The organism is Streptomyces sp. NPDC048644, assembly GCF_043199105.1.
In the GTDB taxonomy this organism is placed as follows: domain Bacteria; phylum Actinomycetota; class Actinomycetes; order Streptomycetales; family Streptomycetaceae; genus Streptomyces.
On the sequence record NZ_JBICVO010000014.1, the window covers coordinates 1 to 56,761 of the forward strand.

The following is a 56,761-nucleotide window of genomic DNA, read 5'->3' on the forward strand; positions in this document are numbered from 1 at the left end:
CACCTCCAGTCGGGCCCATTGTTCGTCCGTCAGATCTCCACGAGCCATATCAAGACCGTTTCACAGACTTGATCAATATCTCAAACACGCCCTAGGACAGCGCCCGGCCGGCTATCCGACGCGTGCCACACCGCCGTACCCGATCCATTCCCGGGTGGCCTGTCGAGGGGAGAGGTCGGTGTCAGGGCGCCACTGCGACACATCGACCGGAGCGGTGCATTCCGCCGGTTCCAGACCGTCGAAGTAGCGATCGACCTCGGCGAAGGAGCGGACTCTGCCCCACCGTCCGCCGGTCGTCCGGTGCATGAATTCCGTGGCCTCGCGCCGTAACGCCGCGTTGTCGCTGGCGAGTTGGGCGATTGCCAGGTAACTGCCTGACGGTAAGCGGTCCGCGACGTCGCGCAGCAGCCGCCAGGGGTCGTCGCGGTCCGGGACGCAGTGCAGTACGGAGACGAAGAGGGCGGCGACCGGTTGGTCGCACCGGATGAGCCGACGCACCTCGGGGTTCTCGAAGATCTTGTCGGTGTCCCGCAGGTCCGCGTCCACCACGGCGGTCGTCGCGAGGTTTTCCTGGAGCATCATCCGCCCGTGGGCGAGCACCATGGGGTCGTTGTCGAGGTAGACCACCCGGGTGTCAGGTGCGACGTCCTGGGCGACCTGATGGACGTTGGGGCGGGTCGGCAGCCCTGATCCGTGGTCGATGAATTGCCGGATTCCGCATTCCGCCGTGAGATACCGCACGGCGCGCAGGAGGAACGCCCTGTTGATGAGGGCGAGTTCCCGGGTGCTCGGCGCGATGCGCAGGAGTTCCGCGCAGGCTGTGCGGTCGCAGGAGAAGTTATCCGTACCGCCGATAAGATAGTCGTACATTCTTGCCACGCTGGGTGTACTGACATCGATGGAAATGTGGTTCTCCCCGCGCCGTGCGTCCGTCTCGCAGTTGCTCTCCGCGAGACGCGCAGGACTGATCGCCTAAGCCATCCATGCTAGAAGTAACCCCCCGCACGGACTAGTTCGTCCGCCGTGCACGAGGGGCCACGCAGGGGGAATCGGCCGCTTTGCAGGGGAGGGGTGTGCCCCGGCGTACGCGGTCGCGCGGACGTGAATTCCGATGTGCGGTGCGGGTTATGGTGCACGCATATGCCGGAAGAATGCAGCGCGGGTATATCGGGGACTACATGGCGCATACCGGCGACGATTCCGATTGCGTGCCGCCGATGTTGGTGAGGTCCGCCGCCCGGTGTATCGACGGGCCGATGCCGCGGCGGGGGAGCCGGGGACGGCCCGGTGGCAGGGGAGGGACGGTCGGGCCCGCGTCGGGGCGGCTTTGCGTTCCGACAGAGGTGAGCGGGGCGGGCAGCCGTCCGATGGCGGCGCTCCGGCGGCGGGCCCGGTACGGCTCCCTTCAGCACCGATGCCGGATCCCGGGGCCGGTACGGGGTAACTGCCGCCCGACGCCGATGCTTTCGAGCCGGTGGCGACGTAGCGGGAGTGAACGCCCCGTCGGCCGGTGCGTGCCGTACGGGAGCGACACCCGCTCCGGGCGCTCCGCCGGCGGGGTTCGCGCCCGCGGTGGCCGTGCCGGGTGCCGTGGCGGCGGGCGGAGATCCGCCGGTGGCCTCGGCGTGCGGGTGGCGGCGCGTCGGGCCGTGCCGTCGGTTGCGGGCGCTCCGGGGGAGGGGAGGAATTCCTGTGCGATCAAGAAAGCTTGTTGCACGCCGTTTCACAATGGCCGAAAGCGAGCTGCCTGCCCGCTGGGTCCTTCGGCGGCGGCAGGTCGCTGCCGGCGCACCGCGATGCGCCGGCAGCGGCCGGGTGTTACGGGCGCCGGACCCGCAGGTACATCACCCGGGTCTGGTCCCACCACAGCGTGGGAATCAGGGCGATGAGGGCCTTCGCCGGGAGCGTGAGGCCACGCCGTGCGGCAGCCGCCACCAGCGTGGCGGCCAGGACGGAACTCCGGCGCACGGTGCGGGCGAAAGCGCGCACGGTGGCTGTTTGCGCGCAGGAAAACGGCGGAATGCTACGGTCGGGAAACTCCGGAAGTCGGCTGGTCCGCTTCCGGTTTGCGCGTTCGGTCATCTCGAACCCCTTCAAGGTCGATGGGCGGACGCGTAAGAGGTGCCTCCTTGTGTGGCACCTCCCAAGGGCTTCGAGGCGGGCGATCAACCCCTCGAAGCCCTTCGTGCTGTCCTGCGCTGCAACGTAGCCAGCCGCGTGTCGCGTTCGCCATCGCCGTGATCCCGGTGAAAGCGGAATGATCTTGTGTGGTTGCGGAGTCCGCTCATCGCCTCAACGGGACGTCAAAGGCGCGAATTCCTTCACTTTCGATCGAGCGTGGTCAACGGTGAAAGGGTGAGCGGGAATTGGATGCGGCAACGTTTCAGTGGGCCAGGGATCGGACACCTTTATCGGTCATCCAAAAGGAGTAGCTGGGCGCCCCGGCTGTCCGGCCCCCGTGCAAGTGCACCGGGAGGACCGGCTGTTGGCCTCCGACCAGGCCGGGCGCGAGGGCTGGTGTGTCCGCCGACCCCCGGCATCGCAGTGGCGCCGCTGTCTCTACTGTGGTGGCAGGGCCGCGGGCCGCCCGTGTGCCCCTTTCCGGAAGGAGTCCTCCATGTCGGGGATTGAAGGCAAGGTCGTCGTGATCACCGGTGCGAGCAGTGGCATCGGCGAAGCCACCGCGCTGCTGCTGGCCGAGCGCGGTGCCAAGGTCGTGCTCGGGGCACGCAGACCGGAGCGGCTCGAAGCCCTGGCCGCCCGTATCGCGGAGTCCGGCGGCGAAGCGGTCTGGGCGCGCACGGACGTCAAGCGGCGCGCGGACCTGGCCGCCCTCGTCCAACTGGCCCGCGACCGCTTCGGGAAGACCGACGTCCTCGTCAGCAACGCCGGGGTCGGTCTGATCTCGCCCCTGGACGATCTGCGCGTCGAGGACTGGGAGGAGATGATCGACGTCAACCTCAAGGGCGTGCTGTACGGGATCGCCGCGGCGCTGCCCGTCTTCCGGGAGCAGGGCTTCGGTCACTTCGTCAACGTCGTCTCCACCTCCGGGCTGCGCATCGTCCCGCTCCAGTCGGTGTACGCGGGCACGAAGAACGCCGTCCGCACCATCTCCGAGGGACTGCGCCAGGAAGCGGGCGACAGGCTGCGCGTGACCGTCGTCTCGCCGGGCTTCGTCCACACGGACTTCGCGCAGGCCATGCCGCTGCCGGAGGTGAAGGCCCGCATCGTGGACCGGATGGAGGAGATCGCCATCCCGCCGGCCGCGGTGGCCCGCGCCATCGCCTTCGCCGTCGAGCAGCCGGACGGTGTGGACGTGGGGGACATCGTGGTGCGTCCTACGGCGCAGGACTAGGGGGTGTCCGAACTGGCGCCGGAAGGAGGTCAGTTGGCGTAGTGATCGCCGGGTTCCGGAGCTGATGGCGGGGGCGGGGTGGTGCCGGGGACCGGTGTGAGGCGGTAGGCGGTTCCTTCGGGGGTGACGAGGCCGGCGGTCGGGGCGGGGAAGTGGCTGCCCAGGAGCAGGGTGTCGGTGCCGGCGAGCGCGTCGAGGAGAGTGCGGCGGCTGCGGACGGCGCGGGCGGGGTCGGTGTCGACGCAACTGGTGATGCCGGGGTGGCGGAGCTGTACGGGGTGGTGGATGCAGTCGCCGGTGATGACGGCTGACCGGCCGCGGCTGCGGAGCTGTACGGCGACCTGTCCCGGGGTGTGGCCGGGGGTGGGCAACAGGCTGATGCCGGGGGCCACTTCGGTGCCCGCGTCCGGCACGTCGATCAGGTCGAGCAGGCCGGCCTCGCGGACCGGGTGGACGGAGTCGCGGAACATCTGGGCGCGGGGCTCGTCCAGGTCGGCGTGCGCCCAGTGGTCCCATTCGGCGCGGGCGGTCAGGTACCTGGCGTTCGGGAAGGTGGGCACCCATGTCCCGCCGTCGGCACGGGTGTTCCAGCCGACGTGGTCGGTGTGCAGGTGGGTCAGGACGACCAGGTCGATGCTCTCGGGGGGGAAGCCCGCCGCGGTGAGCCGCCCGAGGTAGTCGGTGTCCAGCTGGTGCCAGGCCGGGTTGGCCCGGGTCTTGCCGTTGCCGATTCCGGTGTCGACGAGGATGCGCAGGCCGTCCGCGTCGATGGCGAAGCTGTGGCTGGCCAGGCGCAGGGCGCCCTCGGGGCCGGCGAAGTCCGGATGGAGCCAGGGGGCGAGGCGTACGGCGTCCGGGGTGGCGTCGGGCAGCAGCCAGGGGCCGGTCTGCGGGGGGAGGGCCACTTCGTCGATGCGGTGGACGCGCAGGTCGCCGACGGCCCAAGTGGGCGCGGAATCAGGGGTGTTGGGGGAGGAGGGCAACGGGGCTCCTTGGGTGTGCGGGGTGCATGGACGCCTTTAAAGCATCGTCTTTGCGTTAGTGGACGGTATGCCGTACGGTGCCGTTAATGCAAATACGAAGCTTTTGTGGATCGGGTGCCGCCCGCTCCGCGTCGCGAAGGGACCTGCCGATGACCACTGCTGACCTCCTCCCGCATGAAGTGTCCCCATGGGCCCTGAGGGCCGGTCTGCCGCTCGCGGTGGAGCGGCTCGACCCGGTGTCCGCCACGGCCAACCACATCCAGGGCGTCATCGCCGCCCTGTGCGACCTCGACTTCGCGGAGACCGCGCCCGCCGCGGCGTACCTCGCGGGGGAGGAGCTGTCCGATGCAGCCGTATGAGCTGACGCTCGCCGCCGCGGCGCAGGCGCTCGCCGCCGGACGGCTTACGCCCACCGAGCTGACCGAGTCGTTCCTGGAGCGGATCGAGGACGTGGAGGGGCACCTGGGGGCGTATGTGACGGTCCGCGCGCAGGCCGCGCGCACGGCGGCGGCGCAAGCGGGCCGGGACATCGCGGCCGGCCGGTACCGCGGCCCACTGCACGGCATCCCCATGGGCCTCAAGGACCTCATCGACGTCGCCGGGCTGCCGACCACGGCCAGCTCCCGGGTCCGTGCGGACCACACGGCGAGCGCCGACAGCACGGTCGCGGCGCGCCTGAAGGGCGCAGGGGCGGTGCTCATCGGCAAGACCCACACCCATGAGTTCGCGTACGGGCTGACGACGCCGCAGACCCGTAACGCGTGGGCCCCCGACCGGGTGGCCGGCGGGTCGAGCGGCGGCTCGGCCGTCGCGGTCGCGGCGGGCGAGGCGGCCTTCGCGCTGGGCACGGACACCGGCGGTTCCATCCGGGTTCCGGCGGCGCTCAACGGCGTCGTCGGGCTCAAACCCACCTACGGGTCGGTGCCGGTGCAGGGCGTGACGCCGCTGTCGTGGTCCCTGGACCACGTCGGCCCGATCACGCGCACGGTCGAGGACGCCGCGCTGGTGCTGGACGTGCTGACGGGGCGGCAACCAGGCGATGAAGTACGGGAGTTGGGGGTGTCTCGGCTACGCCCGCAGGGTGTGGCTGAGGACTTGACCGGGCTGCGGGTCGGCGTGCCCGCGAACTATTACTTCGACCGGGTCGACCCGGAGGTGGCGGCGGCGGTCCGCGCGGCCATCGGCCATCTGGAGCGGCTCGGGGCGGAGTTGGTGGACGTCGGCATTCCGATGGCCGATTACATCCAGGCCACCGCGTGGGGCCTCATGGTGCCCGAGGCCACGGCCTACCACGAGCGGACGCTGCGGACCTCCCCCGAGCTGTACACGGCCGACGTCCGGGTCCTGCTGGAGGCCGGTGCGCTCGTCTCCGCGGGCGACTACCTGCGCGCACAGCGCTCCCGCACGCTGATGCGGCGCGCCTGGGCTGAGGTGTTCGACGCGGTGGACGTCATCGCGGCGCCGACGGTGCCGTGCGTGGCCGCGCGCAGCGACCAGGAGACGGTGCGGTGGGCGGACGGGTCCACCGAGAGCGTGAGCGACAGCTACGTCAGGCTGTCGGCTCCGGCGAACATCACGGGGCTGCCCTCGCTGTCGCTGCCCGTCGGGCTGGACGGCGCGGGGCTGCCCATCGGCATGCAGCTGATCGGCAGGCCGTTCGGCGAGGCCGCGATCCTCGGCGCCGGTCGCGCCTTCGAGGCGACCCGCAGTGACGGGGCGCGGCTCGCTCCGGTCGCCGCCGCGTGAGGCAGCCGGGGGCGGAGGGGGCCGCCCGTTTCGGCGGTCCGGGGCGGGGACGACGTCGCCATATCGCGCAATCGCTTTGCGTTAAGGTGGTGGGATGAGTCCCAGAGCAGCGGCCCGCCCCGGCGGGCGCAGTGCCCGTGTGCAGCAGGCGGTGCACACGGCGGTGCGCGATCTCCAGGCGGAAGACGGCGGAGCCGACCTCACCGTGCCCCAGATCGCCGGGCGGGCCGGTGTCACCCCGTCGACGATCTACCGCCGCTGGGGCAGCCTCCAGGAACTGCTGTCGGACGTCGCGGTGGAGCGGCTGCGGCCCGAAGCGCCGCCTGCCGACCTCGGGAGCCTGCGCGCGGACCTGGAACACTGGGCCGCCGATTTCCTGGAGGAGATGTCCTCCCCGCCGGGCCGCTCCTACATCCGCGCCGCGCTCGCCGGCGATCCGGACGGCGGCAATGCCGGGCAGTGCTCCGCGTACGCCGTCGAGCAGGTCGAGATCATCATCGGGCGGGCCGCCGGGCGCGGTGAGCACGTGCCGGACAGCGAGATCGTGATGGACCACGTCGTGGCCCCGATGATGTACCGCATCCTCTTCCGCCCGGGACTCCTTGACGCGCAGTACGCCCGCGAGCTGGTCGCCACGGTCTTCTACCGGCTGATGCCGTTGCCGTGACGCGGTTGTTGTGACGTCCGTTGCCGTGACGTCCGTTGCCGTGCCGCCCGCACGGCGGCCCGTGGACCGCCGTGCGGGACGGGCCGGTTACGAGCCGTTCGTGGACCTGCGGCGCCTGGCCAGGGCCAGCGCTCCGCCGCCTGCCACGACCAGGGCGGCGGCGCCCGCGGCGAGGTAGGGGGTGGAGCCGGCGCCGGTGCGGGCCAGTTGGCCGCCGCTCGGGACGACGGCCGCTGGGGCCGGCTTCTCGGGCCGCGGCTGCTCGGGGGTGGCCGGCGGCGATGCGGGTGTCGTCGGCGAGGGGGTGGGCACGGCGTTGTCCCACACCGTGATCACCTGCTGCTCACCGGACTTGGCCTCGATGCGCCGGGGCTCCTTGTCGAGCTGGTAGCCGGCGGGCGCCTTGGTCTCGACGATCCAGTACGTGCCGGCGGGCAGGTCGACGGGCTGGGACCTGCCGTCCTTGCCGGTGGTGACGGTGGTGATCGACTTGCCGGGCGCGCCGTTGTCGTCGGCGTGGATCTCGTACGTCGCCGGGGAGGAGACGGCCTCGCCGGTGCCACGGTCCTTCTTGACGGTGATCACGATGGCGGCGGGCTGGAAGGCGATCTCGCCGGCGGCGGGGAGCGGCTTCTGCCGGGCCTCGAAGTAGACCAGGCGCTGCATGGGCTTGCCGTGCACCGTGTGGTCGGTGTGCCAGAAGGTGGGCGAGTTGATCGAGACCTTGGCCTCGAACTTCGCCCCCGCCTTGGTGCCGGGCTTGTCGGGCGTGAAGCGGAACGTCGCCTTGCCCTGGGTGTCGGTGCTGCCCACCGTGCCCGGTGCCTGCGGCTTGGCGATGTTGGTCAGCTCCGTGGTGTTCACGGGGATGCCGGCGGCCGGCTCGCCGTTGCGCGCCACCTTGACCGTGAGGGACTTCTCCTCCGGGGTCCGCTCGTAGGGGTAGGTCTTCCCCGAGCCCTCGACGCTGACGGTGTACGGGGTGGCGTCGACCTTGCGGATCTCGGTCCGCAGGCGGTTGAAGGCGGCGACTACGGGCGCCGTGTCGACCTTCGCGTCGGCGCCGTATCCGGCGATGGCGCCCTTCGGCATCCCCTTGTCCAGCCAGGTACCCCACGGCAGCTTCTCGCCGTTGTACCCGTTCTCGTCGATGCCGTCGTGCGCGGCCAGCGCCCACGTCACCAGGGCGGCGGCGGCCGACTGGTTGCGGCCTTCGACGGTGTCGGGCAGCTTGCCGTACTTGGCTGCCAGTTCCGCCAGTTGGGCCTTGGTGTCCTCGCTGAGCTGCTTCGGCGCGCCGGTCTTCTCGTAGCCGTTGTCGGTGCCGTCCGGGCCGTACCACGCGAGGTCGAGGCAGAGCGCGTGGCTGCCGTTGTCCAGGACGTGTGTGCCGGTCCACATGGCGGTGTGCTTGCCGGTCCGCAGGTGCCAGCCGACGGCCCTGCCCTTGTGCCCCTCACGGTCCGTGGCGAACGCCGCGCCCGCCGGCAGCACGGTGGCACCCGCCACCCCCATCACCACGGCCACCGCACCGATGGCCGAAAGTCTCTTCATTCGAGCTGTGTGCATGAATCCCTGCCCCCTCGTCACGTGGGCCGCCCGGTACGGGCTCAAGCCCCTCCACCCGCGGTCGCACAGCACGGGCGACGCAAGGACATGGCGAACGTCCCGGCTGTCCCGCCCGGCTGCCCCGCAGACTGCCACAGAAAAGTACGACGTTCGGGGCATGTCAAAGGAAGTGTGCGCAATCAAGCCCATCCGGACGGGACGGGCGGGAGGTATCGGGGGCTTGCGGGGTGCCGCGGGCCCCTCGGTGGCGCGAGATCAACATTACGTAGCGTCAGGAATGGGGTGAGATAAGGGAGTTCGTATCAGGGGGCGGGGCGGGGCGGGTGCGGTGCTTGCCGGGCCCGCCCCGCGATGGGGCTGGCGTCTTACGGGCGCGGCCCGACCTCCTCCCCGTTCTCCCGCACGGTGATGGCCATCGCCGGGCAGATGTCCGCGGCGTCCAGGGCCCGTTCGTCGCCCGCCGTGACCTCGTCGCGCACCGGCCGGGAGTGGGTGCCGTCGAGCGTGAACAGATCGGGTGCGATGCCCGCGCACATGCCTGACGCGATGCAGCGTTCCGGGGCGACTTCCACCTGCCAGGTCATCGGCGCCTCACCATCCCACCGGCATGACGCGCGGACCGCGCACCAGCATCTCGGTCTTCCACGTGATGTCCCCGGCCAGATGCAGGCCGGGGAAGCGGCTGATGAGGGCGCCGAGCGCCTCCTGGAGCTCCAGCCGGGCCAGTTGCGCGCCCAGGCAGTGGTGGACGCCGTGACCGAAGCCGAGGTGCTGGTTGCCGGCCCGGGAGAGGTCCAGGGTGCCGGGCGAGCTGAAGCGCAGCGCGTCGCGGTTGGCGGCTCCCACGGCGACCAGGACGGGGGTGCCGGCCCGGACGAGGGTGCCGCCGACCTCGATGTCCTCGGTGGCGTAACGGGGTTGACCCGCACCGCTGCCCAGCGGGACGAAGCGCATCAGCTCCTCCACCGCGGTGGTGATCAGCTCAGGCTCGGCGCGCAGCCGCGCGAGTTCACCGGGGTGGTCCAGCAGGGTGTGCACGAAGTTGGGAATCTGCGTCGCGGTGGTCTCGTGCCCGGCGACCAGGATGCCCACGCACAGGTCGACGAGCTCCAGCTCGCTCAGCCGGTCGTCGGCGTCCCGCGCGTCGATCAGCGCCGTCATCAGGTCGTCCTGCGGATCGCGCCGGTGCGCGTCGATCAACTGGGCCATGTAGGCGCGCAGTTCGTCGCGGTTGCGGTCGAACTCCTCGGCGGTCAGCGAGCTGGTCGACAGCGCGGCGTCGCTCCACGCACGGAACTTGGGCCGGTCCTCGACGGGCACGCCCAGCATCCGGCAGATCACCGCGACCGGTATCGGCAGGGCGAAGCGGTCGACGAGGTCGGCGGGCGGCCCGGCGGCCTCCAGTTCGTCCAGCAGGTCCTTCGTCAACTCGCGTACCTGCGGCCGGAGTTTCTCCACGTTGCGGACCGTGAACGCCTTGGCGACCAGGGACCGCAGCCGGGTGTGCTCGGGCGGGTCCATGCTCAGAATGCCGCTGTTGCGCTGGCCTTCGGACTGCCGCGGTTCGTCGTGCTCGGCTGCCAGGGCGCGGCTGAACCGCAGATCGCCGAGGACGAGCCTGGCGTCGGCGTAACGGGTGACCAGCCAGGCAGGATCGCCGTACGTCATGCGGACCTGCACCAGGCCGGGGGTGTCGCGGGCCTGCTCGTACGCGTCGGAAAGGGTCAGCGTATCGGCCGTGTTGAAGGGATAGGTGAGGGGCGCTGTGTCGGCTGCGGTCATGGTGACCTCCCTTGTGTAAGCACCTGCTTACAAATGACGTTAGGCCGCCGGCCCCCGTGGGTCAATGACACAAATGGCCGTATCCTGGCGGGCCTTCGGTAAGGAGCGTGGTGATGGCGAAGTCCGCCGAGAGTCCGGCAGGTCAGCCCCGCAGGGACGCGCGGGCCACCCGGCAGCGGCTGCTGGAGGCGGCGGCCGACCTGTTCGCCGAGCGCGGCTACGAAGCGGCGACGGTCCGCGACATCGCGGCCCGTGCCGGCGTCAACCAGGCCCTGCTGTTCCGCTACTTCGGTTCGAAGAACGCGCTGCTCACCGAGGTGATGGCGCACAGCGGCCAGGAACAGCTGCGCAACACACCGCCCGAGCAGCTCTTCGAGGTCGCGCTGCGCGGCATCCTCACCAACACCGGCAAGGACCCCCACGACCGTTCGCTCGCGGTCTACCTGCGCTCCATCGGCAGCCACGACGAGGCCGCCGAAGCGGTGCAGGCCCTGGGCGACGAGTACGCGGACACCCTGGCCACGCTCTCCCGGGCCGACGACGCCCCGCTCCGCGCCGACCTCGCGATGGCCTGGCTGCTGGGTATCGGCCTGATGCGGGTGGTCGTTGCCAAGGAGCCCCTGGCCAGCGCGGACCCCGACGAGGTCTGCACGCTGGTGCGGGGCATGCTGGGCCGGCTCCTGGACGGCCTGCCGCCGCAGGACGGCGACGAGCGGTGACGACACGGACGAGGCCGGGCCCGGTGCCGCGCCCGGCGGCAGCGGGGCACCGGGCGGGGCGGCGGCGATGAACGACGGGGCGTCCTTCCGGGCCGACGCGCAGGACAACGGCCGGATCCAGCAGGCCGGCCGGGACCTGAACATCACCTACCGGTACGGCACGGACGAGGCGGGCGATGCGGTCCCGCTCGTCCCGGATGACCTGCTGGCCGCCTTCGCCGCGGCGCCGCTGCCCGTACACGTCCTGTCACCGCGGGCGCTCGCCGCGGTCCCGCTGCCGGGGATCCCCGTGGAACGGCTGGAATCAGCCGTAGGCGCGCTGCCGGTCACCGTGGTGGGGACCGCGGAGGCGGACGGCACGGCGGGCGGGGACACCGCGCCGCCGGTGCCGTGCATCCGGCCGGACGCCGCCGTTCCGGCACAGGGGGCGCGGCGCCTGCCCGACGAGGCCCGTGCCCGGCTCGACTCCTGCGCCGGCGCGTTGCTCGACCGCGCGCTGCTCCGCGCGGCCGAAGGCACGGCGCCCGACCTGCTCGCGCCGCACGTGCGGGCACTGCTGTGGCGCTCAGGCGGCGACCGCACGGCGGCACTCGCGGCCGGGCGCCGGATCAGGGACGCGTACCGGTGGTGCGGCCGGTACGAGGAGGCGCTGCCGTTCGCCGCGCGGATCGCGGAGTGCGCCCCGGCCGATGAGGCGGCCGGCGACCTGCGGATCGCGGACGGCCTGGCCCTCGGCGAACTGCACACCCGCTGCGGCGACTTCGCCGAGGCCGACGCCGTGCTGCGGCCCGTGCTGGCACAGGCCGAGCAGGAGGTGAGCGCCCGTGGGCTGACCCTGGCGGGGCACACCGGGCCGAGCCTGGCCGAACTGTTCCGGGAGAACGTGGCAGGACCGTTCACCGGCAAGCTGTCCACCGTCGACTGCGAGGTGCTCGCGCGCGCAGCCGACGTGCTGTACGCGGTGGCCGACGCCCGGTACGGGCTGCGGCGCTACGCCGAGAGCGAGCGGCTGCTGCACTCGGCCGCCGGGCTGCGCTGGCGGGTCCTGGGCGGGGCGCATCCGGCGCGGATGCTCGCCCAGCTGAGCCGGGCCAGGGCGCTGGGCAGGCAGCGCCTGTGGCACGAGGCCATGTCCCTGGTCCATGACGCCCTCGCCTTCCGGGACGCCGACGCGCTGGACCGGGACCATCCGCGTGACGGCGCGCTGGTGCGCTCCCTGCACGCCGAGGTGACGGCGGCTGCGGTCCGCTCGCTGCGCGAGGAGGGCACCGCCCGCACCCGGGGCGTCGGGATCTTTCCGGCGCCCGTGGTGCGCTTCCTGGACTCGACCATGGGCAACGGCAAGCCGGAGAAGCTCACCTCCCACGACGCCGGGCGGCTGGCGCGCGAGGCGGCGGACGCCTGCGAGCGCGCCTTCGGCCCCGGCCACCCGCGGACCCGGGCGGCCCGGGAGCTGCTGGAGCGGGAGACCGGCGACGGGGCGACGGCTCCGTAGCGGGGCCGCCCGCCGTGCTCCTCAGGCGGGGCGGCCCGGCGTGAGGGACGATGGAGAAGCACTGCGACCGCCGTCGCCGACCCTTGCGGAGCGCCCCCATGGATTACCCGGAAGGCTATGAGCTGGTGTTTCAGGCGGCTGCCGTCGAGGACGACGTGGTGATCGTCCGGCGTACGGCGGCTGCGGGCGCGGGCGGGTACCCGATCTACGAGGATGAGACCGGGATCGTTCGCGCGGAGATCAGCGAGCGCGGCGAGGTCCGCATGCTCGCCAGCGGCGGTCACCAGGACGTCGGCGTCCCCCTCCTCGTCCGCCCGCTCACCCCCTGAGGCCGGCCCGCGGCGCCCGGGGGTTTCAGCAGGTGGGGCGGTAGGGGACGGCCGGCAGGTAGGAGCGCCACTCCGCCGGGGACAGGCCGCCGTGGGCGCGCCGGCACAGGGTGCGGGCGGCGCGGTCGGGGGCGGCGGTGTAGGTCTGGAGCGGGGTGTGCCGGCCGGCCGTGCGCAGGCTCTTCCCGTCGGGGGTGAAGGCCACGGCGAGCAGCGGATCGCCGGGCAGGGTGGGCAGGGCGTCGCCCAGGGGCTGGTTGGAGCCGGTGTCCCACAGCCGCAGGGTGCCGTGGTCGCCCGCCGTCGCCAGGGTGTCACCGTCGGGCGCGAACGCGAGGGCCGTGACGGCCTCCTGACCGCCCGCGCCGCTTCCGCCCTCGGTGGCAGGCAGCTCCCCGAGGCGGCGCTCGGCCAGGCCGTCCCAGAGGGTGACCCGGCCCGCCGAGTCGCCGGCGGCCAGCAGGCGGCCGTCCGGGCTGAAGGCGATCACCGTGGTGGTCCCGCCGGTCAGGGACTGGCGGGAGACGCGGCGGGAGGCGAGGCCGACGAGCCGGCCCGAGGTGTTCGCGCCCACCCCGATGACGAAGCGGCGGCCGTCGGGATGGGCCGCCAGCAGCTGGCCGCTCACCGTGCCGAGCGAGCGGACGGCGGCCTTGCCGGCGTCCCAGACCTTGACGGCTTCGGCGCCGTCGGAGAGCAGCAGGGACCTGCCGTGCGCGGTGAACAGCGCCTGCGACACCCGTGTGCCGCCCCGGCCCTTCAGCGCCGGGGGAGTGGCGACCGGCCGGCGCGTGTCCGCGTCCCACACGTGGACCCGTCCGTTCACCGGCAGGTGGCGACGCCCGCCCGCCTGTGACGCGGTCTCGGCACCGTAGGCCAGCCGGCGTCCTTGGGGTCCGAAGGAGAGGAAGGGGAAGATCTCGCACCGGTCGTGCGGGGGGCTGACCGGCGGCGTGCAGGGTTCGCGTGAGGGCAGCGTCGTCGTCTTCCCGGTGCGCGCGTCCAGCAGCCGGAACTCCGCGCCGCCGTCCCGCTCCCGTGCCGTGGCGAGCCGGTCGGCCCCGGCGCTGAACTCGGCCTCCGCCACCGGAGGTTCGCCGGGCGGCCGGGCGGCGGGCGGCGTGAGGGACAGGGTGCGGACCGCGCCGCCGCCGACGTACCGCAGCACCTGCCGGCCGGTGTCCATCCGCAGGTGCGTCACCTCTTCGTTGGGGATCGGGTAGCGCAGCACCGGAGCGCCGGGCCTGCTGGTGCGCCACACGAGGATCTCGTCGGTGTCCCGGCCCGCCAGGAGGCTGCCGTCCGGGCTCAGCTGCATGTCCGTCAGCCCGGAGTGCCCGACCCGCCACAGCCTGCGCCCCGAGGTGAGGTCGCGGGCCTCGGCGCCCGCACCGTCGGCCAGGTTCAGCAGCGCCCGCCCGTCGTGGGTGAACCGGGGCACCCCGGAACCGCACGGCTTCGGCGACCAGGGCAGCCGCTTCCTGCGGTGCCGTGCCACATCCCACACCTCGGGCGCGGAGTGCGGCGTACACACCGCGACGTACCGGTCGTCCGGGCTGACCGCGCCCTCGTAGTACTCCGTCCCGTCCGGCCCGGTGTGCCGGGGCAGGTGCTGCCGGAAGAGCGGGCGGCCGTGCCGCCAGTCCCACAGCTCGAAGGAACCGGGGCTCAGGGACAGCAGCGTCCTGCCGCTGTCGCCGAACACCGGCAGGCCGTCGGCGGTCAGGACGTGCCGTTCCGTCCGGGTGCCGGTGGTGCGGAACACGCGCAGGCCGCCCGGGTTGTGCTCCATGGCGACGGCCCCGCCGTCCCGCGTGGCCGCCTGGAGCAGGTGCAGGGAGATGTCCGCCGCGGTGGCCCGGTGGGACGGGAGTTCGCGGTGGGTGCGGACGTCCCAGCGGCGTATGCGGTCCCGGTCCGGGTACAGGAGGGTGCGCCCGTCGTCGGTGAGGACGGGGTCCGACGCCTCGTCCGACGGGTTGGTCCCGTCCGGCAGCGGCATGGCGTCCACCTCGCGCCGCGCCAGCGCGCCCAGGACCGCCCCGCGGGTCTCGGGGGTACGGGCCAGCCGCCAGGCGGCGACGCTCAGCCGGGTGGCGCGCACCGGGTCGGTGGCGCGGAGACCGGCGGCGACGGAGGCGATGCGGCGGGCTTCGGACTGGGCGTGCTGCCGGTCGGTGTCGCGCTTCTGCTGCCAGGCGAGGGTGCCCGCCACCAGGAGCAGCGCGCACAGCGTGGCCAGCGCGGCGAAGGCGCCACGGGTACGGCGTGCGGCGCGGGCCGCGTGGGCGCGCTCCGCCGCGTGGGCGTCGAGGCCCGCGTCGAGGAAGGCCGCCTCCAACGGGTTCAGCGTGCCGCGCTCGTCGGCGGTGAAGCTCTCCTGCGCGCGGGCCAGCCGGGTGCCGCGGTACAGGGCGCCGGGGTCGCGGTCGAGTTCCTGCCAGGCGGCGGCGTCGCGGGTGAGCTGCCGGTGCAGCCGCATCCGTTCGCGTTCCTCGCCGATCCAGCCGTGCAGGCGCGGCCAGGCCGTGATGACCGCTTCGTGGGCGAGCCTGACGTGGCCGTCGTCCAGGGTGAGCAGCCGGGCGCGGGCCAGGCGGTCGAGGACGGCGGCGCTGTCGGCGCCGCCCTGAAGGCGGTCGAACTCCGCGCGCGGGGCGGGGCGGTGGGTGTCCTGGGTGCCGTTGCCCGGCGCGACGAGGCGCAGCAGGACGTGCCGCGCGAGGTCGGCCTGCGCGGGGCCGAGCCGGTGGTAGGCGTCGTCGGCGGTGCGCGCGATGGCGCCGTGCAGGCCGCCGGCCGCTTCGTACGCCTGGAGCGTCAGCGTGCGTCCGCGCCGCCGGTGCCAGGTCTCCCGCAGCGCGTGGGAGAGCAGCGGCAGCGCGCCGGGCTCGTGCTCGACGTCCTCGACGATGCGGGCGGTCAGGTCCCGTTCGACGGTCAGCCCGCAGGCGGTGGCGGGGCGCACCACGGCTTCCCGGTACTGCGCGCGGTCCATGGGGCCGACCAGCAAGGTGGCGTCCTTGAGCGCGGCGGCCAGGCCGCCGTGCTGGGCACAGCGCCCGAAGAAGTCGGCCCGTACCGCCAGGACCACCCGCAGCCGGCTGTCGGCGTCGCGGGCGGCGAGCAGCCGCTCCAGGAACGCGTCCCGCTCCCCGGGGTCGGCGCAGAGGGTGAACAGTTCCTCGAACTGGTCGACCAGCAGCCAGGTTTCGCCCGGCCCGGTGGCCGGCTCCAGGCGCCTGCCGTGGGCGAGCGGATGCGGCCCCGGAGTGAGGATGCGGACGGCCGCAGGCGGGACCTCGCCGCTGTCCTGCGGCCGGCGGACGCGGGGGACCAGGCCGGCCCGCAGCAGGGAGGACTTCCCGCTGCCCGACGCCCCCACCAGGGCGCTGACGCGGTGCCCGCGGGCCATCCGCGTCAGCTGCGAGGTCAGTTCGTCGCGGCCGAAGAACAGTTCCGCGTCGCCCGGTTCGAAGCGGGCGAGACCGCGGTAGGGGGGATCGGCGTCCTCGTCGTGCGGCGCGGGCAGCCTGGCCAGTTCCTCGTCGGCCTCCTCCCACCGCTGCCGCCAGTACCCGGTGTCGCCCTGGCAGGCGCTCACGTAGGCGAGCAGGACCGGCAGCGTCGGCAGCCGCTCACCGGCCGCGGCCTGCGACAGCGTCCCCGCGGAGTATCCGGCGCGGCGCGCCATGGCCCGGTAGGCGGGAGTGCCTGCCTCGTCGCGGAGCTTGCGCAGTTCGTGGGCGAACCGCTGCACCGGTCCCGACTGCGGATCGATCGGATTCTCCGGGCGCCCCACGCGTCATTCCCCCACTTCCCGTCGGCACGAACGGCCACCCTAAGGACGGCGCGGACGGCGGGCAACTGCGGTCGCGGCTCACTTCACCATTGATCGGTGCTGCTCAGAGCGCTGCCAAACAACTCCGCCGGTGATGGAATCGGGTTGTTCCGACACGGCGCCGGCAGTCCTGCCCACGGCGCCGTGCGCGGACCGGGGCTCCGCACGGAGGTGTGGGTGTCCGTGATCGCGAGCTTGCGTGGCGAGCGCCGAGGCCCGTACGGGGGTCGGGCCCGGCGACCGCGGGACGCACGGCGCGGGGGAGATCCGGACGGCCCGGGGGAGGGAGGCGGCAGGGCCTCCCTCCCCGTGTGTGCGGGCCGTCGTGGGCGGCGCGTTCCGGTCAGAAGTCGTACGGCTTGGCGGTGTTCCAGTTCGTGACGTCGGCTTCGGACCAGCTGAACTTCGACGCGGCGCCCTTGCCGTCGAGCGCGTCGTGCTCCACGGCCGGTCCGGTGTCGCCGGTCCGGTCGCGCAGGGCTATGGACACGTTCGTCGACGTGTGGGCGCCGGAGCCGTAGGCGAAGAGGTTCACGGCGGAGTAGACCGTGCCGCCGGGCCGGATCGTGATCCGCTTCCCGCTGCCAGGGGCGTCCTTGGACGAGTGGACCAGGGCCTTCGATGCGTCCCCGAGCATGACGGACGGGTACGACGTGACCCAGCAGGGCTTGCTGCCGGCGTTCCGCGCGGTGATCAGCAGGTGCTCGCCCTGCTGCTTCGGGAACCGGTGCAGCACGCCGTACGAGATCCCGTTGCCGTGGCACTGCCCGTCCTGGGCGGCGGTGGCCTTGCCGGAGCCGTCGTGCGCGCCGGAACCCGACGTGCCCTGATCACCGGAGACCGGGGACGAGTTCGCCTCCGCCGCGCCGCCCTTCGCCGTCGCCGAGGTGTCGGCAGTGTTGCTGCTGCGGCTCGCGTCGGACTTCGTGCCGCCGGCGCCGTCCGAGCCGCCGCACGCGGTCAGGCTCAGGGCCAGGGCAGCGGTGGCGGCGGCCAGGACGGTGGTGCGGATACGGGTCGTACGCATGAGACTTCCCCCGGGTCGGGTGGGGCGCAAGAGGTTTCCTGCTCTGGAACCAGCTTGGCCGGTCCCGTTGGCGTTCCACTCACGTCTCACTTACGTCCCACTGACACCACGCAGCAGCACGCCCCGCGGACATCACGGCCGGTGGCTCAGCTCCGCTCCAGGAGCCGCATCACCGCCGTGTCGTACCGCACCTGGAGCTCCACGTCGGCCGACACCCGCAGCAGGACACCCAACGCCCGTACCGCACCGTCGTCGTAACCGCACGCCTCCGCCTCGCGTGCCGCTGCGTCGAGCCGCCGGATGCCCTCGGCCTCCTCGCCCATCCCCAGCAGCGCCTCACCGGCCGCCGTGCGCAGCAGCACCCGGGAGGCCACCGAGGTGTCCGACGCGTCGCCCAGCGCCTGCGCGGCGGCGGACGTGTCCAGGGCCGCCTGCCATTGCGCGGTGTCCAGTTGATGCCGGGTGAGGTGGTAGAGGGCCAGCCGCTCGGTGTGCCAGTCACCGGCGCCGCAGGCCAGCCGCGCCGCCCGCGCGCAGCCTTCCGCCGCCTCGTCAGGGCTGCCGAGCGCCGCCTGCGCGAGCGACAGGTTGACCAGCGCGGTCGCCTCGCCGCGCGGATCACCGGCCCGGGAGGCGAGCGCCGGGGCGGCCTCCAGATGGACCAACGCCTCCTGGGTGCGGCCCTCTTCGGTCAGCACCCAGCCGAGCAGCGCGAGGATCCGGGACTGCGCACGCGGGTCGGCGTCGGCCCGCGCCGCCTCAAGTGCCGTCTCCAGCACGGGGGCCCAGCCGTCGCGGACCCGCCACACGATCTGCGGCCACAGGGCCAGGGCGAGCCGCCAGGTCCTGCTGTGCAGCCCGGCGGCGTGCGCGGCGGCCACCGCCAGCGTCAGGTCGTCACGTTCGGCCGCGTACCAGGCCATGGCCTGCTCACGGTCAGCGAACTCCCGCACCGCGCACGGCGGGTGGAAGTCGGCGGGCAGCGTGAAGCACGACTCGTCGCCCGGCTCCGCCGCGTCGGCCGCGGCCAGGGCGGTGGCCACACCGTGATCGAGCACCCGCACCAGGGTGCCGGCGTCCGTGTCGAGGTCGCGCGCGTACAGCCGTACGAGGTCGTGCAGCATCCAGCGGTCCGGCGCGGTGCGGGTGACGAGGTGGGCCGCGGTGAGCCGGTCCAGCGCGGCATCGGCCGCGGCCAGGCCGGTGCCGGCCAGCGCCGCCGCCGTGTACCTGTCGACGTGCGTGCCGGGGTACCGGCCGAGGTGCGCGAAGTGCCGTGCGGCGTCGGCGGGCAGCCGGTGCACGGTGAGCCGCAGCGCGGCCCGTACGCCGGTGTCCTCCACGTCGAGGAGGCTCAGGCGGCGCGACTCGTCGGACAGTTCGGTGCTCATCGTGCTCAGGGACCGGTCCGGCTGGTCGGCCAGCCGGGCGGCGGTCACCCGGAGCGCCAGGGGGAGCCCGCCGCACAGCTCGGCGAGCCGCCGGGCGGCCACCGCCTCCGCGAGCACCCGCTCCTTGCCGAGCACCGCGGCGAGCAGGGCGGTGCTGTCCTCCGGTTCGAGTACGTCGACGGGCACGGGCCGGGCGGCGTCGGATGCGATCAGGCCGCGCAGCCGGTCCCGGCTGGTGACCACTGTGACGCAGCGGGTGCCGCCCGGCAGCAGATCCCTGACCTGCTCGGAGCCGCGCGCGTTGTCGAGCACGACGAGGAGCTGACGGTCGGCGGCCAGGGACCGGAACAGCGCGGATGCGGCGCCTGCCGACTCCGGTATCCGGCGCGGCGCGACCCCCAGCGCCAGCAGGAACTCGCGCAGCACCTCGACGAGGGTCGGCTCGCCGGTATCGCTGAAGCCGCGCAGATCGGCGTAGAGCAGTCCGCCGGGAAACCGGTCGCGGTTGTGGTGGGCCCAGTGCACCACGAGCGCCGTCTTGCCCACGCCTGCGGGCCCGGTGACCAGGCAGACGGGCGCCTCGCCCGCGGCGGCCCTGGACAGCGCGGTCAGCTCGCCCGCCCGCCCGTGGAAGCCGCGCGGCATGCGGGGGAGCAGGTCGATCGTGCCCGGATGCAGGCCCGCAGGCGCCATCTGCGCGGTGCCGGGCGCCGGATGCGGTACGGGCGCAGGCGCCTGCGGCTCGTCGTCGTGCTCGCCGCGCAGCACCACCGCGTAGGCGTCCGCCAGCTCCCGTCCCGGGTCGACCCCCAACTCGTCGGCGAGCAGCCGCCGGGTGCGGTGGAACCAGTCGAGCGCCTCCGAGCGGCGCCCCGCACGCTGCAGTGCGCGCACCAGCCCGGCGGACAGCGACTCGCGCAGCGGATGGACGGCGGCCTCCGCACGCAGCACGGCGGCGGCCCGTGCGTGCTCGCCCATCCGCGTGTAGCCGCCGGCCAGCAGCTCCACGGTGGTCAGCCGCAGTTCCTCCAGCGCGTGCGCGGCGGCCTGCAGCGGCTGGCTCGGATACGCGCCGGTCAGCGCGGGCCCCTGCCACAGCGACAGCGCCTCCTGGAACATCGACACCGCGTCGGCCGGCACCCGCTGGCCGCGGGCCAGCGTCACCAACTCCTCGAAGCGGTGGGCGTCCAGCAGGCTCTCCGGCATCCGCAGCACATACGCCGCGTTCCTGGTGACCAGTTCGACGCCGAACATCTCGGCGTCCGCGCCGGCGAACAGGACCCGCAGGCGCGACACATGGCCCTGGATGACGCTGCGGGCCTGCGGCGGCGGTTCGTGGTCCCACAGCGCGGCCGTCAGCTGATCCACCGGAACGGGGTGGTTGGGACGCAGCAGCAGGGCGGCCAGCAGGCTGCGCCGCTTGGCGGGACCGAGCGGCAGCTCGCCGACCTCGGTGGCGACGGAAACCGCTCCGAGCAGCCGGAACTCCACTGATGTAACCCCTCCTGCGGAGAAAGAATCAGATTACCGGAGGGCGCGGCCCCCGGTCGGGGCAGCCGCGGGCCGGCCGCCCCGCCCTTTCCGGCTGCCCGCCCGTTGCCGGTACGACATCCGCACGCCACCCGGGGTACGCGCCGCCCTGTTGGGCTGTGGGCCTCACCGGCAGCCGGCCGGTGTCAGGAGAGGGAACACAGATGACCATGTCGCGTCCGCACCGTCACCGTTGGGCCTGGGGCACCGCCGCGCTCCTCGTCGCCGCCACGGCGGTCCCGGCCATGGCCGCCGCGTCGGATACGGGCGCCGCCGACGCACCGGCCGCCCTGTCGGCCCACGGCAAGAAGGCGAAGAACGTCATCCTGCTCATCGGCGACGGCATGGGCGACTCGGAGATCACTCTCGCCCGTGACTACACGGTGGGCGCCAACGGCCGGCTGAACATGGACCGCTTCCCGAAGACCGGCGCCTACACGACGTACGCGGTCGACGAGCACGGCAAGCCGGACTACGTCACCGACTCCGCGGCCAGCGGCACCGGCTGGGCCACCGGCCACAAGACCGTCAACGGCCGTATCTCCAAGACCCCGGACACCGACGAGCCGCTGCCGACGATCCTGGAGCTGGCCCAGCGCAACGGCCTGGCCACCGGCTCGGTCACCACCGCCGAACTGACCGACGCCACCCCCGCGGTGCTGGCCTCGCACGTCGGCGACCGCAGCTGTCAGGGCCCCGCCGACATGAAGAAGTGCCCGGCCGACACCCTCGGCAAGGGCGGCCTGGGATCCATCGCCGAGCAGAGCGTCAACCACAAGGTGGACGTCCTGCTGGGCGGCGGCAAGGGCCGCTTCGAGCAGACCGTCACCGAAGGCCCGTACAAGGGGAAGACCGTCACCCAGCAGGCCAGGAAGCTCGGTTACCAGGTCGTCACCGACGACAGGGGCCTGCGGGCCGTTAAGGGCGGCAAGCCGGTGCTCGGCCTCTTCGCGCCCGAGACCGTCCCGGTGGAGTGGACCGGCAAGCCCGCCGCGGTCGGCGGCACCGCGCCCCAGCGCTGCGTCACCGGCAACCCGGACCGGCCCGCGGGCACCCCGAGCCTGGAGCGGCAGACCCGCAAGGCCATCGACCTGCTGGAGGCCACGCAGCGCGGCGGGCACGGCAAGAAGCCGGGCAAGGGCTTCTTCCTCCAGGTCGAAGGCGCCTCCATCGACAAGCAGGACCACGCGGCCGACCCCTGCGGGCAGATCGGTGAAACCGCGGCGTTCGACCGTGCCGTCAAGGTCGCCCGCGACTACGCCGCGAAGCACCCCGACACCCTGGTCGTCACCACCGCCGACCACGGCCACAGCAGCCAGATAGTGCCGCTCGAAGCGACCCCGCCCGGCCTGTCCGCCACCCTGGTCACCAACGAGGGCGGCCGGCTGAAGGTCAACTACTCGACGAACACCCCCGGTCAGTCCCAGGAGCACACCGGCACCCAGGTCCGCATCGCCGCCCAGGGCCCCCTGTCGGACCGCGTGCTCGGCGTCACCAACCAGACCGACCTGTTCACCACCATCCGCACCGCCCTCACCCTCCGCTGACACCGGAGCCGGCCGAGGCCCGGGGGCGGAACGGTCCGCCCCCGGGCCCCTCACCGGTTCCGGAGCCCGGCGGACGCCTCGGCCGTGTCCCGCGCGCCCCGGCTCAGTCCGCTGCCGACGGGTTCTCCGTCCGGCCCTCGCGGAACCACGTGAGCCCTTCGAGCTGTTCGATGCTCTGGTTGAACTCGACCAGCAGGGTGAGGAATTGCTCGGTGCGCCGGCCCGTCCACCCGGTCGCCTCGATGAGGCGGGTGGCCCCGGCGCGGCTGATGGCGCGGTCGGCCTCCAGGCGTTCCAGGCCGAGTGCGGTGGGCCGGAACTTGCGGGCCATCCCGCCGTCGGGATCGGGGATGCGTTCCACAAGGCCGTTCCGGAGCATGGCGCTGACCTGGCGGTTGATGGTGGAGACGTCGACCTGGAAGGTGTGCGCCAGCTCCTTGAGCGTGAGCGGTTCGCCGACCTCGAGACGGGTGAGCAGGACGTAGGCCGAGCGTTCCAGGCTCTGGCCGATGCGGGGGCCGCGGGCGGCGACGAAATGCCGGGACAGCAAGGTCAGCTCCCGCTCCAGATCGCTCAGCCGACGCTCTTGCTCACTCATGTCCTTGGTCCTCTTCCACCGTTGGCTCCCCCTCATCATCGCGCATGCCCGCGCCGCGCCGGGGGCCACCACGACTGGCGTTGTGCACTATGCACGTCATGCGTATAGTGCACATCATGTGCACAGTACCTATCGAGTCCTGTGCGGCTACCCCTCCCCATGCGCCCCGGGCCCTGGAAGGCGCCCGGCCCGGCCCGAACGCACCCCGCGAACGGCGCGCACCACCTCCGGTCCCGCCAACCTCTGCCTTTCGGTGCCCCACGGGCGCCGGCCCGTCCAAGGAGCCCGCCGTTGTCAGCCAGTTCCACCCGCAGGAGGGGGCCGGGCGCGGTCACCGCCGTGATCGCGCTGAGCGGCGTCGTGGTGTCGCTCATGCAGACGCTCGTCGTCCCGGTCATCCCGCAGCTGCCTCGGCTGCTGCATGCCGAACCGTCCGACGCCTCCTGGGTGATCACCGCGACGCTCCTCGCGGCAGCCGTGGTGACACCCATCTCCGGGCGCCTCGGCGACATGTACGGCAAACGCCGGATCCTCATCGCCAGCCTGCTCGCGCTCGTCGCGGGATCCGTGGTGTGCGCCCTGTCCGACAGCCTGCTCCCGGCGATCACCGGGCGGGTGCTCCAGGGTCTGGCAACCGGCGTGGTCCCGGTCGGCATCAGCATCCTGCGTGACGAACTGCCGGCCGCCCGCGTCGGCGGCGCCGTGTCACTGGTCAGTGCGACCCTCGGCGTCGGCGGCGCGGTCGGCCTCCCCGTCTCCGCCGCCATCGTCCAATTCGCCCACTGGCACGTCCTGTTCTGGCTCTCCGCCGGCCTGGGGCTCGCCTGCCTCGTCCTGGTGATCGCCCTGCTGCCCGAATCCCCGCACCGGGCACCCGGACGGTTCGACACCCCCGGCGCGATCGGACTCGCCGCCGGCCTCGTGTGTCTGCTGCTGCCCGTCACCAAGGGCGGCGACTGGGGCTGGACGAGCGGCAGCACCATCGGACTCTTCGCGGGTGGCGCCGTGATCCTGGCGCTCTGGGCGGCCTACGAGATGCGCATATCCCGGCCGTTGGTGGACCTCCGGGTCACCGTGCGCAGGCCCGTGCTGTTCACCAACCTCGCCTCCGTACTCGTCGGCTTCGCCATGTACGCGATGTCGCTGACCCTGCCGCAGCTGCTCCAGTCGCCCGAGGCCACCGGATACGGGCTCGGGCAGTCCACGCTCGCGGCGGGGCTCGCCCTGGCGCCCGGCGGCCTGGTGATGATGGCCCTGTCACCCGTCTCCGCCCGCCTCACCGCCCGGCACGGTGCCCGCACCACGCTCCTCATCGGTGTCGGCGTCATCGGCGTCGGCTACGGGGCCGGAGTGCTGCTGATGTCCCAGGTGTGGCAGATCGTCCTCACCTCGATGGTCGTCAGCGCCGGCGTCGGCGTCGCCTACGCCGCGATGCCCGCCCTGATCATGGGCGCCGTACCGGTGACCGAGACGGCGTCGGCCAACGGCGTCAACGCGCTCATGCGGTCCATCGGCACCTCCACGTCCAGCGCGGTGATGGCCGCCATCCTGGCGAACACGACCATGCGGCTCGGCCCCGCCGAGGTACCGGCCGCCGACGGGTTCCGCATGACCTACGTCGTCGCGGTGCTCGCCGCGGCCGTCGGACTGCTCCTCACCCTCGCCGTCCCGCGCCCCCACCGCCCCACCGCCGGGCAGGACACCGGGCCCGTCACGGCACAGCCCGCAACCCCCACCGGACAACACTGAACGACCAGGAAAACGAAGGGACATGACCATGGAACGCCTCAAGGACAAGGTCGCGGTCGTCACCGGCGCGGGCAGCGGGATCGGACGCTCAGCCGCCGAACTGATGAGCCGTCAGGGCGCCAGGGTCGTGGTCGCCGACCACGACACCCGAGGCGCCGAGGAGACCGCCGCGATCATCGAGGCCGCGGGCGGCACGGCGCTGCCCGTCACCGTGGACGTCACCGACGAGGGCTCCATCGCCGACCTGGTCGCCGCGGCCGTCGGCGAGTTCGGCGGCCTGCACGTGCTGTGCAACCACGTCGGCGGAACCGACCCGCGCAAGGACCTGGACCTGCTGCGCATGGACATGGACGAATTCGACCGGGCCGTCACCCTCAACGTGCGCAGCACCCTCCTGGGCGCCCGGCACGCGGTGCCCCACATGATCCGCGCCGGCGGCGGATCCGTCATCAACACGGCCTCCGTGGCCGCACTCGTCGGCGACGTCCTGCAAACCTCCTACGGCGCCGTCAAGGCCGCGGTGGTCAGCGTCACGAAGTCGATCGCCGTCCAGTACGGGCCGCAGCGGGTGCGCTGCAACGCCGTCGCCCCCGGCGCGGTCATGACCCCCGCCCTGGAGAACAACCTGCCCGCCGACGTCGTCGAAGCGCTGAAGAAGGGCAACGCCCTCCCGTACCTCGGCTCTCCCGAGGACATCGGCCACACCATGGTCTTCCTCGCCTCCGACGAATCCCGCTACCTCACCGGCCAACTCCTCGTCGTCGACGGCGGCATGAGCATGCAGTCATCCGCGGCCCCCGGGCGGCGCGCCATGCTCCCCGGATGACGCCGGGGACGGAGCGGGCACCGCGGCCCGTGTCCGACACGTCGGCCGCAGTTCCCGCCTGACCGCTCAGAGCCAGCCCCGCCGCTTGAAGATGACGTACAAACTGGTACATACGATCGCCATGAGGATGATCGCGAAGGGGTATCCGAGTGCCCAGCGCAACTCCGGCATCCGCTCGAAGTTCATCCCGTAGATCGTGCCGACGAGCGTCGGCGCGAACAGGATCGCCGCCCACGATGAAATCTTCTTGATTTCCTCGTTCTGTTCGAAGCCGGCCTCGGCCAGGGCCCGCATTTCGGCGTTCTGCTGCTGGTTCACCAGGGTCGCGTTGACGGTGAGGATCTCCTGGAGTGCCTGCCGGAAACCGTCCACGCGCTCGGTGATGTGCAGGACGTGATCGGCCACGTCGCGCAGATAGCGGCGCAGTTCCTCGTCGATGCCGTATTTCTCGAAACCGGCGGTCAGGCCCTCCAGCATGCCGTTCAGCGGCCGGGTCGCGCGCTGGAACTCCACCAATTCGCGGGAGAGTTCATAGATGCGGCGGGAGACCCGCGGGTCGCCGCCGAAGACCTCGGTCTCGATTTCGTCGATGTCGTTCTGAATGCCGGCGACGACCGGCGCATAGCCGTCCACGACCGCGTCGAGGATCGCGTACAGGACCGCTTCGGGGCCGTGCTGGAGGAGTTCCGGGGCGTCTTCCATGCGGCGGCGTACGGCCGAGAGGTCGGGGGCACCGCCGTGCCGCACGGTGATGACGAAATCCGGGCCGACGAACAGATGCAGCTCGCCGAAGTCGACCTCCTCCGGGTCGTCCAGATAGCGCGCGGCGCGCAGCACGACGAACAGGGTGCCGCCGTACCGTTCCAGTTTCGGCCGCTGATGGGCTTCCAGGGCGTCTTCGACGGCGAGCTGATGGAGGTCGAATTCCGATGCGAGGGTGAGGAGTTCATCGCGGGAAGGGCGGTGCAGCCCGATCCAGGCGAGCGAATCAGAGGTGGCGCGCAGCTGCCGGAAGGTGCCGGAGAGTGTGTCGTGGGTGCTGATGCGGTGACCGTCGCGATAAAGGGCGGCGCTGATGACGCTGCTGGTTTCCGGCGGCGGTTCGGGCGGGCCCGCGGGCTCGTCGACCTCGGCGGGCGGCGGCTCCTGAGGCCGTCTTTTCGCGGGTTTGCGCAGGCCGCGCAGGCCGCGGTGGCGTCGGCCCGGAGTCTCGGAACTCATGAGGAAACGGACCTCCTTCTCGCGGGGGATGAATGGGCACACACCAGCTCGACGCAGGATATCTGCCGAGGCTGTCGGGACTGGTCAGGGCCCATGGTGCAGGATGGGACAGTGATGTGACGCGGTGTGTGCCGCGTCCGGCAAAGTTTGTATGTTTTATCCCTAGAATTGTTCGATGCAGACACCGCAGACAGGCAGTGCTCCCCCGAGTGAGGTGATTCGGTGAACGGCCCCGATGCCACCGATGAGCAGTGGGAAGGGCTCGCCGAGGTCGTCCCACTTCGCAGCAGCAGTGAGTGGCCGTCCTGGCCCGACCACCGCGCCCTCCCCGACGAGGGCCCGGCACAGGAAGCGCGACGCTTCGTCGTCATCCGTGTCCAGATCTTCGCCGACGCGCGCGAGGTCGCCGAGTACCTGATGGCACAGATCCCGGTGCTGCTGGACCTCAGCAGCGCCGACACCGATGTGGCCAAGCGCATCCTGGACTTCTCCAGCGGAGTCGTCTTCGGACTGGGCAGCGGCATGCACCGCGTCGACACCAACGTCTTCCTGCTCGCACCCCTCGGCACCGAAGTCGCGGAACCGGCAGCGGGCGGCATCCCCCGATCGTAGGAAGCCCCCCGGGCGGAACGGTTCTGTGGGCCGCGCCGTTGGGGCCGCTGCATAGCGTCCCCGGTATGCCAATCGACAGTGCACGTCCCGCGGTCGCCGAGTTACGGCTGTCCGCCTTCAAGAACCACCGCTGCGTCACCCTGCCCATGGGGCCGCTGACCCTGCTGGCGGGGCCGAGCGGCAGCGGCAAGTCCAGCGCGCTCCAAGCGTACGAAATCCTCGCCAGGCTGGGCGCCGGAGAGCGGCTGGGGCAGGCGGTGGAGGCGGTGCCTGGCGGCGCCACGGCGTGCGTACCGGCCGGCGCGCGCCCCGACGGGCAGGGCCGTCGCGGCTTCCGCATCGGCTGCACGGTCGACGGGCCGGCCGGCCCGGTCTGCCTCGACCTCGCCATCCAGGCGGAACCCGAACTGCGCATCGTCGGCGAACGGTTGACGGGCGGCGGCGAAACGCTGCTCACCACCGCGCTGACGGACCCGGCGCGGCACGCCGTGCAGGCCGCCTGGTACACGGCGGGCGCGACGCCCGTGACCCGCGCGCCGCTGCCCGACGACCGCCTCGGCACCGCACTGTTGCCGCTGCGCGTCGCGGGCAAGACGGCCGGTCAGCGGATGGTGCTCGCCGCCGCCGAACAGGTCGTCGTCGCGCTCCGGTCGGTCTTCCGCTGCGATCCGCGGCCGGAGTCGATGCGCGGGGCGGGCTCGGTGCCGGAGGTCCCTACGGTTCCCCGGCAACGGTCGGGTACGGAGGCAGCGGCGGGCCCGGAGGCGCCTCAGGGCGGGCGCGGCCGGGCGCGGGCCGACACCGTGAGCTGCCGGGGCGGCGAGGGCCGGCTACGGCCGTCCTGCGACAACCTCCCCGCGGTGCTGGAACGGACGAGCAAGGAGTGCACCCGACGGCACGCCGTCCTGGTCGCCGCCGTACGGGCCGCCTGCGCGGGGCCGGTCGACGGGCTGCACGCGGTGCCGCGGCAGCCCGGCGGGGAACGGGCGGCGGAAGCGGCGGACGGTACGGCAGGGCCGGCACGGGGCGGGGTGGCGCGGAGCGGCGAGGACGCCACGGGGGCACCGGGGCGCGGGCAGGCGCTCGTATCAGCTCCCTGTGCCTCGCCCGGCCTCCAGGCCGTACTCGACCGCGGCACGTGGGGGATGATGCCCGTCGATCAGCTCGGCGACGGGGAGCTGCGGTATCTCGGCCTCGCCCTGGTACTGCTCACCGGCCCCGGGGTGCTGGACATGGATCCGGTCGGGGAGATCCCGTCGGCGTTCCAGCAGATGACCGTTGTCGCGGACGGCATGGACCGGTGCATGGACGACCGGCAGGCGGGCGAACTGGTGTCGCTGGCCGTCCGGATGGCGCGGCGCGGCCATGTCCGGCTGCTCGGTACGGTGCGGGATCCGGCGGTCGCCGAGGGGCTGCCCGGTGTCCGGGTGCTTCACCTGGGGGCATGAGTGAGGATGGGGGCATGAGTGAGGATCTTCATGCCCTGCAGCGAAGGCTGGCCGAGTTCGCGGCTGCCCGGGACTGGCAGCAATACCACAACCCCAAGAACCTGGCGGCGGCCCTCAGCGTGGAGGCGGCCGAACTCGTCGAGATCTTCCAGTGGTTGACGCCGGACGAATCGGCGAAGGTGATGGCCGAGCCGACGTCCGCCGGGCGGGTCGAGGACGAGGTCGCCGACGTGCTGGCGTATCTGCTGCAGTTCTGCGAGGCCCTGGGCATCGACGCCCTCGCGGCGCTCGCCGCCAAGATCGAACGCAATGAGTCGCGCTTCCCTGCGGTCCGCTCCGCCCGCCCGGACCGGCCGCGGGGAAGTGAGGGAGAGGGAGAGTAGGGGGAGGGAGCGGGGTGGGGGTGGGGCGAGTTCTCGGCGTTCCCCCCCGCCCTCGGCCCCCGCCCATGGCTCGTTCTTGCTCCTCCCCGGTCCGTCCTCCTCGGCCGGGACCTGGCTCTTCGGCTGATTTCGGCTCCGGCCTTCCGCCCGTCGCGACGAGTCGGCCGCGCGTCGCGAGTCGCCTGTAGGGGACGGTATGGAGGGCTGTGCGGGCGGGACGCCGGTGGCTGGTGTGGTCGGCGGATGGCCGACGAGATGCGAGTGGGCCGTGTGGCGCGAGTGAGGCAAGCGGCCACCGCGGGGCGTATGTCACTCTCCGGAGTCACGGATCTCTCCACACCGCCTTGGTTGTCCACAGATTTGCGAATTCCCCTGGCGTTTTCGGCTGTTCCCCCTCACTCTGGGTAGTGGAAAGAGTGTGGGGTGATGCTGAGTGACGGCGAAGGGAGGAACGCGCATGGACGCGGTGCGGATCATCGCGGCCAGTCGGCGCGGTCTGGCAGAGGCGAGCACGGTGCACGAAGTGATCGTCGAGGCTTGGCAGGCGCAAGCCCTGGCCGAGGCGGTCGGAAGTCATCTCGCGATATTCGGACCGTACGAAGTGCGGTCCAGGGCGCGCGGGTTGGGCGATGCGGGCGGGCGGTCCAGCGGGGGACTGCTGCGCCCGGCACCGAGAACGGGCGGGCTGCGGGCGGCTCAGCTGACCGAAGTGCGGGACGTCCGGGGTGCCTTGACCGGTCTGCGGGGACTGCTGCGAGAGGTGTGCGAGGCGCTGGTGAACGTCGTGTGTTCGGCGGACGAGGAAGGGATGTACTGGACCTGCGTGGAAGCGATGGACACGGCGGACGAGTCGAGCGACCGCGTCACCGGCATATTGGAGAAGCTGGAGGTGCGGGACCGGAACCTTGCCTGAGCGGACCTTGCCTGAGTGGACCTTGTCCGGGTGAACCGCCTGAGTGAACCGCCTGAGCCGGACCGGACAGCTCGGCAGCGCGTCGGCGCCCCCGCGCCGCCTGCCGTTCGTTGTCTGCCGTCTGCCGTCTGCCGTTACCTCCGTTCGGCATCGGGGTGTTTCCGCCGCGGTTGCGGCCCTCGCCCCCGCATTCGAATGCGGCATCGTCTCGACGTCATCAGTGGCGTCGAAACCGTCAACTTGGCGCCCCTTCGCGGGTCTGGCGCCCGCGGCGTTCGGCGCGCTGTTGACGCCGCTCGGCCCCGTGGTTGCCGTCGCCGGCACGGCCGTCCGCCGGTCCATCGGCGCTACCGCTACCGCTACTGCTGTCATGACCGCTGCCAGTGCCCCGCGCGGCGCCCGGCGTCATGTCCCCCCCCCCGCCGGAAGGCGTGAGGCGGTGCTCGCCCCGCCCGCCGTGGTGAGCTTCGACGGATGCGAAGCCTTCCCCTCCGGGTTGACGGGAACGAGGGGGCAAGCGGAGCGAGATGCCCCTCCCTTTCCCTTTCCGAAGCTGTCCGTGAATTACGGATTGCGGGCAGGTGTGGCGACCTTTCTTCCCGTCAACTGGCCTGGATATGAAGGGTATTTGGTTCAGGATGGGGTGGGCGGGGGCGAGGTGGTTTTGCCCGGAACTCCGTGTGGGCGGAAATGCGTGCGGACGGAGGTCCAGGCAGGTGGACACGCGTTCCGGCGGAATTCCGTTCCGGCGGATTCCCGTATCCAGGATGTCGAGTAGGGACGGAAAGCGGATAGCGGATGGCCGAAGCCCGTACCGCTGTGTCGCGCCCCCGAGGCGCCCGCTACGGCCCCGGGAGCGCCAGTTACGGCCCCGGGGGCGCCCGTCCGGCCCGCCGGTGGCGACACGCCGTAGCGGTGTTGTGGGCGTGGACCGGGCAGGATGGAGGCATGGATCTACGCATCTTCACGGAGCCTCAGCAGGGGGCTTCCTACGACACGCTTCTTACCGTCGCCAAGGCCACCGAAGACCTCGGCTTCGATGCCTTCTTCCGGTCCGACCACTATCTGTCGATGGGTAACGCCGATGGCCTGCCCGGTCCGACGGACGCCTGGATCACGCTGGCGGGTCTGGCCCGCGAGACCCGGCGGATCCGTCTGGGCACCCTCATGACGGCCGGCACGTTCCGTCTGCCCGGTGTGCTGGCCATCCAGGTGGCCCAGGTCGACCAGATGTCCGGCGGACGTGTCGAGCTGGGCCTCGGGGCCGGCTGGTTCGAGGAGGAGCACAAGGCGTACGGCATTCCGTTCCCGAAGGAGAAGTTCGCCCGGCTGGAAGAGCAACTGGCGATCGTCACCGGCATGTGGGCCACCGAGATCGGGCAGGAGTTCTCCTACGACGGCACCCACTACCAGCTGGAGAAGTCGCCCGCGCTGCCCAAGCCCGCCCAGGACAAGCTGCCGGTGCTGATCGGCGGCCACGGCGCGACGCGTACGCCGAGGCTGGCCGCGCTCTACGCCGACGAGTTCAACATCCCGTTCGCCTCGCTGGAGGACAGCGAGCGGCAGTTCGGGCGGGTGCGGACGGCTGCCGAGGTCGCCGGGCGCAAGGGGGACGACCTGGTGTACTCCAGCGCCCTGGTCGCCTGCGTCGGCAAGAACGACGCGGAGGTCGCGCGCCGGGCCGCGGTCATCGGGCGCGAGGTGGACGAGCTGAAGGCCAACGGCCTCGCAGGTTCGCCCGCCGAGGTCGTCGACAAGATCGGCCGCTATGCCGCCATCGGCGCCTCGCGCGTCTACCTCCAGGTGCTCGACCTCGATGACCTGGACCACCTGGAGCTGATCTCCGCACAGGTGCAGTCGCAGCTGAGCTGACGTCGCGGCCCCCGTCCCGGCCTGCCGCCCGGCACCGTCCCGGCCCGTCACCCGGCCCTCGCGCCGGGTGGCGCCGCCGGAAGGCCGTGGGGAGGGGCGGCGGGGGAGAAATCCGTTGGGACAGCCGTCCGGTTGCGGCGATACTCGGACGGGTGTTCCTGACGATAAGTACCACCGGCAGCACCGACCGCCCCGCGACCGACCTCGGGTACCTCCTGCACAAGCATCCCGACAAGGCGCAGCAGTTCTCGACGGCGTACGGCACCGCGCATGTGGTCTACCCCGAGGCGGATGCCCAACGCTGCACCGCCGCACTCCTGTTGGAGGTCGACGCGGTCTCCTTGGTGCGCCGGGGCAAGAGCCGTGGCGGTCCGCCGGATTCGGTGCTCGGCCAGTACGTCAACGACCGGCCGTACGCGGCGTCCTCGCTGCTGGCCGTGGCGCTGCGGAGCGTCTTCGGCACCGCCATGAAGGGGGAGTGCGCGGCGCGCCCCGAGCTGCCCGGCCGGGCGATGCCGCTGCGCATCGAGGTGCCGGTGCTCCCGGCCCATGGCGGCGCGGAGCTGGTGAGTGCCCTGTTCCGGCCGCTGGGCTGGTCGGTCACGGCCGAACCGCTGCCGCTGGACGAGACGTTCCCGGAGTGGGGCGACTCGCGCTACGTCCGGCTGGTCATCGAAGGCGAGCTGATACTTGCCGAGGCGCTGCGGCATCTGTACGTGCTGCTGCCGGTGCTGGACGACGCCAAGCACTACTGGGTGTCGGACGACGAGGTCGACAAGTTGCTGCGGGCCGGGGACGGCTGGCTGGAGAGCCACCCCGAACAGCGGCTGATCGCCGGCCGGTACCTCGCCAGGCGCCGCTCGCTGACCCGTACGGCGCTGGAGCGGCTGGCCCTGGAGCGGCTGGCCGAGGCGGACGACGCGGACGCGGGGGACATCGACAACGCGGTGGACGAAGCGGCCGACACGGACGAGAAGCCGGTGCCGCTCGCCGTCAGGCGGCGGGAGGCGATCCTCGCCGTGCTGCGGCAGGAGCAGGCCGTGCGGGTGCTCGATCTCGGCTGCGGGCAGGGCCAGTTGACCGCCGAGCTGCTCAAGGACGGACGGTTCACCGAGGTCGTCGGGATGGACGTGTCGATGCGGGCGCTGCACGAGGCCAGGCGCAGGCTGCACCTGGAGCGGATGTCCGAGCGGCAGTCGGCGCGGGTACGGCTCGTGCAGGGGTCGCTCGCGTACACCGACGCGCGGCTCAAGGGGTATGACGCGGCGGTGCTGAGCGAGGTCGTCGAGCATGTCGACCCGGAGCGTCTTCCGGCGCTCGCATACGCGGTGTTCGGCGCCGCGCGGCCCCGTACGGTCGTGGTGACGACGCCGAACGCGGAGTACAACGTGCGCTGGGAGACGCTGCCCGCCGGTCGGATGCGCCACACGGATCACCGTTTCGAGTGGACCCGGGAGGAGTTCGGGCGCTGGGCGTCCCAGGTCGCAGAGCGGCACGGCTACGCCGTCGCCTTCCGCCCGGTGGGCCCCGACGACCCCGAGGTGGGGCCGCCGACCCAGCTCGCGTGCTTCACCCGCGGACGCGGGAGAGGAGCGCACCGGCACGGCCGGCCGGCCCGGCACGAGCGGCCGGAACCACCACGTGAGGACAGCGGAGGGCGCGGCATGAGCGACACGGACCGTACCCGGCAGCGGCGCGACGACGACAGTGCCGCACCCGGCCAGCGGCGGGCGCTGCCCGTTCCTGACCTTTCGCTGGTCGTGCTGATCGGCGCCACCGGATCGGGCAAATCGACCTTCGCCGCGCGCAACTTCCGGCCCACCGAGGTCCTTTCGTCCGACGTCTGCCGCGGGTTGGTCAGCGACGACGAGAACGATCAGGCGGCCAGCGGCGACGCGTTCGACGTGCTGCACTACATCGCGGGCAAGCGGCTGGCGGCCGGCCGTCTCACGGTCGTGGACGCCACCAACGTGCAGTCCGCCGCCCGTACGCAGCTGGTCAAGCTCGCCCGTGAGCACGATGTGCTGCCGGTCGCCGTGGTGCTGGACATGCCCGAAGCGCTCTGCGCCGAACGCAACGCCGCCAGGTCCGACCGGGCAGGTCTGCCCCGCCACGTCATCCAGCGGCACCAGCGCGAACTGCGCCGCTCTCTGCGGCACTTGGAGCGCGAGGGGTTCCGCAAGGTGCACGTGCTGCGGGGTCCGGAGGAGGCCGAGGCCGCCCAGGTCGTCACCGAACGGCGCTTCAACGACCTGCGGCACCTCACCGGCCCCTTCGACATCATCGGCGACATCCACGGCTGCCGCGCCGAGTTGGAGAGCCTGCTGACCGAACTCGGCTACGCCTTCGCCCGCGACGCCTCGGGCCGCGCCGTGGACGCCGTCCACCCCGAGGGCCGTACCGCCGTCTTCGTCGGCGACCTCGTCGACCGCGGCCCCGACAGCCCCGGTGTGCTGCGGCTGGTGATGGGCATGGTGGCGGCGGGCCACGCGCTGTGCGTGCCGGGGAACCACGAGAACAAGCTCGGCCGTTACCTCAACGGCCGTACCGTCAGGCCCACGCACGGCCTCGCCGAGACCATCGAGCAGCTCGACAAGGAGGACGACGCCTTCAGGGCCGAGGTCGCGGCGTTCATCCAGGGTCTGGTCAGCCATTACGTCCTGGACGGCGGCGACCTCGTGGTCTGCCACGCGGGGCTGCCGGAGAAGTACCACGGCCGGACCTCGGGCCGGGTGCGGTCGTTCGCGCTGTACGGCGACACGACAGGGGAGACCGACGAGTTCGGGCTGCCGGTGCGCTACCCGTGGGCGGAGGAGTACCGCGGCCGGGCGGCCGTCGTCTACGGCCACACCCCCACCCCGCGCGCCGACTGGCTCAACAACACCCTCTGCCTGGACACCGGTTGCGTCTTCGGCGGCGCGATGACGGCCCTGCGCTGGCCGGAGCGCGAACTGGTCGACGTGCCCGCCGAGCGCGTTTGGTACGAGCCGGTGAAGCCGCTGGTCAGCGAGGCGCCGGGCGGTGCGGACGGCCGTCCGCTCGACCTCGGCGACGTGGCGGGCCGGCGCGTCGTGGAGACCCGTCACATGGGCAGGCTCGCGGTCAAGGAGGAGAACGCCGCGGCGGCGCTGGAGGTGATGAGCCGCTTCGCGGTCGACCCGCGGCTGCTGCCCTACCTCCCGCCGGCCATGGCGCCCTGCGCCACGTCGAAGGAGGACGGCTACCTGGAGCACCCGGCCGAGGCGTTCGCCGCCTACCGCGCCGACGGCGTACGCGAAGTGGTGTGCGAGGAGAAGCACATGGGCTCGCGCGCGGTGGTCCTCGTCTGCCGGGACGGCAACGCCGCACACGAGCGGTTCGGCGTGCCCGACGGCCCGGACGGGGCGCTCTACACCCGCACCGGACGGCCGTTCTTCGACGACCCGCGCACCACGGACGCCCTCGTCGGCAGGCTCCGCGACGCCGTGGAGAAGGCCGGGCTGTGGGCGGAGCTGGACACCGACTGGCTGCTGCTGGACGCCGAGCTGATGCCGTGGTCCCTCAAGGCCACCGGGCTGCTGCGCAAGCAGTACGCGGCGGTGGGCGCGGCATCGGCGGGGGTGTTCCCCGGCGCGCTCGGTGCCCTGGAGGCGGCGGCCGGCCGTGGGGTCGACGTGACGGCCCTGCTGGCGCGCCAGCAGGGCAGGGCGGCGGACGCGGCGGCCTTCACCGCGGCCTACCGCCGGTACTGCTGGCGGGTGGACGGCACGGCCGGGCCCGGCGCTCAGGGCCCGTCAGGTGCCGTGGCCCACGGCCCGTCCGGCATCCGGCTGGCCCCGTTCCAGATCCTCGCCGCCCAGGGCCGCAGCCTCACGGACGTCCCGCGCACCGCACAGCTCGCGTGGCTCGACCGCCTGGTCGCCGCGGACGCAGCCCCTGAGGGCGGTTCCGGGCTGCTCACCACCACCCGCAGGCTCCTCGTCGACACCGAGGACGCGGCGTCCGTCGCGGCGGGTACCGACTGGTGGCTCGGGCTCACCGCGGACGGCGGTGAGGGCATGGTCGTCAAGCCCGTGCAGGCGCGGCTGCGGGGCGCCGACGGCCGTCTCGTGCAGCCGGGCATCAAGTGCCGCGGTCGCGAGTACCTGCGGATCGTCTACGGTCCCGAGTACACCCGCCCGGAGAACCTGAGCCGGCTGCGCGCCCGCCACCTGGGCCACAAGCGCTCCCTGGCGCTGCGCGAGTACGCGCTCGGCCTGGAGGCGCTGGACCGGCTGGCGGCCGGCGAGCCGCTGTGGCGGGTGCACGAAGCGGTGTTCGCCGTGCTCGCGCTGGAATCGGAGCCGGTGGATCCGCGGTTGTAGGGCCAGACGCCCGGTGGGCGGCGCGCGCCGCCCACCGGAGGCGTCCGGGTGTGCTTTCCCGCCCAGGGGTGGCCGACATCGTCGGACGGCGTTCGCCGGTGGGCGGAAAAGGCCAAGATGGGGAGATGGGATTCCATGTCGATTCCGAGGCCGGGCGGCTGCGCCGCGTCATCCTGCACCGCCCCGATCTGGAGCTGAAGCGGCTGACGCCGACGAACAAGGACGCGCTGCTCTTCGACGACGTGCTGTGGGTCCGCAGGGCGCGGGCGGAGCACGACGGGTTCGCCGACGTGCTCAGGGACCGTGGGGTGGACGTCCACCTCTTCGGGGACCTGCTCGCGGAGAGCCTGGAGATCCCGGCGGCGCGGGCGCTCGTCCTGGACCGCGTCTTCGACGAGAAGGAGTACGGGCCGCTGGCCACCGGGCACCTGCGGGCGGCGTTCGACGAGCTGCCGGTGCCCGAGCTGGTCGAGGCGCTGGTCGGCGGGATGACCAAGCGGGAGTTCCTGGAGCGGTACCCCGAGCCCACGTCGGTCCGCTTCCACGTGATGGATCTGGACGATTTCCTGCTGGGGCCGCTGCCGAACCACCTCTTCACGCGGGACACGTCCGCCTGGGTCTACGACGGGGTGTCGATCAACGCCATGCGCTGGCCGGCCAGGCAGCGCGAGACGGTGCACTACGAGGCGATCTACCGGCACCATCCGCTGTTCCAGGACGAGGAGTTCCACGTCTGGTCGGAGGGGCAGGCGGACTACCCGTCGACGATCGAGGGCGGCGACGTGCTGGTGCTCGGCAACGGCGCGGTGCTGATCGGGATGAGCGAACGGACCACCCCGCAGGCCGTCGAGATGCTGGCGCGCGGGCTGTTCGCCGCCGGGTCGGCGCGCACCATCGTGGCGCTCGACATGCCCAAGCGCCGTGCCTTCATGCACCTGGACACGGTCATGACGATGATCGACGGCGACACCTTCACGCAGTACGCCGGCCTCGGCATGCTGCGCTCGTACACCATCGAACCGGGCTCGGGCACGCAGGACCTCAAGGTCACCGACCACCCGCCGGAGCACATGCACCGCGCCATAGCGGCTGCGCTGGGCCTGGACGACATCCGTGTGCTGACCGCCACCCAGGATGTGCACGCGGCGGAGCGGGAGCAGTGGGACGACGGCTGCAACGTGCTGGCGGTGGAGCCCGGGGTGGTGGTGGCGTACGAGCGGAACGTCACCACGAACACGTTCCTGCGCAAGCGGGGGATCGAGGTCATCACGATCCCGGGCAGCGAGCTGGGGCGGGGCAGGGGCGGGCCGCGCTGCATGAGCTGTCCGGTGGTGCGGGACGCCGTGCCGGGCGCGGGGTGACCCGGCCGCGGTGCCGGCGGAGCGGCCAGGGAGGATGCCGTCGGCACGGCTCCGCACACCAGCCTGAATAGAGATACATCTGTTCGTATATACTTCCAGGATCCGAGTCCCCGTACGCCGCGAACCAGGAGCCCACCCATGGCGATAGACCTCACCGGCCGCCACTTCCTCAAGGAGCTGGACTTCAGCGCCGAGGAGTTCCGCCGGCTGATCGACCTGGCGGCCGAACTGAAGGCCGCGAAGCGCGCCGGAACCGAAATCGCGCGCCTGCGGGGCCGCAACATCGCCCTGATCTTCGAGAAGACCTCGACCCGCACCCGCTGCTCCTTCGAGGTCGCCGCCGCCGACCAGGGTGCATCGACCACCTACCTCGACCCGTCCGGCTCGCAGATCGGGCACAAGGAGTCGGTCAAGGACACCGCCCGCGTCCTGGGCCGGATGTTCGACGGCATCGAGTTCCGCGGCAGCCGGCAGTCGGACGTCGAGGAACTGGCCGCGTACGCCGGCGTCCCCGTCTTCAACGGGCTCACCGACGACTGGCACCCCACCCAGATGCTGGCCGACGTGCTGACCATGGCCGAGCACGGCAACGGCCGCCCGCTGACGGAGACCGCCTTCGCCTACCTCGGCGACGCCCGCAACAACATGGGCAACTCCTACCTGGTCACGGGCGCGCTCCTCGGCATGGACGTCAGGATCGCGGCGCCGCGGCAGCTGTGGCCCCACGAGGAGGTCGTCGCCCGCGCCCGTGCGCTCGCCGAGACGAGCGGCGCGCGGATCACCCTCACCGATGACGTCGCCGAAGGGGTGCGCGGCGCCGACTTCGTCACCACCGATGTGTGGGTCTCGATGGGCGAGCCCAAGGAGGTCTGGGACGAGCGGATCGCGCTGCTCGCCCCGTACGCCGTGACCATGGACGTGCTGCGCGCCACGGGCAGGCCGGACGTGAAGTTCCTGCACTGCCTGCCCGCCTACCACGACCTGGGCACCGCGGTCGGCCGGGAGATCCACGAACGGCACGGCCTGACCTCGCTCGAAGTCACCGACGAGGTCTTCGAATCCGCCCACTCCGTCGTCTTCGACGAGGCGGAGAACCGCATGCACACCATCAAGGCGGTGCTGGTCGCCACGATGGCGGGCAGCTAGCTAGCCGACGGCGGGCGCGGCGCCGGCGGTCTCCGGGCTGCGGTTGTCGCGCACCGCGTCCAGATAGGCGCCGATGGCGTCCCGGTTGCGGGTCAGGCACTGGATGCGGCTGCTCATCCGGTCGAGTTCGCACTCCAGCGTGGCGAGCATCTCCGGTGTCGCGTCCGCGAAGTGGATGGTCCGCGGCTTGTCGAGGCAGGGGAGGATCTGCTTGATGAGCCGGGTGGGCAGCCCGGCGTCGAGCAGACCCCTGATCTGTACGACGCGGTCGACGGTCGCCGTGTCGTACGTGCGGTAGCCGTTCGGGGTGCGGGCGGCGATGATCAGCCCCTGCTCCTCGTAGTAGCGCAGCAGCCGCCGGGGTGTGCCGGTGCGTTCCGCCAGCTCTCCGATGCGCATGTGACCGCCCTCACGTTCCCTCGCGTTGACCCTCACATCAATGTGAGGGTTCGAGCATACGGGCATGCCGAACGCTCTCACGCGAAACCCCGCTTCCCCCGTCGTCACCGAAGCCCAACAGGGCCCAAAACTCCCGCTGTTGGCGCTCCTCGCGCTGTCCGCCGCGGTCTTCCTCACCAGCCTGACCGAGACGCTGCCCGCCGGGCTGCTCCCGGCGATGAGCGCAGGGCTGCACGTCAGCGAGTCCGCCGCGGGCCAGACCGTGACCCTCTACGCCCTGGGAACCGCCCTCACCGCCATCCCGCTCACCGCGGCCACCGCCGGCCGGCGGCGCAAGCACCTGCTGCTCGCCGCGATGGCGGGATTCGGTGCCGCCAACACGGTCACCGCCCTCTCGTCCGACTACCTCCTGACCATGACCGCACGGTTCGCCGCCGGGGTCGCCGCGGGCCTGGCCTGGGCGCTGCTGGCCGGATACGCCCGGCGGATGGCACCCGTCCACCTCCAGGGCAAGGCCCTCGCCATCGCCATGGCGGGCATCCCGCTCGCCCTGTCGCTCGGCGTGCCCGCCGGAACCTTCCTCGGTACGGCGCTCGGCCGGCAGGCGGCCTTCCTCGTCATGACCGCGCTCACCGTCGTCCTGCTCGGCTGGATCGCCGCCACGGTCCCGGACTTCCCCGGGCAGCCGCGCGGCGGCCGGATCCCGGTCCTGCGGACCGCGCGCATCCCCGGCGTCGCGCCCGTCCTGTTCGTCACCCTGGTCTTCGTCCTGGCCCACACGGTCCTCTACACTTTCATCGCCACCTTCCTCCAGCGGCTCGGCATGGGCGCCGCCACCGATCGCGTCCTGCTGGTCTTCGGCGCCGCCTCGCTGGTGAGCATCTGGTTCACCGGCGCGCACATCCACCGCCGGCTGCGGACCCTGGCCGTGGCCGCCACGCTGCTGTTCGCGGCGGCGGCGGGACTGCTGGCGGTGGCCTCCGGCAGCCCCGCCGTGGTGTACCTCGCGGTGGTGCTGTGGGGCCTGGGCTGGGGCGGCGCTCCCACCCTGCTGCAGACGGCCGCGGGCGACGCGGCGGGGGAGTCGGCGGACGCGGCCCAGGCGATGCTCGTCACACTGTGGAACGTGGCGATGGCTGGCGGCGGGGCCGTCGGCGGCATCCTCCTCGGCGCGCTCGGCGCCGCCTCCTTCCCCTGGAGTGTGCTGGTGCTCCTGGTCCCGGTGCTGCTCGTGGTGCTCGCCGCCCGCGGCCACGGCTTCCCTTCCCGCCGCGCGCACCGGACGCCGTGAACGCGGCTCCGTGACGGCGGCCCGCAGCCCGCACCGCATACTCATACGCACAAATGGGCGATCATGCAGCCATTGCGGTTACCATCGACCCGCTCACGGGGTTCGGGCCCACCGGTCCGGACCCCGCACTGCGTGCGGCCCACCCCGTCGCACGCCCCCGCACCACCAGAGAAGAGATCCACCCCATGCGCCCGCCCCTCTCCCGCCACCGCACCGAGGCGCCGCGCGCACCTCTCGCCGGCCCGTCCGGGCTGCGGATCAAATCGCCCGACGTTCTGGTCGCCGAATCCGGCGCCGACCTCGCGGGGCACGGCCTCAAGCGCAGCATGGGCCTCTTCCAGCTCGTCTGTTTCGGCATCGGCGCCATCGTCGGCACCGGCATCTTCGTCGGCCTCTCCGACACCGTCGCCGAGGCCGGCCCCGCCGTCATCGTCTCCTTCGTGCTCGCCGCCCTCACCTGCGTCTTCACCGCCTTCTCCTTCGCGGAACTCGGCGGTGCGATACCGGTGTCGGGCAGCTCGTACTCCTACGCGTACGCCACGCTCGGCGAGCGCACCGCCTTCCTCGTCGGCTGGTGCCTGCTGCTCGAATACGGCGTCTCGGTGTCGGCGGTCGCCGTCGGCTGGGGCCAGTACCTCAACGAACTCCTGGGCAGCCTGATCGGCTGGGAACTGCCCGCCGCGCTGTCCAGCCCGCCCGGTGACGGCGGCATCGTCAACATCCCCGCCGTGGTCGTCCTGCTGCTCGCCGCGCTGCTGCTGGTCCGCGGCGTCCGCGAGAGCGCCCGCGCGACCGCCGCCATGGCCGTGCTGAAGATCGGGATCCTGATCCTGTTCTGCGTGATCGCCCTCACCGCGTTCCGCGACGGCAACCTCGCCCCCTTCGCCCCGGAAGGCGTCGCCGGCATCACTTCGGGCGCCTCGGTCGCCTTCTTCTCGTACATCGGATTCGACGCGATCACCACGGCGGGCGAAGAGGTCAAAAATCCGCGCCGCAACATCCCCGTCGCGATCATGATCTGCATCGGTGTGGTCACGGTGCTCTACTGCCTGGTCGCGGTCAGCGCCATCGGCGCGCTCTCGTCCGACCAGGTCGCCGACCGGCCCGCCGCGCTCTCGCTGATCGTCAACCGCGTCACCGAATCGGCCTTCGGCGGCGGCGTGATCGCCTTCGGCGCCGTCGTCGCCATCGCCTCCGTCGTCCTCGCCGTCATGTACGGGCAGACCCGGATCCTGATGTCGATGTCGCGGGACGGGCTGATCCCGCGGGTCTTCGAGCGGATCTCGCCCCGTACGTCCACCCCCGTCGCCAACACCTGGATCGTGGCGGTCGTCTTCGCCGTCCCGGCGGCCGTCGTCCCGCTGGACGTGGTGATGAACCTGACGACCATCGGCACGCTGGCGATCATGGCCGTGGTCAATGTCAGCGTGATGGTGCTCCGCCGCACCCGCCCCGACCTGCCGCGCCGCTTCCGGGTGCCGCTCTTCCCGCTCAGCCCGGTCATCGGCATCGGCTTCTGCCTCTACCTCATCTACGGAACCGGCCCCGCGACGTGGCTCCAGTTCGCCGGTTTCCTGGTCGTCGGGGCGCTGATCTACGCGGGCTACGGACGGCGCCACTCGCGCCTGACGGCCACGGCGCAGCCGACGGACGAACCCACGGGCGAGCCGGTGGCGGCGCGGCAGGCGTGAGCGTGCGGGGGCCGGGGCATCAGCGCCCCGGCACCTTCGGGCCCTGCCTCCACCGCGCCATGTGCGGCGCGTGAACCTCAGGCGACGATCTCCAACGGGCGCCCCCGCGGGTCGAGATGGCTCAGTTCGTCCGCCGTGGCGAGCCCCGGCAGCGCGTGCCGCCACAGCTGGGTGACCCGGTCCGGCAGGTCGGCACGGTCGGTCTCCGACTGCGAGAGCATCTGCACGCCCATGTATGCGGCGACCAGTAACTCGGCCGCCGCCTCGGGCGATACGCCGGGCAGCAGCTCACCGTTCTCCTTGGCGTCGACGAACATCCCCGTGAGGATGTCGGTCCACGCCTGATAGGGCACCAGCGGATCGTCGCTGAACGTCGTCTCGACCGCGATGCGGGCACCTGCCTGTAACAGCGCGTCATCGCGCAGCGCCAGCGCCACTTGGTGGGTGAAGTCGATGGCGTCCTGCAAGCGGGACGTGGTGACCTTCAGGAGAAACGAGGTGGTCTGTTCCTCGATCACCGCGCGGGCCAGCGCGTGCTTGGAGGTGAAGTGGAAATACAGCGCCCCCTTGGTGACCCCCGCGCGCCGGATGATCTCCGCCATCGTCGCGGCGGCGTACCCGCGCGTCTTGATGACTTCCGCCGCGGCCATGAGGACGGCCTGCCGCGTGCGTACCGCGCGTTCCTGTGTGACCACCGATGGTCCTCCGCATGTTCTCGTGGGGCGTCCGCATCCCGGCGCGGCCCGCCGGCCGGTCCGTACGGGCAGCACGCCGGTACGGTCAGCCGCCGGCCGGTGCACCGGCCGGGGCGGGAACGCCGACCGGGGTGGCCGGCAGCAGTGACCATACGTCGGCCAGCGCCGCCTCCTCCCACCACGCCTGATCCTCGCAGCCGAGATGCAGCAGGCCCACCACGACCGAGGTCAACAGCTGTGCCGTGCGCCGAGGTTCGGTTTCCGAACGCGAAGCGCCGGCCACTCCGCCGGTCATCGCCTTGTCGAGGAAGAGCGCGTACCAGCGCCGCTCCAGGGCGGTGATGTCGAGGCCGGGCGCCGTCTCTGCGCGCAGCCGCAGCCCGGCGCGCAGCACGGGGTCGGAGCCCACCCGGCGGAACAGGTCGGCGGCGAACTCCCGTACCGCGGCGCCGAGCGGCAGCGGTGACCGGATGAAACCCTCCTCGACCTGTTGCAGCGTGGCGACGGCGGAGTCGCGCACCGCGAGGGTCAGGTCGTCCTTCGACGTGAAGTGGAAGTAGAGCGCGCCCTTGCTCAGCCGGGCCCGCCGGCTGATCTCGACCATGCCGGCCGCGGGCACTCCCTTCTCCAGAAAGGTCTCTGCGGCCGAGCGGATGAGCGCCTGGCGGCTCTGGATGGCGCGATGCTGCGTGGGCACGGTGTCCGTCCCGTCTCTAGTACGGCTGCAAGCTGTGTGCAGTCTACAGAGAAAACCAACCATGCGGTTCTGTATGGCGGTCGGGAATGGCTGGTAAGTGATGCGTCACGTCGCATACTGTTCGATCGCCTGCCCGTTCGGCTCGTCGCGGGCGCGGCGGGCGCACCCACCGGAGGGCCTACTGGCGGGTCGGGTGCGGGAGAACGCCTGTTGGGGAGGGGGTGCATTGACAAACAGCGCAGGCGGTTTTTAAATCTGCGAAGGCGGTAAACGGGATGTTCCCCTTCCGTTGCAGCCGCCGCGACGGTCGCGCACCGCCTTTGGACAGCGATGCGCCACGGAGAGACCGCCTCTGCCGTCAGCTGTCGTCGACCGCGGGCCACCCGAACCAGCCGGGTGCGCACCGTTCTCCAGCCACTGCACCCATCGGAATCCGGAAAGGTCTCCAGCCATGCGCGTATCAGCGGAAGTCGGCGAACGTCCTGTGAGAGGCGCACGGGGCGCCGGCAGCGAGACCATCAAGGCGGCCGTCTTCGATCTGGACGGCACCTTGGCCAATACGCGTCCGGCGATCAGCAAACTTCTGGTCAAGGTGGCGGCGGAACAGGGCTGCACGGTGACCCCGCGGCAGGCCGCCGCGGCCGTCGGCAAGCCGCCTGGGCAGGCGTTCGGACGGCTGCTCGGCAAGCCGGAGGACGACGGCCGGGTACTCGCCGCCATCGGCCGCTACCGCGAGCTGTTCGGCTACGACGTCCTGTGCCAGGGCCCGCAGTTGCTGTTCCCGGGTGTAACGGCCGGGCTGTCGGCACTGCGTGCCCACGGCGTCGAACTCGCCGTCGCCACGTCCAAGACCACCCGCGGCGCCGAGGCGCTCCTGGATGTCATGGGCATCCGCGAGCTGGTCGGCCCGGTCATCGGGCAGGACATGGTGCGGCGCGGCAAGCCGCACCCGGAGATGGTGCTGCGGGCGGCCGGCCGACTGGGGGTCGCCGCGGGGGAGAGCGCGTACGTGGGCGACACCGTGGGGGACATGCGGATGGCGGTGACCGCGCGGATGGAGGCGGTGGCCGTCACCTACGGCGCCGGTACCTTCGGCGAGTTGGCCGCGGTCGCCGGTACCCGGATGTGCAGCTCCTTCAAGGACGTGGTGTCGGTCATCGCCGCCTGCCGCCCCCGCCACACCGCCGGGGTGGCGGCGCAGCGGCGGCGCCGCTGACGGCGGAACGGAACCTGAGGGGCCGCCGGACGTGTGTTCCGGGCCCTGACGGGGCATCGGCGCCGGGGGGCGCCTGCCTGGCGGCGGTACCTGAGGTGCCGTCGCCGTGGGGAAAGAGGGGCTGCCGGGGGGGGCGGCCACGGGGGAAGCACCCGCAGGGGGCGGGTGTGTGAAGGGGGGCCCGCCGGGGGGCGGGCGTACGAGGGGCGTTCCGGGGGGATCCGGATCCGCTGTTGCGCGGAGAGCGGCAGGCCCGCATCTCCGCGCGCCGTCCAACGAGCGGCAGGGCAGCGGATTCCCGGCCGGACCGGGCGCCCGCCGCCCGCAGTTGACCCTGCGGGCGGAGAACGCCGTGTGGGCCCTGGCCGGCCCTCCATGAGGAGGGGAGAGGGTGGGCCGGGGCCCCGCGCACGGCGGCGTCAGGACCGCGGCCGGCCGGTCCTCAGATGTTCGACTTCCAGACGCGGCCGAGCTTGCACCGGCCGGACTGCGGCTGGTTGCTGCCGCCGGTGATGAAGGTGCCCGAGACCTGCGTGGAACGCGTCTGGTGCGCGGCGACCCGGAGCTGCGAGATCGGCGCGGAGCCGAAGGCGGATCCGGTCCGGTCGGTGAACTCCACGGTGCCGTTGTAGGTCGCCGGGCCGGTGGAATTGCCGTTGGTCACCCGGAGCTTCGCGCTCAGCTTGCCGCCCGCGACGTCGACCTTGCAGTCGCTGACGGAGATGTCCGACTCCGGTGAGGTGGTCGCGGCGGCCGTCGGCGAACTGCCGCCGGTGCCGCTGCTGGTGGTGCTTCCCGAGCCGCTGTAGCCGCCGCTGGTGCTGCTGCTGGAGTCGTGGTGGCCGCAGCCTCCGCCGTGCGAATGGCGGGCGCCGGTCAGCGTGACGATCACGAGCCCGGCTACGGCAATGGCACGAACATGACGACGATTCACGCCGTTCTCCCCCGATGATGGCGATCTGATGGTGAGGCCCGGTGGTGACGAACGGTGCGTGAGTGACGCATCGCGGGCACTTGACGAGCACGCGTCAGGCTAGCAAGCGGCGGTGCGGACGCCGAACGGGAAGCGGCGCCCGCCCCGTCGTGGGCACGCGGGGCGCGGTGCGTGGGTGCGGAGCCGACGGGCGATTGTCAGTGGTGGGTGTCAGGCTGATTCCAGAGGGATTCCGTGAAGGGAATAGCCATGATCACTACCGATTTCATCCCCGGCTCGCCCTGCTGGCTCGACCTGGGCGCCCCCGACGTCGAGGCCGCGGCGGCCTTCTACGGCAAGGTGTTCGGCTGGCGCGCCGAGCCGTTCGGCGAACAGCCTCCCGGCGGCTACACCGTCTGCCGCCTCGACGGGAAGATCGTCGGCGCGATCGGCCCGCTCGCCGAGGACGGCGCCAGACCGGCCTGGACCGTCTACTTCCACACCACCGACGCGGACTCCACGGCCAGGGCCGTCGAGCAGGCAGGCGGCGCGGTCCGCAGCGCGCCCGCAGCGGTCGGCGACAACGACGGCAGGCACGCGCAGCTCACCGACCCGCAGGGCGGGAAATTCGCCGTCTGGGAGCCCGCGGCCTACCCCGGATTCGAGGTGGCGGACGGGCCGGGGAGCCTGGGCTGGATCGAGCTGTTCACCCCCGACTCGGCCGCCGCGCAGCGCTTCTACGGCACGGTGTTCGGCTGGACCACGCAGGACATGCCGCTGCCCGGTGGCGGAGGTGCCTACACCCTGCTGACGCCGCGCGACAGCGGTGAGGAGCGGATGCACGGCGGCATCATGGAGATACCGGCCACATCGCTGACCCGGTCCGACGGACAGGCGTACTGGCACCCGGTGTTCGGCTCGGGCGACTGCGACGCGACCATCGCCGCCATCACCTCCCACGGCGGCACCCTGCGAATGGGCCCCGAGGACGCCGAAGGCGTCGGCCGGCTCGCGGTGTGCGCCGACCCGGCGGGTGCGGAATTCGTCGTCCTCACCCCTGCCGCGGCCTGAGCGGCGCACCGGAAGCGGCGCGGTGCGCACACTGGGCCGTGGCCGTGATCCGTCCTGTGCCACACCGTCGCCGTGCCACCCATGCCCCGATGTTTTCGCAGGTGCACCAGATGACCGATTCATTCATAAAGAGAGGTGCATGACCGTACATGAGGGAGGAGATAGGGATATGAAATGATCGGTTGATGCATGGGAAGAAGCTGGTCGTCAGTGGGCTGTTGCTCGGAATCCTGGCCTGTGGGGTCACGGCGTGCGGGAGCGCGGACGAAGCATCCGCGAAGGGTGGGCGGCCTGCCCCCGGCGTGACCGCGAAGGATGCCGGTGAGGGGTCGTCGGACGCCAAGGGGGCGGAGCGGGACGGGAGTTCGCGCTCCGGGAAGGTGACGACACCGCTGGACCGGCTGGCGCGGCAGTCCGGTTCGCTGGGCAGCTTCAAGGCGTTCGTCGGCCGGCACGGCACCGCGGACCAGAAGGCGGCGGTCGCGCACGTGACGTCGTGGAAGGGGTACCGGCCCGCGGGGGACAAGGACGGCGAGACCGGCCTCTCGGCCTTCTACCCCTGCGTGATGTTCCGTTCCGATCTGCCGGCGGCGGACTATGACGCGGCGGACGCCGGGGACAAGGCGCAGTCCGACCTGGTGATCGAGCAGGAGGAGTTGGGCGAAGAGGTCGCGCGGGCCTTCGACGCCTGGTGGGACGGTGACGGAGCCACCGCGACGGTGCAGGTCTTCGACACCGAAGGGCAGTTGGCGGGCAGCGGCAGCGTGCACTGAAACGGCGGGAAAACACGGCGAGTTGTCGCGTCGTCAGCTCGTCGTGGTGAGGGGCCGGGTCCGCGGCATGCTGTGGCCGGGCGATGTGGCGCGCCTTTAGACTTGATGATCACCGTGCCGGCTCACATTCAAAGGAGAAGGAATGAGGCAGCCTCCCTTCGCCGCCCTGTCCGCCGCCATCGCGGCGCTCGGGACGGTGCTCGGCTTCCTCGCGATGCAGTTGCGCGCGAGTGGCTACGAGCAGTACGTCGAGTCCGTGGCCACCGCCAGCGTCGTGATGTGGACCACCGCGTGCCTGACGGTCGTGACCTGGGTCCGCTACCGCCAGCAGAAGGTGGACTGAGTTCCCAGGACATCGACGGGGGCCGGGGGGACACTCCCGGCCCCCGTCGACGTCCTGGGGCCGGTCTCTCCGTACCTGCGGATTTTTTGTGCGTGTACTGAGGGTATCCGGAGCCCTCGCCCACCTGCCGTGCCGACCGGCCACTCTTGTGCCGCGCGTGATCAATTCCCCCTGGAATCAACGAAGTCGTTGACGGTGGAACCGTCGAGTGTCAGCATGGCCGCGCAAAGTAAAAGTCAGTGCACTGATTAATGTGCTGGCTCATGCGCTGATCGGTCGGCGGAGAGATGTGCCCCCCGGGAGAGCGGAGGCTGCGCGCATGGACAAGGTGGTGGCCTGCGCCGCTGAGGCGGTGGCCGACGTACGGGACGGGGCGACGCTCGCGGTGGGCGGCTTCGGCCTGAGCGGCGTTCCGCAGGTGCTGATCGAGGCGCTGTACAGCCTGGGGGTCTCGGGTCTGAGCGTGGTGTCCAACAACTGCGGGGCGAACGGCTCGGGCCTTGCGGTGCTGCTGTCCGCCGGCCGCATATCCCGGGTGACCGGGTCCTACATCGGCGCGAACAAGGAGTTCGCCCGCCGGTACCTGGGCGGCGAGCTGGAGGTGGAGATGATCCCGCAGGGCACGCTGGCCGAACGGCTGCGGGCCGGAGGCTGCGGGATTCCGGCGTTCTACACCCCGGCCGGAGTCGGTACCCAGGTCGCCGACGGTGGTCTGCCCCGGCGTCACGACGGTCAGGGCGCCGTCGTGGTGGCGTCACCGCCCAAGGAGGTGCGCGTCTTCGACGGCCGGGAGTACGTACTCGAACGCGGCATCCGTACCGACTTCGCGCTGGTGCGCGCGGCCAGGGGCGACCGGCACGGGAACCTGGTCTTCAACAAGGCCGGCCGGAACTTCAACCCCCTGGCGGCGATGGCGGGGAAGGTGACGGTCGCCGAGGTGGAGGAGTTGGTGGAGCCCGGCGGGATCGACCCGGACGAGGTGCATCTGCCCGGCGTCTTCGTGCAGCGTGTGGTCGCGCTCACGCCGGAGCAGGCCGCGGCGAAGGGCGTGGAACGGCGCACGGTTTCCGCGCGGCCGGCACGGACGGAGGGGCGCGGCTGATGGCCTGGACACGTGAGCAGATGGCCGCGCGGGCCGCGCGTGAGCTGACGGACGGGCAGTACGTCAATCTCGGCATCGGCCTGCCGACGCTGATCCCCGAACACCTGCCGGACGGGGTCGAGGTGGTGCTGGAGTCGGAGAACGGCATCCTCGGCGTGGGGCCGTACCCGGCCGATGACGAGGTCGACCCGGACCTCATCAACGCAGGCAAGGAGACGGTCACGGTGCGGCCCGGCGCCTCCTGCTTCGACTCGGCGCTCTCCTTCGGGATGATCCGGGGCGGCCACATCGACGTCGCGGTGCTCGGAGCGATGCAGGTGTCCGCACGCGGCGACCTCGCCAACTGGGCCGTGCCCGGCACGATGATCACGGGGATCGGCGGGGCCATGGACCTGGTGCACGGCGTGCGGACGGTCGTGGTGCTCATGACGCACACCGCCAGGGACGGCTCCGCGAAGATCGTCGAGACGTGTTCCCTGCCGCTGACCGGCCGGGCCTGCGTCGACCGTATCGTCACCGACCTCGGGGTGCTCGACGTCACCGCGACCGGCCTGGAACTGGTCGAAACCGCGCCCGGCGTGTCCGCCGACGAGATCGCGGCGAAGACCGCGGCCGGCATCCGTACCGCCGCCGGCTTCCGGACCGCCCCGTGAGCCCGCGCGAGATCCGCACCGTGGACGCCGTCCGGACCCCGGCCGGCGCAGCAGGACTTCGGACGTACCCCGGGAATCCCATGACTCTCTCCCAGTCGGACATCGACGCCCAGATCGACGCCCTTCAGCACGCCTACGACAGGGCGTTGGCGGCAGGCGCGCCCGTGCGCCACCACCCGCCGCGCGACTACGCCCCCTACCGCAGCTCACGGCTGCGCCACCCCCGGCAGCCGCTCGTCGCCGTGCACGGCGCGGGCCCCGATGCGGTGGAGCTGTCCGGGCCGGTGTTCGGCCCGACCGATCTCACCGAGACGGACAACGACCTCACCGCCCAGCACCCCGGCGAGCCGCTCGGCGAGCGCATCACCGTCTCCGGGCGGCTGCTCGACCGCGCCGGACGCCCGGTGCGCGGCCAGCTCATCGAGATATGGCAGGCCAACGCCGCCGGGCGGTACGCGCACCGGCGCGACCGGCACCCGGCGCCGCTCGACCCCCACTTCACCGGCGTCGGCCGCACCCTGACGGACGACGGCGGCCGGTACGCGTTCACCACGATCAAGCCGGGCGCCTACCCGTGGCGCAACCACAGCAACGCCTGGCGCCCCGCCCACATCCACTTTTCCGTCTTCGGAACGGCGTTCGCCCAGCGGCTGGTGACGCAGATGTACTTCCCGAACGACCCGCTGTTCCGCCACGACCCGATCCTGCGGTCGGTGCCGGACGCGGCGGCCAGGGACCGCCTGGTCGCCACCTACCGCCACGGCCTGTCCCGGCCCGGGTTCTCGCTCGGCTACGCATGGGACATCGTCCTGGACGGTCCCTCCGCCACCTGGACCGAAGAAGGCCGCTGACCGCGATGACCGACACGTTTTTGCCCACCCCGTCCCACACCGTCGGCCCGTTCTACGGCTACGCGCTCCCGTTCCCCGAGGGCGAGCAGATCGCGCCGAAGGGCCACCCCGACACGATCGTCCTGCACGGGCACGTACGCGACGGCGAGGGCGATCCGGTGCCCGACGCCCTCCTGGAGTGGTGGCAGGCGGCCCCCGACGGCTCCCTCCCGCGCGCCTCGGGATCGCTCCGCCGCGACCCGGTGACCGGCGGCTTCCTCGGCCGCAACGGCACCGGCTTCACGGGCTTCGGCAGGGTGGCCACGGACGCCGACGGCCACTACGCCCTGCGCACCCTGCCGCCGGGCAACACGGGACTGCCGTACCTCAGCGTGTGCGTCTTCGCCCGCGGACTGTTGCACCACCTGTTCACCCGCGCCTACCTGGCGGACGGCGCCGACCCGCTGCTCGACGCGCTGCCCAAGGAGCGCAGGCCCACGCTGATCGCACGGCCGGACGCGCACCGTACGTACCGATTCGACATCCGCCTGCAAGGCGAACGCGAAACGGTCTTCCTGGAGTTCCCGTGACCTGCCCGGCCGCCGACCACGGCCTGCTCGCCCCCGGGCGGGCCGGTTCCCCCGCCGATGCCGCGACCGCCGACACCGCGTTCCTGCGGGCCATGCTGGACGCCGAGGCGGCGCTCACCCGCGCCCAGGCCACCGTCGGCCAGGCCCCGGCCGATGCCGCCAGGGCGGTCACGGACGCGGCGGGCACGGCCTGCTGCACCCCCGCCTCCCTCGCGCACCGTGCCAGGGAGAGCGGCAACCCGGTCGTCCCCCTGGTGAGCGACCTGACGGCCGCGGTGCCCGAGGAGTTCGCCCCGTACGTGCACCGGGGCGCGACGAGCCAGGACATCCTGGACACCGCCGCCATGCTGGTCGCGGCGCGCGCCATCGACCTGATCCTGGACGACCTGCACCGCACCGGGCGGGCGCTGTGCCGGCTGGCCGCCGACCACCGGGACACCGTCATGCCGGGCCGCACCCTGACCCAGCACGCGGTACCGACGACCTTCGGCCTCAAGGCCGCGGGCTGGCGGTCGCTGGTCCTCGACGCCAGGGACCGGCTGCGGACGGCACGCGCCGCGCTGCCGGTACAACTCGGCGGCGCGGCAGGCACGTTGGCGGCCTTCGCCTGCTACGCGGGCCACGGGCAGGGCACGGCGGAACGGCTCACCGCCGCCTACGCCCGCGAGACGGGCCTCGCGGAACCGGCGCTGCCCTGGCACACCCTCCGCACCCCCGTCGCCGACCTGGCCGGTGCCCTCGCGTTCACCGCGGGAGCGCTCGCCAAGACCGCGGCCGACGTCCTCGTCCTGTCCCGCACCGAAATCGCCGAAGTCACCGAGGGCACCGGCGGCGGCTCGTCCGCCATGCCGCACAAGCACAACCCGGTCCGCGCCACGCTCATCGCCGCGGCGGCCCGCCGTGCCCCCGGTCTCGCCGCCGGTCTGTACGCCTCGATGGCCGCCGAGGACGAGCGGCCCGCCGGCGCCTGGCACGCCGAATGGGAGCCGCTGCGCGATCTGCTGCGCCTGACCGGCGGCGCCGCCCGCGACGCCGCCGAACTGGCCGACGGCCTGCGGGTGCACCCGGACGCCATGCGCGCGAACCTGGGACTCACCCACGGGCTGATCGTCGCCGAGCGAACGGCCGCCGCACTGGCCCCGCACCTGGGACGCGCGCGGGCCAAGGCACTCCTCACGGACCTCGCGCGGCGCACCCACGCCGAGGGCAGAACGCTCGCCGAACTCCTCGCCGAACACCCCGAGTTCACCGCAAGCGGCCTCGATCTCGCGGACCTCACCGACCCCGCCCGCTACACCGGCTCCGCCGGAACCCTCACCGACCGTGCCCTGGAGCGACGTTGACCGGCACACCGCACACCGGCCGGGACGCGGCCCGGCACTCCGGCCTCCTGCACCACCGCGCCGAAGGTCCGGCCACCGCCCCGCCGCTGCTCCTCGGCCCGTCGCTCGGCACCTCCACCGCCCTGTGGGACGCCGTCGCGCCCGAACTGTCCGCCTCCCACCGGGTCGTGCGCTGGGACCTCCCCGGCCACGGCGGCTCACCCGCGGACCTCATCGGCCCGGGAGCGACGGTCGGCGAACTGGCCGGCCTGGTGCTCGCCCTCGCCGACGCGCTCGGCATCGGCCCCTTCACCTACGCCGGGGTCTCGCTCGGCGGCGCCGTCGGCCTGCACCTCGCCGTACATCACCCGGAACGCGTGCGCAGCCTCGCCGTCCTCTGCTCGTCCGCGCACTTCGGCGGCCTCGCGACGTGGCAGGAGCGGGCCGCCCTGGTGCGCCGCGATGGCCTGTCCGCACCGGCCGGCACCGCGGCATCCCGTTGGTTCACGCCGGGATTCACCGTGCCCCGCCTGGTGGCCGACCACCGCGCCGCCGACCCGGCCGCCTACGCGGCGTGCTGCGACGCGCTGGCCGCGTTCGACATCCGGGACCACCTGCCGTCCCTCACCGTGCCCACGCTGCTCATCGCGGGCCGCGAAGACCCTGTGACGCCGCCCGCGCACCTGCGGGAGATCGCCGACGCGGTACCGGGCGCCTCGCTCACCGAGATTCCGGGCGCCTCCCACCTCGCTCCGGCCGAACGTCCCGAGGCCGTACTGACCGCGCTCCGCGCCCACTTCACGGGCGGTGCGCGGCGCGGCATGGCGGTGCGCCGCGAAGTGCTCGGGGACGCGCACGTGGACCGCGCGCAGCAGCGGCAGACCACCCTCACCGCGCCGTTCCAGGACTTCATCTCCCGCTACGCGTGGGGCGAGGTCTGGACCGACGACACGCTGTCCCGCCGCGAACGCAGCATGATCACCATGACGGCGCTGGTGGCGGACGGCCACCACGACGAACTGGCCCTGCACATCCGGGCGGCGCGGCGCAACGGCCTGACACCCGAGGAGATCGGCGCGGTGCTGCTGCAGACCGGCGTCTACTGCGGGGTGCCGGCGGCCAACTCCGCGTTGGCCGTGGCCCAGCGCGTGCTGGCGGCGGAGACCACCGGCCGGTCCCACCCACCGGGTCACCGCGAATAGCCGCTCAGCAGCCCCTGGGAAGCCGCCGAGCCGGTCTTCCCGAGTCGCCGATCCCATCCGACTCACCAGCGGCAGGGGCGGCCGAATTCGCTTTATCGCAAGGTGAATTGACGAATTCCGGCCGAGGGTGAACGGCCTCCCCTTCCGCCTCGGCATTGCGCGCGTGAACGACATCGGCCGCAAACAGTGGTACCGGCACAGTGGATTCCTCCAGGGAACGCTCATCCGGTGGGGTCCGCGGCTCGGTTCAGGCGATGTCCGCTCCGAGGGATTCCAGTGCGTGTGCCGTCGCGGAGAGCGGGAAACGCGCCGCATTGCGGTATCCGGGCCTGCGCAGTTCCGCCAGCGCGCCGTCGTCGTCGCGCAACGCGGCCGGCGAGGAGACCGCGCCCGGTGGATCGGTGAGCAGGTCCAGGGCGAGCCCCGATGCGCCCAGCGCCTCCGTCAGACCGGGAACCGGCCGGTAGGCCACGGGAAGCCCGCATGCCTGGGCTTCCACGGCCACGAGTCCGAACGCCTCCAAGGTGGCGGAAGGGACCACCAGGACGTCCTGTTCGGCGAATGCCCGCCACAGCTGCGGCCGGCGCAGCCAGCCCAGGTGGTCCACCGCGGACAGGTCCTGCGATTTCGCGAGTTCCGCGTACTCGCGCCGGGGCGCCGCCATGCTCAACCGGATTCCGTCGACGTCGGCGAGCAGGCCGGCCAGCCGGGAAATCCCCTTCTCCTCGGTGAGACGGCCGGCGTACAGCACCCGGAGTTCCCCGCCGGACCGCGGAATCCGCCGTGGTGGCCGGATCAGCAGCCGGTCCGGAATTCCCCACGGAATGTGGGCGATGCGGTACGTGTCGATGTCGACGAAAGCCCGCAGCCGATCGGCCATCGCCATCGTGGGCACCACAATGACCTGGGCCGCGTCCATCGTCTCCCGCACTCCACGTACGCCCAGAATCCGGCGCCGCTCAGCTGCTTTCCCGGCACATTCAGGAGAGCGGGTAACCCGTCACCGGCGGGCGTCCGGCGGGGTCAGGAAAGCTCCTCGTGCAGCCGGGAGATGTCGATGCCGCCGGTACTGGTGTACTTGCTGCCCAGGTTTTGGTAACTGACCTGTTCACCGAAGGTGTCCAGAAAGACGATCTTCCCGAAGGTCATGTACGGATAGATCCGAACCGGCTGTGCCACGCGCATCTCCAGGGTCCAGTGAATCGCGTGGCCGACGTGTCCCAGCGGCGCCGAAATGTGTACCCAGATGCCAAGACCGCCAACTGTCCTGTCCCCGTTGATCAGTTGGGCGAAGCGTTCCGATGCCGTTCGCTCGTGGGTGACCCCCAGATAGAGCCGTCCGGGCTTCAGCACATAACCGTCGGTGCCCAGGGAGACCTCCCGGTAGGAGGTGGTGCTCGCGGCGTCGAGTGTGCCGTCACAGATGCGGATGCGGTCACCCAGCCGCCAGTCGTAGGCGTTCGGCGAAAGCCGTTCGGGGTCGAAGGGGTCGATGACGATGTCCCCTTCGGCGACGGCCCTGCCGATGGCCCGACGAGTGAGGATCACGCGGTCGTCACCCGGTCCCGCCAATACCGCGACACCTGCGGGCCCATGGCCGCCTGGTACTTCCCTGCGTAGAGGTCGATTTCCCCCTTGGAGACGAAGAACATGATCTGCCCGATCTTCATCGACGGGTAGACGCGTAACGGGCGTACCGAAGAGAGCATGAGGGTCCACTGCCCATGGAATCCGATGTCTCCGATGGGCGCGGTGATCTCCACGAACAGACCGAGCCGGCCGACCGACGAACGGCCGAAGAGCAGCGGTACGAACATGTCGGAGCCGACGAGTTCCACGGTGTGGCCGAGGTATAACTGGCCGGGCTGGAGGACGAATCCCTCTTCCGGAACTTTGATGGTGCGGGTGGGGTTGTCCGCGTAGGCGTCGACGATTTCGTCCGTGTAGACCAGCAGTGAGTCGCCCAGCTGAACGTTGTAACTGTTGGGGTTGACTTGCTCTTTACTGAACGGCGAAATCTGTATTCGGCCGTCCAGGGCCGCCTGGGTGATCTCGGGTCCGGTAAGTATCACCATTGCCCCCCAGGGGCTTCGCAACAGGGAAGTGCACAGGTGTCGCCGTATCCGGGCAGTGCCGTTACGTCTGAGTCCACCGGATCACGATCACCGCAATCGCTTTGTGATGTCAAGAGACCCGCGTGAAGAGGGTGAAGAGGGGGGCTTCAGTTGAGGGTGAGCCGACGGCTTGCCGAGGCTGTGTCACCTGTAATTCCGAGTGGCGCAAAAATGAACAAATGGGGTCATTTCTTGCGTGGTCCTGTGGAGATCACCTTGTTTTGAAAGTGCAACGGGTGGGCAAGAAGGAACCGGTGAGGCGCCAGAAATGATCACTTCGGCGCCTGACCTGCGGAACGGCGAGGAACGATCGGACGGCGAGTTGCGCTCGGCGTCCGGAGGAATCGCGGCTGCGGGGGGACGGGCCGTCCGGCGCCACAGCCGGTTGCTTTACCGCGGACCCGGGCACCCGCGGTAATCGAGACCTCCGGACACCGCTCCGGCACGGCGATGACGGCTGCCCGAAAATGGTAGGCGAAAGCGCGGGGAACAGCATTCAGCACGCCCCATTGCGCGGTATCGGGGCAACGGATGAGCCCATCACCAGAAGAGGTAACTCATCAATGCATACGGCGGCACTTTTCGATTTAGACGGCACCTTGATCGATACCGAGCCCCGCAGTCGTGAAGCCTGGGCCCGCCTTTTCCGCTCCCACGATGCTCCCCATGACGACGCCGTATTACGGGCTTTCGCGGGCCGCCCGGCAAAGGAAGCCGTCGCCGAACACCTCGCCCTGTTCCCCGGCCACACCGTCGAGGAACTGTGCGCGGAGGCGATGGCCTATACGGCACTGCCCGACATGCCGGCGGTCGCCCCGGTGGCCGGCGCGAAGGACCTGCTGATCGGGCTGCGCCAACAAGGCGTGGCACTCGGGGTGGTGACCTCGGGGCCCCGCGGCTACGCGGAGGGGGAGCTGGCGGCCATGGGAGCGCTGCCGTTCCTGGACGTCCTCGTCACCGCCGACGACGTCACCCGGGGAAAACCCGATCCGGAGGGCTACTTGGCCGCCTGCTCGGCCCTGCGCACGGCACCCGGGATGACGGTGGTGTTCGAGGACGCACCGGCCGGAATTCTCGCGGCGAAACGCGCGGGTGCCTTCTGCGTCGGGCTGACCACCACGCAGCCTGCCGGTGCCCTGGTCGGCGCGGACCTGATTCTGGCCGACCTGGCCGACGTCCCCTGGCCGATCACCACAGAACGCGTACCCGACCGCGCGATCAGCACCGCGTGAACACGCGAGGAGAACTGGGAGTTCGCACCTTGACGTCGTATCAGGAATTCAGCCGGACGTACCCGATCACCCGTGACCGCGAGGATTTCGCCGCCGCCGTTGCCAGCAGCGTGGTGCTTTCCGTCGACCCGTTCGCCCAGACGACCGCGCCGGATTACTGGAACTGGTCCGAAT

The 56,761-nt window shown here is 71.9% G+C and carries 50 protein-coding genes and 1 pseudogene (1 of these 51 cut by a window edge); 33 read left to right on the forward strand and 18 right to left on the reverse strand.

Features of this window, described 5'->3' with window-relative positions:
- Positions 1–111: 111 nt before the first annotated feature.
- A complete protein-coding gene (locus ACGFNI_RS26945; RefSeq protein WP_393687386.1) occupies positions 112–900 on the reverse strand; it encodes an SAM-dependent methyltransferase in 789 nt (262 codons plus the stop codon).
- Between the two features lie 918 nt (positions 901–1,818).
- A complete protein-coding gene (locus ACGFNI_RS26950; RefSeq protein WP_393687245.1) occupies positions 1,819–1,989 on the reverse strand; it encodes a hypothetical protein in 171 nt (56 codons plus the stop codon).
- Between the two features lie 628 nt (positions 1,990–2,617).
- On the opposite strand from ACGFNI_RS26950, the gene ACGFNI_RS26955 reads away from it, so the two are divergent.
- Positions 2,618–3,355: an SDR family oxidoreductase gene (locus ACGFNI_RS26955; protein WP_393687246.1), complete on the forward strand. Its 738-nt coding sequence runs from the start codon at positions 2,618–2,620 to the stop codon at positions 3,353–3,355.
- Between the two features lie 29 nt (positions 3,356–3,384).
- On the opposite strand, the gene ACGFNI_RS26960 is transcribed toward ACGFNI_RS26955, so the two are convergent.
- On the reverse strand, positions 3,385–4,338 hold the full coding sequence (locus tag ACGFNI_RS26960) for an MBL fold metallo-hydrolase (protein ID WP_393687247.1): 954 nt from the start codon (positions 4,336–4,338) through the stop codon (positions 3,385–3,387).
- A 149-nt stretch (positions 4,339–4,487) separates the two neighbouring features.
- Between ACGFNI_RS26960 and ACGFNI_RS26965 the strand changes: the two genes are divergently transcribed.
- From ACGFNI_RS26965 to ACGFNI_RS26975, 3 genes are all read left to right on the forward strand, one after another.
- Positions 4,488–4,697, forward strand: coding sequence for a hypothetical protein (locus ACGFNI_RS26965; RefSeq protein WP_393687248.1), 210 nt, complete (start codon positions 4,488–4,490; stop codon positions 4,695–4,697).
- Positions 4,684–6,084, forward strand: coding sequence for an amidase (locus tag ACGFNI_RS26970; RefSeq protein WP_393687249.1), 1,401 nt, complete (start codon positions 4,684–4,686; stop codon positions 6,082–6,084). The genes ACGFNI_RS26965 and ACGFNI_RS26970 overlap by 14 nt, the downstream gene beginning before the upstream one ends.
- A gap of 94 nt (positions 6,085–6,178) precedes the next feature.
- Entirely contained in the window at positions 6,179–6,751 is a 573-nt protein-coding gene (locus ACGFNI_RS26975; protein WP_393687250.1) for a TetR/AcrR family transcriptional regulator, read from the forward strand.
- Positions 6,752–6,838: 87 nt separating this feature from the next.
- On the opposite strand, the gene ACGFNI_RS26980 is transcribed toward ACGFNI_RS26975, so the two are convergent.
- The 3 genes from ACGFNI_RS26980 to ACGFNI_RS26990 all read right to left on the reverse strand — a co-directional run bounded on the left by ACGFNI_RS26980 (position 6,839) and on the right by ACGFNI_RS26990 (position 10,102).
- Positions 6,839–8,305, reverse strand: a complete 1,467-nt coding sequence (locus ACGFNI_RS26980; RefSeq protein WP_393687251.1) for a prealbumin-like fold domain-containing protein — start codon at positions 8,303–8,305, stop codon at positions 6,839–6,841.
- Between the two features lie 380 nt (positions 8,306–8,685).
- Entirely contained in the window at positions 8,686–8,904 is a 219-nt protein-coding gene (locus ACGFNI_RS26985; RefSeq protein ID WP_393687252.1) for a ferredoxin, read from the reverse strand.
- 7 nt (positions 8,905–8,911) lie between these two features.
- On the reverse strand, positions 8,912–10,102 hold the full coding sequence (locus tag ACGFNI_RS26990) for a cytochrome P450 (RefSeq protein ID WP_393687253.1): 1,191 nt from the start codon (positions 10,100–10,102) through the stop codon (positions 8,912–8,914).
- Between the two features lie 113 nt (positions 10,103–10,215).
- Here ACGFNI_RS26990 and ACGFNI_RS26995 point away from each other — a divergent pair, with 113 nt between their 5' ends.
- The 3 genes from ACGFNI_RS26995 to ACGFNI_RS27005 all read left to right on the forward strand — a co-directional run bounded on the left by ACGFNI_RS26995 (position 10,216) and on the right by ACGFNI_RS27005 (position 12,645).
- Complete coding sequence (locus tag ACGFNI_RS26995; RefSeq protein WP_393687254.1) at positions 10,216–10,821, forward strand: TetR/AcrR family transcriptional regulator; 606 nt, start codon at positions 10,216–10,218, stop codon at positions 10,819–10,821.
- Between the two features lie 67 nt (positions 10,822–10,888).
- Positions 10,889–12,316, forward strand: a complete 1,428-nt coding sequence (locus ACGFNI_RS27000) for a hypothetical protein (protein ID WP_393687255.1) — start codon at positions 10,889–10,891, stop codon at positions 12,314–12,316.
- Positions 12,317–12,414: 98 nt separating this feature from the next.
- Positions 12,415–12,645 carry a DUF6296 family protein gene (locus ACGFNI_RS27005; RefSeq protein ID WP_393687256.1) on the forward strand — a complete coding sequence of 77 codons (231 nt, stop codon included), beginning with the start codon at positions 12,415–12,417 and terminating at the stop codon, positions 12,643–12,645.
- 25 nt (positions 12,646–12,670) lie between these two features.
- On the opposite strand, the gene ACGFNI_RS27010 is transcribed toward ACGFNI_RS27005, so the two are convergent.
- The 3 genes from ACGFNI_RS27010 to ACGFNI_RS27020 all read right to left on the reverse strand — a co-directional run bounded on the left by ACGFNI_RS27010 (position 12,671) and on the right by ACGFNI_RS27020 (position 20,395).
- Positions 12,671–16,447, reverse strand: a complete 3,777-nt coding sequence (locus tag ACGFNI_RS27010) for a hypothetical protein (RefSeq protein WP_393687257.1) — start codon at positions 16,445–16,447, stop codon at positions 12,671–12,673.
- A gap of 382 nt (positions 16,448–16,829) precedes the next feature.
- On the reverse strand, positions 16,830–17,513 hold the full coding sequence (locus tag ACGFNI_RS27015) for a DUF4232 domain-containing protein (protein ID WP_393687258.1): 684 nt from the start codon (positions 17,511–17,513) through the stop codon (positions 16,830–16,832).
- Positions 17,514–17,659: 146 nt separating this feature from the next.
- Positions 17,660–20,395: a BTAD domain-containing putative transcriptional regulator gene (locus tag ACGFNI_RS27020; RefSeq protein ID WP_393687259.1), complete on the reverse strand. Its 2,736-nt coding sequence runs from the start codon at positions 20,393–20,395 to the stop codon at positions 17,660–17,662.
- A 209-nt stretch (positions 20,396–20,604) separates the two neighbouring features.
- Here ACGFNI_RS27020 and ACGFNI_RS27025 point away from each other — a divergent pair, with 209 nt between their 5' ends.
- Positions 20,605–21,981, forward strand: a complete 1,377-nt coding sequence (locus tag ACGFNI_RS27025; RefSeq protein WP_393687387.1) for an alkaline phosphatase — start codon at positions 20,605–20,607, stop codon at positions 21,979–21,981.
- A gap of 103 nt (positions 21,982–22,084) precedes the next feature.
- Here the strand turns inward: ACGFNI_RS27025 and ACGFNI_RS27030 are convergent, their stop codons facing one another.
- Positions 22,085–22,579 (reverse strand): MarR family winged helix-turn-helix transcriptional regulator, encoded by a 495-nt coding sequence (locus ACGFNI_RS27030; RefSeq protein ID WP_393687260.1) that lies wholly within the window; start codon positions 22,577–22,579, stop codon positions 22,085–22,087.
- Positions 22,580–22,870: 291 nt separating this feature from the next.
- Between ACGFNI_RS27030 and ACGFNI_RS27035 the strand changes: the two genes are divergently transcribed.
- Positions 22,871–24,328: an MFS transporter gene (locus tag ACGFNI_RS27035; protein WP_393687261.1), complete on the forward strand. Its 1,458-nt coding sequence runs from the start codon at positions 22,871–22,873 to the stop codon at positions 24,326–24,328.
- A gap of 28 nt (positions 24,329–24,356) precedes the next feature.
- The gene (locus ACGFNI_RS27040) at positions 24,357–25,154 is read left to right on the forward strand and encodes an SDR family NAD(P)-dependent oxidoreductase (RefSeq protein ID WP_393687388.1); all 798 of its coding nucleotides are present in this window, start codon (positions 24,357–24,359) and stop codon (positions 25,152–25,154) included.
- Positions 25,155–25,220: 66 nt separating this feature from the next.
- On the opposite strand, the gene ACGFNI_RS27045 is transcribed toward ACGFNI_RS27040, so the two are convergent.
- A complete protein-coding gene (locus ACGFNI_RS27045) occupies positions 25,221–26,375 on the reverse strand; it encodes a magnesium and cobalt transport protein CorA (RefSeq protein ID WP_393687262.1) in 1,155 nt (384 codons plus the stop codon).
- A gap of 222 nt (positions 26,376–26,597) precedes the next feature.
- On the opposite strand from ACGFNI_RS27045, the gene ACGFNI_RS27050 reads away from it, so the two are divergent.
- From ACGFNI_RS27050 to argF, 9 genes and pseudogenes are all read left to right on the forward strand, one after another.
- Positions 26,598–26,987: a cell division protein SepF gene (locus ACGFNI_RS27050; protein ID WP_393687263.1), complete on the forward strand. Its 390-nt coding sequence runs from the start codon at positions 26,598–26,600 to the stop codon at positions 26,985–26,987.
- Positions 26,988–27,052: 65 nt separating this feature from the next.
- Positions 27,053–28,435, forward strand: coding sequence for a biotin transporter BioY (locus ACGFNI_RS27055; protein ID WP_393687264.1), 1,383 nt, complete (start codon positions 27,053–27,055; stop codon positions 28,433–28,435).
- A 14-nt stretch (positions 28,436–28,449) separates the two neighbouring features.
- Positions 28,450–28,818, forward strand: coding sequence for a nucleotide pyrophosphohydrolase (locus ACGFNI_RS27060; protein WP_393687265.1), 369 nt, complete (start codon positions 28,450–28,452; stop codon positions 28,816–28,818).
- A 457-nt stretch (positions 28,819–29,275) separates the two neighbouring features.
- Positions 29,276–29,731 (forward strand): DUF6099 family protein, encoded by a 456-nt coding sequence (locus ACGFNI_RS27065; protein WP_393687266.1) that lies wholly within the window; start codon positions 29,276–29,278, stop codon positions 29,729–29,731.
- A gap of 948 nt (positions 29,732–30,679) precedes the next feature.
- Positions 30,680–31,603, forward strand: a complete 924-nt coding sequence (locus ACGFNI_RS27070; RefSeq protein WP_393687267.1) for an LLM class F420-dependent oxidoreductase — start codon at positions 30,680–30,682, stop codon at positions 31,601–31,603.
- A 152-nt stretch (positions 31,604–31,755) separates the two neighbouring features.
- Positions 31,756–33,168: pseudogene (locus ACGFNI_RS27075) on the forward strand (3' terminal RNA ribose 2'-O-methyltransferase Hen1); the annotation flags it as partial.
- Positions 33,169–33,267: 99 nt separating this feature from the next.
- On the forward strand, positions 33,268–35,946 hold the full coding sequence (locus ACGFNI_RS27080) for a polynucleotide kinase-phosphatase (protein WP_393687389.1): 2,679 nt from the start codon (positions 33,268–33,270) through the stop codon (positions 35,944–35,946).
- A gap of 125 nt (positions 35,947–36,071) precedes the next feature.
- Complete coding sequence (locus ACGFNI_RS27085; RefSeq protein ID WP_393687268.1) at positions 36,072–37,307, forward strand: arginine deiminase; 1,236 nt, start codon at positions 36,072–36,074, stop codon at positions 37,305–37,307.
- A gap of 138 nt (positions 37,308–37,445) precedes the next feature.
- Positions 37,446–38,453: an ornithine carbamoyltransferase gene (argF, locus tag ACGFNI_RS27090; protein ID WP_393687269.1), complete on the forward strand. Its 1,008-nt coding sequence runs from the start codon at positions 37,446–37,448 to the stop codon at positions 38,451–38,453.
- On the opposite strand, the gene ACGFNI_RS27095 is transcribed toward argF, so the two are convergent.
- Complete coding sequence (locus ACGFNI_RS27095; protein WP_393687270.1) at positions 38,454–38,852, reverse strand: MerR family transcriptional regulator; 399 nt, start codon at positions 38,850–38,852, stop codon at positions 38,454–38,456.
- A gap of 64 nt (positions 38,853–38,916) precedes the next feature.
- Here ACGFNI_RS27095 and ACGFNI_RS27100 point away from each other — a divergent pair, with 64 nt between their 5' ends.
- Both ACGFNI_RS27100 and ACGFNI_RS27105 read left to right on the forward strand, forming a co-directional pair.
- Positions 38,917–40,143, forward strand: coding sequence for an MFS transporter (locus ACGFNI_RS27100; RefSeq protein WP_393687271.1), 1,227 nt, complete (start codon positions 38,917–38,919; stop codon positions 40,141–40,143).
- 185 nt (positions 40,144–40,328) lie between these two features.
- Positions 40,329–41,834, forward strand: coding sequence for an amino acid permease (locus ACGFNI_RS27105; RefSeq protein ID WP_393687272.1), 1,506 nt, complete (start codon positions 40,329–40,331; stop codon positions 41,832–41,834).
- Positions 41,835–41,911: 77 nt separating this feature from the next.
- On the opposite strand, the gene ACGFNI_RS27110 is transcribed toward ACGFNI_RS27105, so the two are convergent.
- Both ACGFNI_RS27110 and ACGFNI_RS27115 read right to left on the reverse strand, forming a co-directional pair.
- Positions 41,912–42,529, reverse strand: a complete 618-nt coding sequence (locus ACGFNI_RS27110) for a ScbR family autoregulator-binding transcription factor (protein WP_393687273.1) — start codon at positions 42,527–42,529, stop codon at positions 41,912–41,914.
- Between the two features lie 85 nt (positions 42,530–42,614).
- Positions 42,615–43,226 (reverse strand): TetR family transcriptional regulator, encoded by a 612-nt coding sequence (locus ACGFNI_RS27115; protein ID WP_393687274.1) that lies wholly within the window; start codon positions 43,224–43,226, stop codon positions 42,615–42,617.
- Positions 43,227–43,677: 451 nt separating this feature from the next.
- Here ACGFNI_RS27115 and ACGFNI_RS27120 point away from each other — a divergent pair, with 451 nt between their 5' ends.
- On the forward strand, positions 43,678–44,442 hold the full coding sequence (locus ACGFNI_RS27120; protein ID WP_393687275.1) for an HAD family hydrolase: 765 nt from the start codon (positions 43,678–43,680) through the stop codon (positions 44,440–44,442).
- 442 nt (positions 44,443–44,884) lie between these two features.
- Here the strand turns inward: ACGFNI_RS27120 and ACGFNI_RS27125 are convergent, their stop codons facing one another.
- Positions 44,885–45,376, reverse strand: coding sequence for a hypothetical protein (locus ACGFNI_RS27125; protein WP_393687276.1), 492 nt, complete (start codon positions 45,374–45,376; stop codon positions 44,885–44,887).
- A gap of 249 nt (positions 45,377–45,625) precedes the next feature.
- On the opposite strand from ACGFNI_RS27125, the gene ACGFNI_RS27130 reads away from it, so the two are divergent.
- The 9 genes from ACGFNI_RS27130 (at position 45,626) to pcaD (ending at position 53,241) form a co-directional block, all read left to right on the forward strand.
- Entirely contained in the window at positions 45,626–46,426 is an 801-nt protein-coding gene (locus ACGFNI_RS27130; protein WP_393687277.1) for a VOC family protein, read from the forward strand.
- Between the two features lie 185 nt (positions 46,427–46,611).
- On the forward strand, positions 46,612–47,199 hold the full coding sequence (locus ACGFNI_RS27135) for a hypothetical protein (protein ID WP_393687278.1): 588 nt from the start codon (positions 46,612–46,614) through the stop codon (positions 47,197–47,199).
- A 142-nt stretch (positions 47,200–47,341) separates the two neighbouring features.
- A complete protein-coding gene (locus ACGFNI_RS27140; RefSeq protein WP_393687279.1) occupies positions 47,342–47,542 on the forward strand; it encodes an SCO3870 family protein in 201 nt (66 codons plus the stop codon).
- 319 nt (positions 47,543–47,861) lie between these two features.
- Positions 47,862–48,644 carry a CoA transferase subunit A gene (locus ACGFNI_RS27145; protein ID WP_393687280.1) on the forward strand — a complete coding sequence of 261 codons (783 nt, stop codon included), beginning with the start codon at positions 47,862–47,864 and terminating at the stop codon, positions 48,642–48,644.
- The gene (locus ACGFNI_RS27150) at positions 48,644–49,297 is read left to right on the forward strand and encodes a 3-oxoacid CoA-transferase subunit B (RefSeq protein ID WP_393687281.1); all 654 of its coding nucleotides are present in this window, start codon (positions 48,644–48,646) and stop codon (positions 49,295–49,297) included. Before ACGFNI_RS27145 ends, ACGFNI_RS27150 begins: the two co-directional genes overlap by 1 nt.
- Before the next feature lie 80 nt (positions 49,298–49,377).
- A complete protein-coding gene (gene pcaH / locus ACGFNI_RS27155) occupies positions 49,378–50,148 on the forward strand; it encodes a protocatechuate 3,4-dioxygenase subunit beta (protein ID WP_393687282.1) in 771 nt (256 codons plus the stop codon).
- A gap of 5 nt (positions 50,149–50,153) precedes the next feature.
- Entirely contained in the window at positions 50,154–50,717 is a 564-nt protein-coding gene (pcaG, locus tag ACGFNI_RS27160) for a protocatechuate 3,4-dioxygenase subunit alpha (RefSeq protein WP_393687283.1), read from the forward strand.
- On the forward strand, positions 50,714–52,060 hold the full coding sequence (gene pcaB, locus ACGFNI_RS27165; protein ID WP_393687284.1) for a 3-carboxy-cis,cis-muconate cycloisomerase: 1,347 nt from the start codon (positions 50,714–50,716) through the stop codon (positions 52,058–52,060). Before pcaG ends, pcaB begins: the two co-directional genes overlap by 4 nt.
- Positions 52,057–53,241: a 3-oxoadipate enol-lactonase gene (gene pcaD, locus ACGFNI_RS27170; RefSeq protein ID WP_393687285.1), complete on the forward strand. Its 1,185-nt coding sequence runs from the start codon at positions 52,057–52,059 to the stop codon at positions 53,239–53,241. The genes pcaB and pcaD overlap by 4 nt, the downstream gene beginning before the upstream one ends.
- A 247-nt stretch (positions 53,242–53,488) precedes the next feature.
- Here the strand turns inward: pcaD and ACGFNI_RS27175 are convergent, their stop codons facing one another.
- From ACGFNI_RS27175 to dcd, 3 genes are all read right to left on the reverse strand, one after another.
- Positions 53,489–54,160 carry a glycosyltransferase gene (locus ACGFNI_RS27175; protein WP_393687286.1) on the reverse strand — a complete coding sequence of 224 codons (672 nt, stop codon included), beginning with the start codon at positions 54,158–54,160 and terminating at the stop codon, positions 53,489–53,491.
- A 104-nt stretch (positions 54,161–54,264) separates the two neighbouring features.
- Positions 54,265–54,789 (reverse strand): deoxycytidine triphosphate deaminase, encoded by a 525-nt coding sequence (locus tag ACGFNI_RS27180; protein WP_393687287.1) that lies wholly within the window; start codon positions 54,787–54,789, stop codon positions 54,265–54,267.
- Positions 54,786–55,313 carry a dCTP deaminase gene (dcd, locus tag ACGFNI_RS27185; protein ID WP_393687390.1) on the reverse strand — a complete coding sequence of 176 codons (528 nt, stop codon included), beginning with the start codon at positions 55,311–55,313 and terminating at the stop codon, positions 54,786–54,788. Before dcd ends, ACGFNI_RS27180 begins: the two co-directional genes overlap by 4 nt.
- 605 nt (positions 55,314–55,918) lie before the next feature.
- Here dcd and ACGFNI_RS27190 point away from each other — a divergent pair.
- A complete protein-coding gene (locus tag ACGFNI_RS27190) occupies positions 55,919–56,587 on the forward strand; it encodes an HAD family hydrolase (protein WP_393687288.1) in 669 nt (222 codons plus the stop codon).
- A 29-nt stretch (positions 56,588–56,616) separates the two neighbouring features.
- Positions 56,617–56,761, forward strand: the start of a protein-coding gene (locus ACGFNI_RS27195; protein WP_393687289.1) for a glycosyltransferase. 1,076 nt of this gene lie beyond the right edge of the window; 145 of the gene's 1,221 nt are visible here — the first part of the coding sequence; the start codon lies at positions 56,617–56,619; its stop codon lies beyond the right edge, outside the window.

Coding starts and splice junctions, on each gene's coding strand:
- ACGFNI_RS26955 (WP_393687246.1), top strand. CDS start 2,618: ATGTCGGGGATTGAAGGCAAGGTCGTCGTGATCACCGGTGCGAGCAGT.
- ACGFNI_RS26965 (WP_393687248.1), top strand. CDS start 4,488: ATGACCACTGCTGACCTCCTCCCGCATGAAGTGTCCCCATGGGCCCTG.
- ACGFNI_RS26970 (WP_393687249.1), top strand. CDS start 4,684: ATGCAGCCGTATGAGCTGACGCTCGCCGCCGCGGCGCAGGCGCTCGCC.
- ACGFNI_RS26975 (WP_393687250.1), top strand. CDS start 6,179: ATGAGTCCCAGAGCAGCGGCCCGCCCCGGCGGGCGCAGTGCCCGTGTG.
- ACGFNI_RS26980 (WP_393687251.1), bottom strand. CDS start 8,305: ATGAAGAGACTTTCGGCCATCGGTGCGGTGGCCGTGGTGATGGGGGTG.
- ACGFNI_RS26985 (WP_393687252.1), bottom strand. CDS start 8,904: ATGACCTGGCAGGTGGAAGTCGCCCCGGAACGCTGCATCGCGTCAGGC.
- ACGFNI_RS26990 (WP_393687253.1), bottom strand. CDS start 10,102: ATGACCGCAGCCGACACAGCGCCCCTCACCTATCCCTTCAACACGGCC.
- ACGFNI_RS26995 (WP_393687254.1), top strand. CDS start 10,216: ATGGCGAAGTCCGCCGAGAGTCCGGCAGGTCAGCCCCGCAGGGACGCG.
- ACGFNI_RS27000 (WP_393687255.1), top strand. CDS start 10,889: ATGAACGACGGGGCGTCCTTCCGGGCCGACGCGCAGGACAACGGCCGG.
- ACGFNI_RS27005 (WP_393687256.1), top strand. CDS start 12,415: ATGGATTACCCGGAAGGCTATGAGCTGGTGTTTCAGGCGGCTGCCGTC.
- ACGFNI_RS27015 (WP_393687258.1), bottom strand. CDS start 17,513: ATGCGTACGACCCGTATCCGCACCACCGTCCTGGCCGCCGCCACCGCT.
- ACGFNI_RS27025 (WP_393687387.1), top strand. CDS start 20,605: ATGTCGCGTCCGCACCGTCACCGTTGGGCCTGGGGCACCGCCGCGCTC.
- ACGFNI_RS27030 (WP_393687260.1), bottom strand. CDS start 22,579: ATGAGTGAGCAAGAGCGTCGGCTGAGCGATCTGGAGCGGGAGCTGACC.
- ACGFNI_RS27040 (WP_393687388.1), top strand. CDS start 24,357: ATGGAACGCCTCAAGGACAAGGTCGCGGTCGTCACCGGCGCGGGCAGC.
- ACGFNI_RS27045 (WP_393687262.1), bottom strand. CDS start 26,375: ATGAGTTCCGAGACTCCGGGCCGACGCCACCGCGGCCTGCGCGGCCTG.
- ACGFNI_RS27055 (WP_393687264.1), top strand. CDS start 27,053: ATGCCAATCGACAGTGCACGTCCCGCGGTCGCCGAGTTACGGCTGTCC.
- ACGFNI_RS27060 (WP_393687265.1), top strand. CDS start 28,450: ATGAGTGAGGATCTTCATGCCCTGCAGCGAAGGCTGGCCGAGTTCGCG.
- ACGFNI_RS27065 (WP_393687266.1), top strand. CDS start 29,276: ATGGACGCGGTGCGGATCATCGCGGCCAGTCGGCGCGGTCTGGCAGAG.
- ACGFNI_RS27070 (WP_393687267.1), top strand. CDS start 30,680: ATGGATCTACGCATCTTCACGGAGCCTCAGCAGGGGGCTTCCTACGAC.
- ACGFNI_RS27080 (WP_393687389.1), top strand. CDS start 33,268: ATGAGCGACACGGACCGTACCCGGCAGCGGCGCGACGACGACAGTGCC.
- ACGFNI_RS27085 (WP_393687268.1), top strand. CDS start 36,072: ATGGGATTCCATGTCGATTCCGAGGCCGGGCGGCTGCGCCGCGTCATC.
- argF (WP_393687269.1), top strand. CDS start 37,446: ATGGCGATAGACCTCACCGGCCGCCACTTCCTCAAGGAGCTGGACTTC.
- ACGFNI_RS27095 (WP_393687270.1), bottom strand. CDS start 38,852: ATGCGCATCGGAGAGCTGGCGGAACGCACCGGCACACCCCGGCGGCTG.
- ACGFNI_RS27100 (WP_393687271.1), top strand. CDS start 38,917: ATGCCGAACGCTCTCACGCGAAACCCCGCTTCCCCCGTCGTCACCGAA.
- ACGFNI_RS27105 (WP_393687272.1), top strand. CDS start 40,329: ATGCGCCCGCCCCTCTCCCGCCACCGCACCGAGGCGCCGCGCGCACCT.
- ACGFNI_RS27120 (WP_393687275.1), top strand. CDS start 43,678: ATGCGCGTATCAGCGGAAGTCGGCGAACGTCCTGTGAGAGGCGCACGG.
- ACGFNI_RS27130 (WP_393687277.1), top strand. CDS start 45,626: ATGATCACTACCGATTTCATCCCCGGCTCGCCCTGCTGGCTCGACCTG.
- ACGFNI_RS27135 (WP_393687278.1), top strand. CDS start 46,612: ATGCATGGGAAGAAGCTGGTCGTCAGTGGGCTGTTGCTCGGAATCCTG.
- ACGFNI_RS27140 (WP_393687279.1), top strand. CDS start 47,342: ATGAGGCAGCCTCCCTTCGCCGCCCTGTCCGCCGCCATCGCGGCGCTC.
- ACGFNI_RS27145 (WP_393687280.1), top strand. CDS start 47,862: ATGGACAAGGTGGTGGCCTGCGCCGCTGAGGCGGTGGCCGACGTACGG.
- ACGFNI_RS27150 (WP_393687281.1), top strand. CDS start 48,644: ATGGCCTGGACACGTGAGCAGATGGCCGCGCGGGCCGCGCGTGAGCTG.
- pcaH (WP_393687282.1), top strand. CDS start 49,378: ATGACTCTCTCCCAGTCGGACATCGACGCCCAGATCGACGCCCTTCAG.
- pcaG (WP_393687283.1), top strand. CDS start 50,154: ATGACCGACACGTTTTTGCCCACCCCGTCCCACACCGTCGGCCCGTTC.
- ACGFNI_RS27175 (WP_393687286.1), bottom strand. CDS start 54,160: ATGGACGCGGCCCAGGTCATTGTGGTGCCCACGATGGCGATGGCCGAT.
- ACGFNI_RS27190 (WP_393687288.1), top strand. CDS start 55,919: ATGCATACGGCGGCACTTTTCGATTTAGACGGCACCTTGATCGATACC.